Origin of the sequence: Campylobacter canis (assembly GCF_045504005.1) — a bacterium.
Classification (GTDB): domain Bacteria; phylum Campylobacterota; class Campylobacteria; order Campylobacterales; family Campylobacteraceae; genus Campylobacter_A; species Campylobacter_A canis.
The window spans coordinates 1-54,810 of record NZ_JBJJXH010000008.1; the positions used below are offsets into that span (position 1 = coordinate 1).

68 protein-coding genes and 1 tRNA gene (1 of these 69 only partly in view) are annotated in these 54,810 nt (G+C 37.2%); 25 read left to right on the forward strand and 44 right to left on the reverse strand.

The window, feature by feature from the left end; all coding sequences use genetic code 11:
* Nucleotides 1–277: 277 nt before the first annotated feature.
* The 6 genes from ACHJH3_RS08310 to ACHJH3_RS08335 all read left to right on the forward strand — a co-directional run bounded on the left by ACHJH3_RS08310 (nt 278) and on the right by ACHJH3_RS08335 (nt 7,350).
* The gene (locus tag ACHJH3_RS08310) at nt 278–709 is read left to right on the forward strand and encodes a hypothetical protein (RefSeq protein WP_407064422.1); all 432 of its coding nucleotides are present in this window, start codon (nt 278–280) and stop codon (nt 707–709) included.
* Between the two features lie 184 nt (nt 710–893).
* Nucleotides 894–1,910, forward strand: a complete 1,017-nt coding sequence (locus ACHJH3_RS08315) for a bifunctional 3,4-dihydroxy-2-butanone 4-phosphate synthase/GTP cyclohydrolase II (RefSeq protein WP_407064423.1) — start codon at nt 894–896, stop codon at nt 1,908–1,910.
* Nucleotides 1,911–1,939: 29 nt separating this feature from the next.
* Complete coding sequence (locus ACHJH3_RS08320; RefSeq protein WP_407064424.1) at nt 1,940–3,187, forward strand: ATP-binding protein; 1,248 nt, start codon at nt 1,940–1,942, stop codon at nt 3,185–3,187.
* Entirely contained in the window at nt 3,180–3,908 is a 729-nt protein-coding gene (locus ACHJH3_RS08325) for a response regulator transcription factor (RefSeq protein ID WP_407064425.1), read from the forward strand. Before ACHJH3_RS08320 ends, ACHJH3_RS08325 begins: the two co-directional genes overlap by 8 nt.
* Nucleotides 3,909–4,100: 192 nt before the next feature.
* Nucleotides 4,101–4,679, forward strand: a complete 579-nt coding sequence (locus ACHJH3_RS08330) for a cytochrome C (RefSeq protein ID WP_172201199.1) — start codon at nt 4,101–4,103, stop codon at nt 4,677–4,679.
* Nucleotides 4,680–4,791: 112 nt separating this feature from the next.
* Nucleotides 4,792–7,350 (forward strand): molybdopterin-dependent oxidoreductase, encoded by a 2,559-nt coding sequence (locus ACHJH3_RS08335; RefSeq protein WP_407064426.1) that lies wholly within the window; start codon nt 4,792–4,794, stop codon nt 7,348–7,350.
* A gap of 74 nt (nt 7,351–7,424) precedes the next feature.
* Here ACHJH3_RS08335 and ACHJH3_RS08340 read toward each other — a convergent pair whose 3' ends face one another.
* Nucleotides 7,425–7,883, reverse strand: coding sequence for a methylated-DNA--[protein]-cysteine S-methyltransferase (locus ACHJH3_RS08340; RefSeq protein ID WP_407064427.1), 459 nt, complete (start codon nt 7,881–7,883; stop codon nt 7,425–7,427).
* 160 nt (nt 7,884–8,043) lie between these two features.
* On the opposite strand from ACHJH3_RS08340, the gene ACHJH3_RS08345 reads away from it, so the two are divergent.
* Complete coding sequence (locus tag ACHJH3_RS08345; RefSeq protein WP_407064428.1) at nt 8,044–10,599, forward strand: bifunctional aconitate hydratase 2/2-methylisocitrate dehydratase; 2,556 nt, start codon at nt 8,044–8,046, stop codon at nt 10,597–10,599.
* Nucleotides 10,600–10,920: 321 nt separating this feature from the next.
* Here ACHJH3_RS08345 and ACHJH3_RS08350 read toward each other — a convergent pair whose 3' ends face one another.
* From ACHJH3_RS08350 to ACHJH3_RS08360, 3 genes are all read right to left on the reverse strand, one after another.
* Nucleotides 10,921–12,462 carry an inorganic phosphate transporter gene (locus ACHJH3_RS08350; protein WP_407064429.1) on the reverse strand — a complete coding sequence of 514 codons (1,542 nt, stop codon included), beginning with the start codon at nt 12,460–12,462 and terminating at the stop codon, nt 10,921–10,923.
* A gap of 109 nt (nt 12,463–12,571) precedes the next feature.
* On the reverse strand, nt 12,572–13,498 hold the full coding sequence (gene pdxA / locus ACHJH3_RS08355) for a 4-hydroxythreonine-4-phosphate dehydrogenase (RefSeq protein WP_407064430.1): 927 nt from the start codon (nt 13,496–13,498) through the stop codon (nt 12,572–12,574).
* Nucleotides 13,486–14,259, reverse strand: coding sequence for a pyridoxine 5'-phosphate synthase (locus tag ACHJH3_RS08360; RefSeq protein ID WP_407064431.1), 774 nt, complete (start codon nt 14,257–14,259; stop codon nt 13,486–13,488). The genes pdxA and ACHJH3_RS08360 overlap by 13 nt, the downstream gene beginning before the upstream one ends.
* A gap of 83 nt (nt 14,260–14,342) precedes the next feature.
* Here ACHJH3_RS08360 and ACHJH3_RS08365 point away from each other — a divergent pair, with 83 nt between their 5' ends.
* Nucleotides 14,343–14,786, forward strand: coding sequence for a GatB/YqeY domain-containing protein (locus ACHJH3_RS08365; protein WP_407064432.1), 444 nt, complete (start codon nt 14,343–14,345; stop codon nt 14,784–14,786).
* Nucleotides 14,787–15,022: 236 nt separating this feature from the next.
* Here ACHJH3_RS08365 and ACHJH3_RS08370 read toward each other — a convergent pair whose 3' ends face one another.
* From ACHJH3_RS08370 to ACHJH3_RS08435, 14 genes are all read right to left on the reverse strand, one after another.
* Nucleotides 15,023–16,288: a methyl-accepting chemotaxis protein gene (locus ACHJH3_RS08370; RefSeq protein WP_407064433.1), complete on the reverse strand. Its 1,266-nt coding sequence runs from the start codon at nt 16,286–16,288 to the stop codon at nt 15,023–15,025.
* 10 nt (nt 16,289–16,298) lie between these two features.
* Complete coding sequence (locus ACHJH3_RS08375; RefSeq protein ID WP_407064434.1) at nt 16,299–16,808, reverse strand: PAS domain-containing protein; 510 nt, start codon at nt 16,806–16,808, stop codon at nt 16,299–16,301.
* 15 nt (nt 16,809–16,823) lie between these two features.
* Entirely contained in the window at nt 16,824–18,068 is a 1,245-nt protein-coding gene (locus tag ACHJH3_RS08380; protein WP_407064435.1) for a type II secretion system F family protein, read from the reverse strand.
* Nucleotides 18,065–19,816, reverse strand: a complete 1,752-nt coding sequence (locus tag ACHJH3_RS08385; RefSeq protein ID WP_407064436.1) for a GspE/PulE family protein — start codon at nt 19,814–19,816, stop codon at nt 18,065–18,067. Before ACHJH3_RS08385 ends, ACHJH3_RS08380 begins: the two co-directional genes overlap by 4 nt.
* A gap of 112 nt (nt 19,817–19,928) precedes the next feature.
* Entirely contained in the window at nt 19,929–21,197 is a 1,269-nt protein-coding gene (locus tag ACHJH3_RS08390; RefSeq protein ID WP_407064437.1) for a CDC27 family protein, read from the reverse strand.
* 185 nt (nt 21,198–21,382) lie between these two features.
* On the reverse strand, nt 21,383–23,017 hold the full coding sequence (mshL, locus tag ACHJH3_RS08395; RefSeq protein ID WP_407064438.1) for a pilus (MSHA type) biogenesis protein MshL: 1,635 nt from the start codon (nt 23,015–23,017) through the stop codon (nt 21,383–21,385).
* Complete coding sequence (locus tag ACHJH3_RS08400) at nt 22,995–23,432, reverse strand: hypothetical protein (protein ID WP_407064439.1); 438 nt, start codon at nt 23,430–23,432, stop codon at nt 22,995–22,997. Before ACHJH3_RS08400 ends, mshL begins: the two co-directional genes overlap by 23 nt.
* Nucleotides 23,414–24,061: a type 4a pilus biogenesis protein PilO gene (pilO, locus tag ACHJH3_RS08405; RefSeq protein WP_407064440.1), complete on the reverse strand. Its 648-nt coding sequence runs from the start codon at nt 24,059–24,061 to the stop codon at nt 23,414–23,416. Before pilO ends, ACHJH3_RS08400 begins: the two co-directional genes overlap by 19 nt.
* Nucleotides 24,061–25,590 (reverse strand): hypothetical protein, encoded by a 1,530-nt coding sequence (locus tag ACHJH3_RS08410; RefSeq protein WP_407064441.1) that lies wholly within the window; start codon nt 25,588–25,590, stop codon nt 24,061–24,063. Before ACHJH3_RS08410 ends, pilO begins: the two co-directional genes overlap by 1 nt.
* Nucleotides 25,591–25,662: 72 nt before the next feature.
* Complete coding sequence (era, locus tag ACHJH3_RS08415) at nt 25,663–26,532, reverse strand: GTPase Era (protein WP_407064442.1); 870 nt, start codon at nt 26,530–26,532, stop codon at nt 25,663–25,665.
* Nucleotides 26,529–27,851, reverse strand: coding sequence for an HslU--HslV peptidase ATPase subunit (gene hslU, locus ACHJH3_RS08420; RefSeq protein ID WP_407064443.1), 1,323 nt, complete (start codon nt 27,849–27,851; stop codon nt 26,529–26,531). Before hslU ends, era begins: the two co-directional genes overlap by 4 nt.
* Nucleotides 27,848–28,393, reverse strand: a complete 546-nt coding sequence (gene hslV, locus ACHJH3_RS08425; RefSeq protein WP_169974538.1) for an ATP-dependent protease subunit HslV — start codon at nt 28,391–28,393, stop codon at nt 27,848–27,850. Before hslV ends, hslU begins: the two co-directional genes overlap by 4 nt.
* A complete protein-coding gene (gene rplI / locus ACHJH3_RS08430) occupies nt 28,393–28,839 on the reverse strand; it encodes a 50S ribosomal protein L9 (RefSeq protein ID WP_169974540.1) in 447 nt (148 codons plus the stop codon). The genes hslV and rplI overlap by 1 nt, the downstream gene beginning before the upstream one ends.
* A gap of 25 nt (nt 28,840–28,864) precedes the next feature.
* Nucleotides 28,865–30,088, reverse strand: coding sequence for an argininosuccinate synthase (locus tag ACHJH3_RS08435; RefSeq protein ID WP_407064444.1), 1,224 nt, complete (start codon nt 30,086–30,088; stop codon nt 28,865–28,867).
* 169 nt (nt 30,089–30,257) lie between these two features.
* On the opposite strand from ACHJH3_RS08435, the gene ACHJH3_RS08440 reads away from it, so the two are divergent.
* Genes ACHJH3_RS08440 through ACHJH3_RS08455 form a run of 4 tightly spaced genes read left to right on the forward strand, consistent with a single transcriptional unit; the run spans nt 30,258 to nt 32,883 of the window.
* Nucleotides 30,258–30,503, forward strand: coding sequence for a S4 domain-containing protein (locus ACHJH3_RS08440; RefSeq protein WP_407064526.1), 246 nt, complete (start codon nt 30,258–30,260; stop codon nt 30,501–30,503).
* Nucleotides 30,500–30,904: a tRNA (adenosine(37)-N6)-threonylcarbamoyltransferase complex ATPase subunit type 1 TsaE gene (gene tsaE, locus ACHJH3_RS08445; RefSeq protein WP_407064445.1), complete on the forward strand. Its 405-nt coding sequence runs from the start codon at nt 30,500–30,502 to the stop codon at nt 30,902–30,904. The genes ACHJH3_RS08440 and tsaE overlap by 4 nt, the downstream gene beginning before the upstream one ends.
* Nucleotides 30,897–31,625: an LPS export ABC transporter ATP-binding protein gene (gene lptB, locus ACHJH3_RS08450; RefSeq protein WP_407064446.1), complete on the forward strand. Its 729-nt coding sequence runs from the start codon at nt 30,897–30,899 to the stop codon at nt 31,623–31,625. Before tsaE ends, lptB begins: the two co-directional genes overlap by 8 nt.
* A 1-nt stretch (nt 31,626) precedes the next feature.
* Nucleotides 31,627–32,883: an RNA polymerase factor sigma-54 gene (locus ACHJH3_RS08455; protein ID WP_407064447.1), complete on the forward strand. Its 1,257-nt coding sequence runs from the start codon at nt 31,627–31,629 to the stop codon at nt 32,881–32,883.
* A gap of 110 nt (nt 32,884–32,993) precedes the next feature.
* Here ACHJH3_RS08455 and ACHJH3_RS08460 read toward each other — a convergent pair whose 3' ends face one another.
* The 4 genes from ACHJH3_RS08460 to ACHJH3_RS08475 are packed head-to-tail and all read right to left on the reverse strand — an operon-like array spanning nt 32,994 to nt 36,218.
* Nucleotides 32,994–33,818 (reverse strand): adenylosuccinate lyase, encoded by an 825-nt coding sequence (locus ACHJH3_RS08460; RefSeq protein ID WP_407064448.1) that lies wholly within the window; start codon nt 33,816–33,818, stop codon nt 32,994–32,996.
* Between the two features lie 36 nt (nt 33,819–33,854).
* Entirely contained in the window at nt 33,855–34,577 is a 723-nt protein-coding gene (locus ACHJH3_RS08465; RefSeq protein WP_407064449.1) for an arginyltransferase, read from the reverse strand.
* Nucleotides 34,574–34,759 carry a hypothetical protein gene (locus ACHJH3_RS08470; RefSeq protein ID WP_407064450.1) on the reverse strand — a complete coding sequence of 62 codons (186 nt, stop codon included), beginning with the start codon at nt 34,757–34,759 and terminating at the stop codon, nt 34,574–34,576. Before ACHJH3_RS08470 ends, ACHJH3_RS08465 begins: the two co-directional genes overlap by 4 nt.
* Complete coding sequence (locus ACHJH3_RS08475) at nt 34,752–36,218, reverse strand: acetyl-CoA carboxylase subunit A (RefSeq protein WP_169940771.1); 1,467 nt, start codon at nt 36,216–36,218, stop codon at nt 34,752–34,754. The genes ACHJH3_RS08470 and ACHJH3_RS08475 overlap by 8 nt, the downstream gene beginning before the upstream one ends.
* A 288-nt stretch (nt 36,219–36,506) precedes the next feature.
* Here ACHJH3_RS08475 and ACHJH3_RS08480 point away from each other — a divergent pair.
* Both ACHJH3_RS08480 and ACHJH3_RS08485 read left to right on the forward strand, forming a co-directional pair.
* A tRNA-Arg gene (locus ACHJH3_RS08480) sits at nt 36,507–36,583 on the forward strand.
* 197 nt (nt 36,584–36,780) lie between these two features.
* Nucleotides 36,781–37,977 (forward strand): tyrosine-type recombinase/integrase, encoded by a 1,197-nt coding sequence (locus ACHJH3_RS08485; RefSeq protein WP_407064451.1) that lies wholly within the window; start codon nt 36,781–36,783, stop codon nt 37,975–37,977.
* Here the strand turns inward: ACHJH3_RS08485 and ACHJH3_RS08490 are convergent.
* The 17 genes from ACHJH3_RS08490 to ACHJH3_RS08570 form a co-directional block, all read right to left on the reverse strand.
* A complete protein-coding gene (locus ACHJH3_RS08490; protein WP_407064452.1) occupies nt 37,969–38,169 on the reverse strand; it encodes a helix-turn-helix transcriptional regulator in 201 nt (66 codons plus the stop codon). The genes ACHJH3_RS08485 and ACHJH3_RS08490 overlap by 9 nt on opposite strands.
* A 1-nt stretch (nt 38,170) precedes the next feature.
* The gene (locus ACHJH3_RS08495) at nt 38,171–38,551 is read right to left on the reverse strand and encodes a hypothetical protein (protein WP_407064453.1); all 381 of its coding nucleotides are present in this window, start codon (nt 38,549–38,551) and stop codon (nt 38,171–38,173) included.
* A gap of 36 nt (nt 38,552–38,587) precedes the next feature.
* Nucleotides 38,588–39,034 carry a hypothetical protein gene (locus ACHJH3_RS08500; RefSeq protein WP_407064454.1) on the reverse strand — a complete coding sequence of 149 codons (447 nt, stop codon included), beginning with the start codon at nt 39,032–39,034 and terminating at the stop codon, nt 38,588–38,590.
* A 9-nt stretch (nt 39,035–39,043) separates the two neighbouring features.
* Complete coding sequence (locus tag ACHJH3_RS08505; protein ID WP_407064455.1) at nt 39,044–39,241, reverse strand: hypothetical protein; 198 nt, start codon at nt 39,239–39,241, stop codon at nt 39,044–39,046.
* Nucleotides 39,228–39,632 carry a hypothetical protein gene (locus ACHJH3_RS08510; protein ID WP_407064456.1) on the reverse strand — a complete coding sequence of 135 codons (405 nt, stop codon included), beginning with the start codon at nt 39,630–39,632 and terminating at the stop codon, nt 39,228–39,230. The genes ACHJH3_RS08505 and ACHJH3_RS08510 overlap by 14 nt, the downstream gene beginning before the upstream one ends.
* Nucleotides 39,629–39,898 (reverse strand): DUF6378 domain-containing protein, encoded by a 270-nt coding sequence (locus ACHJH3_RS08515; RefSeq protein WP_407064457.1) that lies wholly within the window; start codon nt 39,896–39,898, stop codon nt 39,629–39,631. The genes ACHJH3_RS08510 and ACHJH3_RS08515 overlap by 4 nt, the downstream gene beginning before the upstream one ends.
* A gap of 9 nt (nt 39,899–39,907) precedes the next feature.
* A complete protein-coding gene (locus tag ACHJH3_RS08520) occupies nt 39,908–40,372 on the reverse strand; it encodes a DUF736 family protein (RefSeq protein ID WP_407064458.1) in 465 nt (154 codons plus the stop codon).
* A gap of 74 nt (nt 40,373–40,446) precedes the next feature.
* Nucleotides 40,447–41,013, reverse strand: coding sequence for a hypothetical protein (locus tag ACHJH3_RS08525; protein WP_407064459.1), 567 nt, complete (start codon nt 41,011–41,013; stop codon nt 40,447–40,449).
* Nucleotides 41,014–41,086: 73 nt separating this feature from the next.
* On the reverse strand, nt 41,087–41,371 hold the full coding sequence (locus tag ACHJH3_RS08530) for a hypothetical protein (protein WP_407064460.1): 285 nt from the start codon (nt 41,369–41,371) through the stop codon (nt 41,087–41,089).
* Between the two features lie 84 nt (nt 41,372–41,455).
* Entirely contained in the window at nt 41,456–42,415 is a 960-nt protein-coding gene (locus tag ACHJH3_RS08535) for an antA/AntB antirepressor family protein (RefSeq protein WP_407064461.1), read from the reverse strand.
* 140 nt (nt 42,416–42,555) lie between these two features.
* Nucleotides 42,556–42,711, reverse strand: coding sequence for a hypothetical protein (locus ACHJH3_RS08540; protein WP_407064462.1), 156 nt, complete (start codon nt 42,709–42,711; stop codon nt 42,556–42,558).
* 396 nt (nt 42,712–43,107) lie between these two features.
* Nucleotides 43,108–43,278, reverse strand: a complete 171-nt coding sequence (locus ACHJH3_RS08545; RefSeq protein WP_407064463.1) for a hypothetical protein — start codon at nt 43,276–43,278, stop codon at nt 43,108–43,110.
* Between the two features lie 365 nt (nt 43,279–43,643).
* On the reverse strand, nt 43,644–46,661 hold the full coding sequence (locus tag ACHJH3_RS08550) for a phage/plasmid primase, P4 family (RefSeq protein WP_407064464.1): 3,018 nt from the start codon (nt 46,659–46,661) through the stop codon (nt 43,644–43,646).
* The gene (locus ACHJH3_RS08555; protein ID WP_407064465.1) at nt 46,654–47,058 is read right to left on the reverse strand and encodes a hypothetical protein; all 405 of its coding nucleotides are present in this window, start codon (nt 47,056–47,058) and stop codon (nt 46,654–46,656) included. The genes ACHJH3_RS08550 and ACHJH3_RS08555 overlap by 8 nt, the downstream gene beginning before the upstream one ends.
* Entirely contained in the window at nt 47,055–47,663 is a 609-nt protein-coding gene (locus tag ACHJH3_RS08560; protein WP_407064466.1) for a tyrosine-type recombinase/integrase, read from the reverse strand. Before ACHJH3_RS08560 ends, ACHJH3_RS08555 begins: the two co-directional genes overlap by 4 nt.
* 3 nt (nt 47,664–47,666) lie before the next feature.
* Nucleotides 47,667–47,795 (reverse strand): hypothetical protein, encoded by a 129-nt coding sequence (locus tag ACHJH3_RS08565; protein ID WP_407064467.1) that lies wholly within the window; start codon nt 47,793–47,795, stop codon nt 47,667–47,669.
* Nucleotides 47,796–48,018: 223 nt separating this feature from the next.
* Nucleotides 48,019–48,225, reverse strand: coding sequence for a hypothetical protein (locus ACHJH3_RS08570; RefSeq protein WP_407064468.1), 207 nt, complete (start codon nt 48,223–48,225; stop codon nt 48,019–48,021).
* A gap of 85 nt (nt 48,226–48,310) precedes the next feature.
* On the opposite strand from ACHJH3_RS08570, the gene ACHJH3_RS08575 reads away from it, so the two are divergent.
* Nucleotides 48,311–48,532, forward strand: coding sequence for a hypothetical protein (locus tag ACHJH3_RS08575; protein ID WP_407064469.1), 222 nt, complete (start codon nt 48,311–48,313; stop codon nt 48,530–48,532).
* Here the strand turns inward: ACHJH3_RS08575 and ACHJH3_RS08580 are convergent.
* Genes ACHJH3_RS08580 through ACHJH3_RS08590 form a run of 3 tightly spaced genes read right to left on the reverse strand, consistent with a single transcriptional unit; the run spans nt 48,470 to nt 49,310 of the window.
* Nucleotides 48,470–48,760 carry a hypothetical protein gene (locus tag ACHJH3_RS08580; protein WP_407064470.1) on the reverse strand — a complete coding sequence of 97 codons (291 nt, stop codon included), beginning with the start codon at nt 48,758–48,760 and terminating at the stop codon, nt 48,470–48,472. The two genes, ACHJH3_RS08575 and ACHJH3_RS08580, sit on opposite strands and share 63 nt — an antisense overlap.
* An 18-nt stretch (nt 48,761–48,778) precedes the next feature.
* Entirely contained in the window at nt 48,779–49,033 is a 255-nt protein-coding gene (locus tag ACHJH3_RS08585) for a hypothetical protein (RefSeq protein ID WP_407064471.1), read from the reverse strand.
* Nucleotides 49,026–49,310 carry a hypothetical protein gene (locus ACHJH3_RS08590; RefSeq protein ID WP_407064472.1) on the reverse strand — a complete coding sequence of 95 codons (285 nt, stop codon included), beginning with the start codon at nt 49,308–49,310 and terminating at the stop codon, nt 49,026–49,028. The genes ACHJH3_RS08585 and ACHJH3_RS08590 overlap by 8 nt, the downstream gene beginning before the upstream one ends.
* A 159-nt stretch (nt 49,311–49,469) precedes the next feature.
* On the opposite strand from ACHJH3_RS08590, the gene ACHJH3_RS08595 reads away from it, so the two are divergent.
* The 9 genes from ACHJH3_RS08595 to ACHJH3_RS08635 all read left to right on the forward strand — a co-directional run bounded on the left by ACHJH3_RS08595 (nt 49,470) and on the right by ACHJH3_RS08635 (nt 53,968).
* Nucleotides 49,470–50,204, forward strand: coding sequence for a LexA family transcriptional regulator (locus ACHJH3_RS08595; protein WP_407064473.1), 735 nt, complete (start codon nt 49,470–49,472; stop codon nt 50,202–50,204).
* A 125-nt stretch (nt 50,205–50,329) separates the two neighbouring features.
* Nucleotides 50,330–50,566, forward strand: a complete 237-nt coding sequence (locus ACHJH3_RS08600; protein WP_407064474.1) for a hypothetical protein — start codon at nt 50,330–50,332, stop codon at nt 50,564–50,566.
* 130 nt (nt 50,567–50,696) lie between these two features.
* Nucleotides 50,697–51,092, forward strand: a complete 396-nt coding sequence (locus ACHJH3_RS08605) for a hypothetical protein (protein ID WP_407064475.1) — start codon at nt 50,697–50,699, stop codon at nt 51,090–51,092.
* Nucleotides 51,093–51,119: 27 nt separating this feature from the next.
* On the forward strand, nt 51,120–51,536 hold the full coding sequence (locus ACHJH3_RS08610; RefSeq protein ID WP_407064476.1) for a hypothetical protein: 417 nt from the start codon (nt 51,120–51,122) through the stop codon (nt 51,534–51,536).
* Nucleotides 51,537–51,611: 75 nt separating this feature from the next.
* A complete protein-coding gene (locus tag ACHJH3_RS08615) occupies nt 51,612–52,343 on the forward strand; it encodes a TIGR04255 family protein (RefSeq protein WP_407064477.1) in 732 nt (243 codons plus the stop codon).
* The gene (locus ACHJH3_RS08620) at nt 52,315–52,635 is read left to right on the forward strand and encodes a hypothetical protein (RefSeq protein WP_407064478.1); all 321 of its coding nucleotides are present in this window, start codon (nt 52,315–52,317) and stop codon (nt 52,633–52,635) included. The genes ACHJH3_RS08615 and ACHJH3_RS08620 overlap by 29 nt, the downstream gene beginning before the upstream one ends.
* A 1-nt stretch (nt 52,636) precedes the next feature.
* Nucleotides 52,637–53,227 carry a hypothetical protein gene (locus ACHJH3_RS08625; RefSeq protein WP_407064479.1) on the forward strand — a complete coding sequence of 197 codons (591 nt, stop codon included), beginning with the start codon at nt 52,637–52,639 and terminating at the stop codon, nt 53,225–53,227.
* Nucleotides 53,228–53,279: 52 nt separating this feature from the next.
* The gene (locus ACHJH3_RS08630; protein WP_407064480.1) at nt 53,280–53,762 is read left to right on the forward strand and encodes a thermonuclease family protein; all 483 of its coding nucleotides are present in this window, start codon (nt 53,280–53,282) and stop codon (nt 53,760–53,762) included.
* Nucleotides 53,763–53,773: 11 nt separating this feature from the next.
* A complete protein-coding gene (locus tag ACHJH3_RS08635) occupies nt 53,774–53,968 on the forward strand; it encodes a hypothetical protein (RefSeq protein WP_407064481.1) in 195 nt (64 codons plus the stop codon).
* Here the strand turns inward: ACHJH3_RS08635 and ACHJH3_RS08640 are convergent.
* Together ACHJH3_RS08640 and ACHJH3_RS08645 are read right to left on the reverse strand one after the other, a co-directional pair.
* Nucleotides 53,965–54,270 carry a type II toxin-antitoxin system RelE family toxin gene (locus tag ACHJH3_RS08640; RefSeq protein ID WP_407064482.1) on the reverse strand — a complete coding sequence of 102 codons (306 nt, stop codon included), beginning with the start codon at nt 54,268–54,270 and terminating at the stop codon, nt 53,965–53,967. The genes ACHJH3_RS08635 and ACHJH3_RS08640 overlap by 4 nt on opposite strands.
* The gene (locus ACHJH3_RS08645; protein WP_407064483.1) at nt 54,263–54,481 is read right to left on the reverse strand and encodes a hypothetical protein; all 219 of its coding nucleotides are present in this window, start codon (nt 54,479–54,481) and stop codon (nt 54,263–54,265) included. Before ACHJH3_RS08645 ends, ACHJH3_RS08640 begins: the two co-directional genes overlap by 8 nt.
* 126 nt (nt 54,482–54,607) lie before the next feature.
* Here ACHJH3_RS08645 and ACHJH3_RS08650 point away from each other — a divergent pair, with 126 nt between their 5' ends.
* Nucleotides 54,608–54,810 carry the start of a portal protein gene (locus ACHJH3_RS08650; RefSeq protein ID WP_407064484.1) on the forward strand. 1,486 nt of this gene lie beyond the right edge of the window, so the window shows 203 of its 1,689 coding nt (coding positions 1–203); the start codon lies at nt 54,608–54,610; the stop codon falls past the right edge of the window.

The window sequence follows — 54,810 nt, forward strand, 5'->3', positions numbered from 1 at the left end:
AACGTAATAGTAGCCAATAAGACAAATGAAGTAACAGCTGAAGTTGATAGTATGGCTAAAGATATAGCAGATGATGTGAAGAGGAAGAGGTTTTAGTTAATGATCGTATAACCAAACAAAAACGCAAATTCTTTTTATAAAAGAATTTGCTATCTCTTCTTAAAAACCAGATACCGAAATGCAAATAAATTAAATTAATACTGTTTTGTCACAAAGTCACCAAACTAAAAGTCTGTTTTTGCTAATATGTCTTTAAATTTGATTTAAAGGAGACAAAATGCTAAACAAGACTTTGTTAAATTTAGCTTTAGGAAGTGTATTGGCTACTGCTTTATACGCGTCAGGCGACGAGATAAAAGGTCTTAATGTAATGCTTACGGCATCCGATACTCAAACGCAGATGATGGCGATGGTGTTATCCACAAAAACGCTTGAACAAAGAAAGGACGTAAGGATAGTTCTTTGTTCCGAAGCGGGCGATCTCGCACTTAAAGAGAGCAAAAGCGAGCCGCAAAAACCGCTTAATAAATCACCAAAAGATCTTTTGCAGGGAGCGATAAAAAACGGAGCTAGTGTTAAAGTTTGTCCTTTATATCTTCCAAACAAAGGACTTGATAAATCAGCTCTTATAGAGGGCATTGAAGTAGCTTCTCCTGATGAAGTAGCCAAAAGTTTGCTTGATGAGGAATACAAAAATTTAAGCTATTAAATTTACTTTTTTCTTACAAAAATAGGCTTTCAAATAAGCAAAGCCTATTTTAAACCCCCTTTTTTTGTTCATATTTTTATTTTTAGTTTTGAAGCCTCATTTTACTCGCCTTGCCTATATTTTTAATCTTGAATTTTAAACAAAACGGGTATAATTCATATAAATTTAATCATAAAGAGAAAAAATGGATAGAGTAGAGCAGGCGATTGCCGATATAAGAAATGGTAAAATGGTTGTTATGGTCGATGACGAGGATCGCGAAAACGAGGGCGATCTGGTCTTTGCGGGCGCATTTAGCGATACACAAAAAGTAAATTTTGCCATCACTCACGCAAAGGGAGTTTTGTGTCTTGCGATTTCTGAAGATATCGCAAAAAGACTTGAGCTTAATTTGATGGTTGACAAAAACACATCTTGCCACGAGACGGCTTTTACGGTTACCATTGACGCAAAGGCTGCTACAACCGGAGTTAGCGCTTATGAACGAGATATGACGATACGTTTGGCAACCGACCATACTTCTAAGCCCGAAGATTTCGTAAAGCCGGGACATATCTTTCCTCTTATAGCCAAAAAAGGAGGCGTGCTAAGCCGCACGGGTCACACGGAAGGTTCGGTTGATCTTTGTAAATACGCGGGCGTTACGCAATCAGCCGTAATTTGTGAGATCGTAAAAGAAGACGGAAATATGGCAAGAAGAGCCGATCTTGAGGAGTTTTGCAAGAAATTCGGATTTAATATGGTCTCGGTTTCAGAGCTTGTAGAATACAGACTAAAGCATGAGAGTTTAATTCATGTAAAAGAAAAGTCAAAATCTCAAATAGCGGGCTTTGACGCTATAAAATACGAAATAACCGACCATAAGGATCAGGTGCATTTTGCTTTTGTCTTTGGCGAGACAAGCAAGCGCACAAATGTAAAATTTCATAAAACTACAAGCGATATAGAGCTATTAACCTCGGCTAAATTTGAAGAGCTTTTAAAATCCATCAAGTATCTAAGCGAAAATGGCGGTGTTTTGGTGTTTTTGCAAGAGGAAAAGACCTGTGATAGCACTATTAAGGACTTTGGTATCGGAGCTCAAATTTTAAGAAAGCTTGAGATCGAAGAGATCGAGCTTCTAAGCTCAAGCAAAAATAGAGAATTCGTAGCTCTTGGCGGATTTGGACTTGATATAGTTGAGTATAAGGAGCTTAATTAAGCTTAAATTTGCAAAACCAAGGAGGATTTTTGCAAAAAGTTATTTTGGCTCTGCTTTTGATATTTGAACTGCTTTGCATTTGGTTTTATTACGCTAGCGGTGATTTTAAATTCCTTCTTTTGGCGGGCTTTGCGCTTGGAGGATTGTTTATATATCTGCTTGCGGGTAAAAAAACTCAGCATCAAAACGACATAGAGCGAGCTTTTGCAAAAACTCCTAATTTGGGGCTTTTGCTTGTAGATGAAAGCGGAATCGTCAAATTTATCAATAAAAAATTTGAGCAAATTTTCACTCTTGAAAGCAAAAGATACTACGAACAAGAATTTGACACTCTTGTTTTAAACTCAAAACATCTTGAGTGCTTAAAAAATTTTTCAAATTTGAAAAACAATCCCTATGATAATCAAAATTTCATTGTTTCTATTAATAATTTTTTTTACAGATTAAATATCTCAAGCGTGCTTGAGGGTGGAGTCAAATTTGACGGATTTATCATCACCGCAAGCGATGTAACGCACGAAAGAGAGCTTGAGCAAAACGAAGCCGAGCATCATAGAATGCTAATAGCAAATGCAAAGATGGCGGTTGTGGGCGAGATGATAAACTCCATATCTCATCAGCAACGCCAGCCTTTAAGCTCTATCTTGCTATCGCTTGAAAATATTGAAGATTCTTTAAACGAAGATAGATTTGATGAGATCGCAGAGCATCTTAATCGCTGTAAAAAAGGTGTTCGTCTGATGGATGAAACCATAAAAGCTTTTAGAAGTTTTTATAAAAACGATAACAATATAATAAATTTTAATGTAAAAGATGTTATAAACGAGCTTGAATTTATAGTAAAGCCTCAGATGAATACAAACGGAATTTCGTTTGAATTTATATGCGAAGACGGTGAATTTATGGTTTACGCAGCCCCTTCCTACGTGAAGCAAATTTTATTAAGCTTACTTTCAAATTCCAAAGATGAGCTTGCAGAGTTTATGAAGGAAGATGTATATTTTGAGCCTAAAGTTTGGATAAATTTGCAAAGCATGAAAAATGAAATTTGCATAAGCGTAAGCGATAACGGAAGAGGCGTAAAAGAGAGTAAAGAGATGATTTACGAACCGTTTTTTACTACTAAAAAGGACACCGGAACGGGCATGGGGCTTTATGTGGCTAAAATTTTAGCAACCGATAAGCTTGGCGGAAGACTTGCGCTTGAAAGTGCGAAAGAGCCTACTAAATTCGCGCTTTATCTAAAAAAAGAGGCTAAAGAGGCGGACAATGTATAGCAAGATAAAAGAGATATTAAAAGATGTAAATTTGCTTCTTGTTGAGGACGATGATGACCTAAGAGAGGCGATAAAAAGCGCTTTGGCACACTATACAAATGAAATTTACGCTTGCAGGGACGCAAAAGAGGCTTTGGAGTGCTTTGGTTCGCACAATATAAATTTGATAGTTTCTGATATCAATATGCCTAGAATGAGCGGGCTTAAGATGGCTTCGATTATCAGAAAGAGCGACGAGAACGTGCCTATCATATTTTTAACCGCTTATGATAACGATGAAAATATGCTAAGCGCCATTGAAGTTAAGAGCTCGGGCGTGCTTAAAAAGCCGTTTGATAAGCGAGAGCTGGTGATGACGATGAGTTTTGCGGCGAACAAATTTAGAAGTGATTTTGCAAGCGTGGATCTTAAAAACGGCTTTGTGTTTAATGCATTTACAAGAGAGCTTTATAAAGACGGTGAAGTAGTGGCGCTAACAAAAAAGGAGCAAGCGCTGCTTCATCTTTTTCTTAAAAACCAAGCTAGAACCGTTAGCTTTGAGATGATCGAGGCTAACGTATGGCAGGGGGAAAGCTGCACAAGCGACACTATAAGGTCTTTTGTCTATAAGCTTCGCAAAAAGCTCTATCCAGAGCTTATACAAAACGCTCAAGGAAGGGGGTATAAGCTGTGCTTAAATGAGGAGTGTGACAGGACTATAAGCGGGGTAGGGTATGTGTAGGATAAAATACAAGTATATAATCAGCCAAGCAATAGAAAACCGCTAATCTAAAAATTAAGTGTATTAATTAAAATTTTTATAAATATACAAAACTACTTAAATAAATTCATAAAATTTCGTAAATTTCAAAAAATCATATTTAAATCATACTTTTTATCTATAATTTCTCTGCAGCCACGACAAAGGAGAAATATGAAAAAAGTATTATTGTCAGCAACGATAGCCTGTTCGCTGTTTGCATCGGGAGATGTTTATAGCGATGTTGTTAAGCCGCTATTTTTAGATGCGACTTCGGATAAGTCCATAGGTAGACTACTTCCGACTAATGCCGTTAAAATAAGCGAGGAAGGTTCCGATAGAGTAAAGGTAGTAATTCGCGGGTATAAAAATCCTGCCGTAGATAACGTGATTTATTATAGTGATTCACAGCGCGTCATAGCGGCAGCTTTTGCCAAGACGGCAAAGATTGATTATAAGATGATTGAAAAGGGTAAAGACGGCAAATGGGACAAAGTGGAAGTTGTCGCCTACACTCCTAAGGGTGAATTTGTAAATGAAGTTTCTTCTATGTTTGCAAGAGCCGATCAGATGTATAAAGATAACTGCGGTATCTGCCACACTGCTCATGCGACCGACCACTACAAAGCAAACCAATGGCCAAATCTTGTAAAATCAATGCTTAGCAGAACCGCTATAGATAAAAAAGATGAGTGGCTCATCACTCAGTATTTACAAAAACACTCTTCGGATGTGAGCGCAGGAGCGAAGTAAGACGCGAACTGCTTCGCGTCTGTGCCTAAAGCAATAGCCTGAGTATATCGCAAAGCGATACGGAGGCTGGAGACGGATTAAGGATACAAAGATATTTTTATAAGGAGAAAAGATGAATAGACAAAGACGAGATGTTTTAAAATTCGGCGCGCTTTTAGCAGGAGCTCCGCTAATTTCAAAGGTTGCAGCTACGAATTTGCTTGCAGATGAGTTAAATTCCGGCCTTGTCAAAAATGGCACGGTAAATACCGCAGCTCACTGGGGTATGCTAAAAGTAGAGGTTAAAGACGGAAAGATCGTCGGCTCAAACCATATCCAAAAAACAAGCGATATACCAAATCCGCTTCAAAATTTTACCGCCGATATGGTATATAAAAGTCGCATAAGATATCCGATGGTACGCAAAAGCTATCTGATGGATCCAAACAATCCAAAACCGGAACTTAGAGGTAAAGACGAGTGGGTTAGGGTAAGATATGAAGACGCTATCAAGCTTGTAGCCAGAGAGCTTAAAAAGACGAGAAAAGAAAAAGGAATTCAAAGCGTATTTGCAGGAAGCTACGGTTGGAAATCAAGCGGAAACGTGCATAATTCCAGAATTTTACTTCATAGATTTATGAATTTAAGCGGCGGATTTGTAGGACACCTTGGCGATTACTCCACAGGAGCAAGCCAAGTCATCATGCCTCACGTTATGGGAAGTATTGAGGTTTATGAGCAGCAAACCAGCTGGCCGCTTATACTTGAGCACTCAAAAGTAGTAGTTATCTGGGGAGCAAATCCTATATCCACACTTCGCATAGCTTGGACTTCGACAGACGAGCAAGGCTTTAAATACTTTGAAGAGCTTAAAAAATCGGGCAAAAAAGTGATCATCATCGATCCTATCAAGAGCGAAACAGCTCAATACTTCGACAAAGCTCAGTGGGTAACTCCTCTGCCAAATACCGATACAGCTATGATGCTTGGTATGATGCACTACCTATATACAAGTGACAAATACGACAAAGAGTTTATCTCAACTTACACAGTGGGCTTTGATAAATTCCTTCCTTACCTGCTTGGCAAGACAGACGGCGTGGCAAAAGACCTAGAGTGGGCGAGTAAAATTTGCGGACTTAAAGCTTCGCTTATAAAAGAGCTTGCAGATACCTTTATGGATAACCGCACTATGCTAATGAGCGGTTGGGGTATGCAAAGAGCTCACCACGGCGAGCAACCTCACTGGGCTATGGTAACTCTAGCTGCTATGCTTGGACAAATCGGACTTCCTGGCGGCGGCTTTGGCTTAAGCTATCACTACTCAAACGGCGGCGCTCCTACCTGCAAAGGCGGAGTAATCGGCGGTATGAATAGCGCAAGTTTAGGATTTTTCAATGAAGAGGGTGAATTTATCGGTACAAACACGGGAAGCTTTGATAAAAATGGTCGCTTTATAGCTAAACCTGTAGCGGCAAGCGGCACTGGTCAAAGTTGGCTTTCAAAAGCAACCGAGTATGTATTCCCATTAGCTAGGATAGCCGATGCATTGCTAAATCCGGGTAAAGTTATAGATCACAACGGCAAGAAGATAACATATCCTGATATAGACTTTATCTACTGGGTCGGCGGCAATCCATTCTGCCACCATCAAGATACAAACACTCTTGTAAAAGCTTGGCAAAAACCTCGCACCATCGTCGTAAATGAGCCTTACTGGACACCGACAGCAAAGATGGCTGATATCGTGTTCCCAACCACAACGGCTTATGAGAGAAACGACATCACGATGACGGGTGATTACTCAAATATGAACATCGTCCCTATGAAACAAGTCGTTGAAAAATTTGAAGAGTCAAGAGACGACTATCAAATTTTTAGCGATCTTTGCAAGGCTTACGCTAAAAATCTAGTCGTAGCATATACCGATAACGGCAAAGACGAATTTGACTGGATCAAAGAGTACTATGACGCAGCTTATAATCAAGTAATCTCAGTGCCTGATCTGGTAACCGATATGAAACCGTTTAATGAATTCTGGGCCGCAAATGAGCCTGTGACATTTGCTTCTACTCCGGAGAGTGATCAATGGATAAGACACGGCGAATTTAGAGAAGATCCTATCCTAAATGCACTGGGAACACCGTCAGGTCTTATAGAAATTTACTCAGAAACTATCGAAAAGATGGGATATGACGACTGCAAGGCTCACCCTATGTGGTTTGAGCCTATCGAGTGGCTGGGTATGAAAGATAAACCTGCTAAATTCCATATGATAAGCGCTCACCCTGCAGATAGACTTCACTCTCAGCTAAGCAATACGAGCATCCGCGACAATTACGCAGTGGCAAATCGTGAACCGATCTGGATAAACGAAAAAGACGCTAAAGAGCTTGGCATAAAAGACGGTGATTTGGTAAGAGTGTTTAACGCCAGAGGAGAGGCGTTAGCCGGTGCGGTCGTAACTAAAAACATATCAAGAAACGTTGTAAGGCTTTGCGAGGGCGCTTGGTATGATCCTGATATGAACGGACTTTGCAAAAACGGCTCTGCAAACGCACTAACCATAGATATACCGACCAGCAAGCTTGCAAACGGCAATATAGCTCATACGGCTCTGGTAAATATCGAGAAATTTACCGGCGTTGCTCCTAAACTAACTGCATTTAGCGATCCGAAATTCGCTATGTGATATCCAAATTCTACCGCTTTATTCGGCGGTAGAATTTATCTTTTTAAAATTTAGTTATTCATAGTTGTCAAAATTTACAAATTCTCTTTTTCCAAATTCAGTAAAAACTCCTTTGTTTTTAACCCTTCTCCGCCCGAATATCCACCAAGTGAATTGCCGGCTACCACTCGGTGGCATGGGATGATGATGGGGATTTTATTTTTGCCGTTTGCAGAGCCGACCGCACGGCAAGCCTTTGGGTTGTCTATGTTTTTAGCTAGCTGGGCGTAGGTCACTCTCTTTCCGTAAGGAATTTTAAGCAGCGCTTCATATACGCTTTTTTGAAAAGGAGTGCCTGAAATTTGAAATTTGCATTTAAACTCGCGTAAATTTCCTTTAAAATACTCATCAAGCTCTTTTAAACAAAGCTTTAAATTTTCATCTTTAACCTCTGTTTTTACAAATTTATCCACGAAATTTAGCTCGCAAATTCCGTTTTCGTCTGCGCAAATTTCTAAGATGCCTATTGGGGATTTTAAGTAGGCTTTTTGCAAATTTACTCCTTTTGTTTTGATGCCTTTAAATTTAGCAAATTTTAGTTTAGTTTCTTATGCGTTTTTGGATAAAATAAAGTTAAATAGTTAATGTATCAGGCAATATGTTAAGCATAATTTAGCAAATTTAAACCAAGAAAATAAAGATAAAGGATAAGTGATGGATTTTTTTAAAGAATATGAAAAACACGTTGATGAAAGGGCATCGCTCGGTATTCCGCCGCTTGCCTTGAGTGCCGAGCAGACGAAGCAAGTTTGCGAGCTTTTAAAAGATGGCGATAAAAGGCAAGCCGAGCTTATAAATTTGCTTGCCACTAGGGTAAACCCGGGCGTTGATGACGCAGCTAAGATAAAGGCTGAATTTTTAAACGAGATTATAAATCACGATGTAAAGATCGCTGGCATTGATAAGCTAAGCGCGGTAAGCATGCTAAAGCCTATGCTTGGGGGATATAGCGTGATCGTGCTTATAGCCTCGCTTCAAAACAGCGATAAATCCGTAGCGAAAGCCGCCTGTGAAGTGCTTAAAGAGACGATTTTCGTGCATGATTATTTTAACGATGTGCTAAATTTAAGCAAGAGTAACGAATTTGCGCTTGAGGTTATCAACTCTTGGGCGCATGCGGAGTGGTTTTTGTCTCGCAAGCCGCTTGATGAGGTGATAAAGGCGGTTGTATTTAAGGTGCCTGGAGAGACGAACACTGATGATCTAAGCCCTGCAAGTGAGGCGTTTACTCGCTCTGATATCCCGCTTCATGCTAATGCTATGCTGATACGCCGACAGCCCGGAAGCCTTGAGAAGATAGCTGAGCTTAAAAAAAGCGGCCGCGAAGTGGTTTATGTGGGTGATGTCGTGGGTACCGGCTCAAGTAGAAAGAGTGGCATAAACTCTATCCAGTGGCATTTAGGGCGAGATATTGACGGCGTGCCAAATAAAAAAACAGGCGGCATAGTTATCGGCACGACTATCGCTCCGATATTTTTTAACACCGCAGAAGATAGCGGTGCACTACCTATAATCGCTGACGTAAGTTCGCTTGAGATGGGCGATGAGATAGAAATTTACCCTTATAAAGGTGAGATAGTGCGCGCGGGTAAGGTCGTAAGTCGCTTTACGCTTATGCCAAATACCCTACTTGATGAAATTCGAGCAGGTGGGCGCATACCGCTTATCATCGGTCGTGGGCTCTGTATGAAGGCTAGAGCGGCACTAAATTTAGGTGCTGAGGATATATTTACTAAGCCTACACAGCCTAAGGATGAGGGCGAAATTGGCTTTACTCTAGCTCAAAAGATAGCAGGAAAGGCGTGCGGCATGCAAGGCGTGAGGCCAAATTCTTACGTCGAGCCTTTGACTTTGACCGTAGGCAGTCAAGACACCACGGGGCCTATGACAAGAGATGAGATAAAAGAGCTTGCAAGCCTTGGATTCTCGGCTGATTTTGTGCTTCAGAGCTTTTGTCATACGGCTGCTTATCCTAAGCCAAGCGATGCGATCACGCATAAGACTCTGCCGAAATTTATGAACTCTCGCGGCGGAGTTAGTCTAAAGCCAGGAGACGGCGTCATACACTCGTGGCTAAATCGTATGGTGCTTCCAGATACTCTTGGAACGGGCGGCGATAGCCATACGCGCTTTCCTATCGGCATAAGCTTTCCTGCAGGAAGCGGTCTTGTGGCGTTTGCGGCGGTGCTTGGCGTAATGCCTTTAAACATGCCTGAATCCGTTTTAGTACGCTTTAAAGGCAAGCTTCAAAGAGGCATCACGCTCAGAGATCTTGTAAATGCGATACCTTATTATGCTATTAAGCAAGGACTACTAACCGTAGAAAAGAAAAATAAAAGAAACATCTTTGCGGGCAAAATTTTAGAGATCGAAGGGCTTGAGAGTCTAAAGGTAGAGCAGGCTTTTGAGCTAAGCGACGCTTCAGCCGAACGCTCCGCAGCTGCCTGTGTGGTGGCTCTTGATAAAGCGCCTGTGATAGAGTATATAAGATCAAACATAACTCTCATCGAAGCGATGATAAAAGCAGGGTATGAAAGCAGGGCGACTCTTGAGCGAAGAGCTAACAAGATGCGCGAGTGGCTGGCAAATCCAACCCTCCTAAAAGCCGATAAGAACGCCAAGTATGCCGAGGTGATAGAGATAAATTTAGACGAGATAACCGAGCCGATACTTGCTTGTCCGAACGATCCTGATGACGTGGCGACTCTTAGTGAAATTTTAGCCGATGAAAGACGTGCCAAGAATATCGATGAGGTCTTTGTGGGAAGCTGTATGACAAATATCGGACACTACCGCGCTTTAGCCGAAGTGCTAAGAGGCGAGGGCGAGATACCTACGCGCCTTTGGGTTGTGCCGCCTACGAAGATGGATAAGGATAAGCTTGAACGTGAGGGGTATTATGACGTGTTTAGAAGTGTAAAAGCGCGTATAGAGGTGCCTGGCTGCTCGCTTTGTATGGGAAATCAAGCGCGAGTTGAAGATAATGCCGTGGTCTTTTCAACCTCGACTAGAAATTTTGACAACCGAATGGGGCTTGGCGCAAAGGTTTATCTTGGAAGCGCGGAACTTGCCGCGGTTTGCGCTCTGCTTGGAAGGCTTCCTGGCGTGGAAGAGTATATGAGGATAGTTCCTCATAAAATCGCAGGCAAAGAGGATGAAATTTACAGATATCTAAATTTTAATGAGATAGAGAATTTTAAGATAGATTAAATTCCGATTTAAGCGGGTGAATTTGCGAATTTGCCCGCTTAAAGATAAAGGAGTTGCTATGAATAAAGAAACTTATCTTGTAGTAAAGATAGAAAAACTAACAAAACTTTGGCAAATAGTATATATGCAACCGTCGGACATCAAGGAATTGCAGAGGAAAGTCATATAAGAGCGAGTGGTAACTCAAGAGGATATATATGCAATCAAATTCGATTGCGTTTAGAAGATTGTGATAAAGAACTAATAAAAGAATTCTTTAGAAAAGACAATAAATAAAATTTGAGGCTTCTTTTGCCTCAAATTTGTAGTATTAAATGAATTTTATAGCCCAAGCAGGCTTTTAAGCACCATATAAATTATCGCTGCCGATCCGCCTGCTATCGGCAAGGTTATAACCCAAGCAAGCACGATAGGCTTAACCATGGCCCAATTTGCATCACGGTTTAGTATGCCTATGCCAAGAACAGCTCCTATAAGGATGTGGGTTGATGATACGGGGATACCAAGCTTGGTAGCTAGCAGGATAACCGTACTTGCGGCAAGCTCCGCGCTAAAGCCCGTAGTAGGTAGAATTTCGGCAAGCTTTGAGCCGATAGTCGTGATAACCTCTTTGCCTAAGAACCAAAGTCCGACCACAAGTGAAATTCCAAAAGTGATCATAGCTATGCTAGGTATCGGAGCCGTGGCGTTGATGTTGCCTGTTTTTAGGACGTCAAGTATGGCGGCGAAAGGTCCTACGGCGTTTGCTATGTCGTTTGCGCCGTGCGAGAATGCAAAAGATGAAGCCGTAAAGATCTGAAACCATGAAAATATGCGATTTGTGCTCTTTTCTGCGTCGTTTTTGCTCATGACGTTTATCATCGCAAGCGTTGCAAGGTATGTTACTATACCGATAACGCAGATGATCCAGACCGTGCCTATAAAACCAATGCCTAAATTTAGGTGCTTAAGTCCTTTAAATAGCATCATGGACGATATGATGATAGCACCAAAGCCAGCAACTATAGGGATATGCTTTCTCATTGCGCGGCTTGTGTCTATGCTCTTTTCACGCTCTTTCATGGATTTTATCATCGTTTTGTATTCGCTCTTTTCGCTACCTTCTTCGTCCTCATCAACTATGGCGATCTTGCTTAAAATTTTGATCTGCTCTTCAACCGGCTTTGTTTTAAGCTCGCGTAAGTATAGCTCTTTATATGCTTTGCGTTCTCTTTTTAGCATTTTTAGCTCAAGGTTATATTTTCTAGTAGGTGTTAAAATTCTGGTTTTTATGTAGCCGTAGATGATGTATGAGAGAATTCCTCCAAGCAGAGGCGATATGACCCAGCTTATGGCGATCTTGCCGATACCCGCCCAAGAGACCATATTTATAGCGTTTTTTGCGTCCATCGTAGTAAAGCCCATTATAAGTCCAGCACCCACGATACCGCCTACTATCGAGTGAGTGGTAGAGATCGGCAAGCCCTTTTTAGAGGCGATAAAGAGCCAAAGTCCTGAACTTAGAAGCGCTGACATCATGATGATGACAAAGAGCATAGGATCCATTCCCGCTTCAGGAAATTTGATAATGCCTTCTCTTATAGTCTTAGTAACCTCTCCGCCTGCAAATATAGCCCCGCTTAACTCAAAAATAGCGGCGATGACAAGGGCTTGCTTGATAGTTACGGTTTTGGCTCCAACGCTTGTGCCAAAGGAGTTGGCTACGTCGTTTCCACCGATATTAAACGCCATAAAGATACCAAATATGCTGGCAACCAAAAATAACAAGAAGTGGTGAGAAGGGATATACTGATAACCCCAGATAAAAAAGCCTATAGAGGCTATCATAAACATACAAAATGCAAAGAGGTTGTCGCGAGCCAAAAATGCCTCCAATGAGTAGTTTTGTTTAAAATTATTATAGCTACAAATTTTTTAAACTAGCTAAATTTGGCTAGTCGTATTTGAAATTCATTAAAATAATTTGCTGTTTTTATAGATTTCTCTCTTCGCAAAGTTTAACGGCAAATTTAACAGCTTCGATATAACTTGAAGTGGCAGCTATGCCTTTGTATGCGATATCAAATGCCGTTCCGTGGTCTACGCTTGTGCGAATTATCGGCAGATTTAAACTTGCATTTATGCTTTTATCAAAATAAAGTGCCTTAAGCGGAGCAAGTCCTTGATCGTGATATATGGCAATCAGTCTGTTTAAATTTTTAAGCGAGCGAGGATTAAAGGCCGCGTCAGGCACCAAAGGTCCTGTAAAGATCTCTTTTTTAAGTTCTTTATTTGCCAAATTTATAGCCTTTTTGATACGTCTTTCTTCGCTTCCTCCAAGAACGCCGTTATCGCTTGCGTGCGGATTTAATCCCAAAACTCCGATACGCTCAAATTTCGTATTTTCATAAAAATTTATAAGAAATTTATGGATTTTTTTAGTTTTTATCTCTTTAAAAACAGCTTTTAACGCGATATGATCGGTGTAAAGCCCTACAAAAAGCTCCTCGCATCCCATCATCATGATAGCGTCTTGTTTGAATTTATGCTTAAGGTAGTCCGTGTGTCCTACGAATTTTATCCCGGCTTTACTCCACGCTTCTTTGCTGATAGGCATAGTTACGACGGCTTGCACATCTTTTGATAGAGCTAAATTTATAGCCGTATCAAACGAATCAAAAGAAAATTTTCCGCTCTTTTTGCTTATCTTGCCGGGCTTTATCTTAAAATTTTCTCCGCATTCATAAATTTTAAAATTTGCAGGCTTGCTTACTTCTAAAATTTTAAGAGCGCTAGTTAGCAAATCTTCGTTTATGCAGTAAATCGGCTCTACAAATTTGCAAATTTCTTCATGCGCTTTTAGAGCGATTTCTATGCCCACTCCGTTTATATCGCCAAGGCTAACTGCTATCTTATACACGCTATCATCTCTTTTATAGCTGTTTCAAGCCCTACAAATACGCTTCTTGCGATGATACTTTGCCCGATGTTTAGCTCGGAAATTTCCGGTATTTCAGCTATAAATTTTACGTTTTGATAGTTTAGCCCGTGACCTGCTGCGACCTTTAGCCCGAGATATTTCGCCTCTTTTGCGCTTTGCTTGATCCTTGAAAGCTCAAATTCCAAAATTTCTCTTAGCTCTTTTTTGCTCTTTTGAAGCTCTTTTATAGAGTCTTTGCTGTGGGATAAATTTGAATTAAGCATTAAAAAGGTATTTGCATAAGCTCCCGTGTGCAGCTCGATCCACTGTGCGCCAAGCTCATGAGACAGCATGATATCTTCTTGGCTGGGATCGATAAAAAGCGAAACTTCGATATCGTTTTCGTTTAGAGTTTTGATAACTTCTTGTAAATTTGGACTTTGTAAATTTAGCCCGCCTTCGGTTGTTAGCTCTTGCCTTTTTTCAGGTACCAAAGTAGCTCTTGCAGGCTTTAGTTTGATAACTAGTTCGATAATGCTTTTATCTATTGAACACTCTAAATTTACAGGAATTTTGGAGTGAGTTATGATGTTTTGCGCGTCAGTTTCGTTTATATGTCTGCGATCTTCTCTAAGATGTATTGTTATCTGATCCGCTCCTGCCATGCAGGCGCTAAAGCAAGCCTGAAGGATGTCTGGGTCGTTTACGCGACGAGCCTCTCTTAAAACCGCGATATGATCTATGTTTACGCCAAGTAGCATGTCTATCCTTTTTGATTGATTATATTAAATTTTGCTTTAAATTTACAATTGTTATAATTCAAAATCAAATTTAAAGGATAAAAATGACGATCAGAGAGCAAATTTTAGAAGATATAAAAACTGCAATGAAGCAAAAGGATAATTTTAGAAGAGATACGCTAAGACTTTTAAATTCGGCTATAAAACAGGTTGAAGTGGATACAAGAGTCGAGATGACAGATGAAAGAGTGCTTGAAATTTTGCAAACTCAAGTAAAAAGAAGGGTTGATTCTATAGAGCAATACACAAAATGTGGCCGTGAGGATCTAGCTAGGGCGGAAGAAGACGAGATGAAGATCATTAGCGAGTATCTGCCAAAGCAACTGGATGACACAGAGCTAGAAACCAAAATAAAATATATCATCGCCGAGATTGGCGCGTCAAGCGTAAAAGACATAGGAAATGTATCAAAGATAGCAAGAGAAAGACTGGGTGCAACTTGTGATGCTAAGAGAATAGGGGAGTGTGCTAAAAAACTTCTTATGTAAGACTTAAAAGGCTATTTGCCTTTTAAATTTGTAGCGTGTGTATTATGCTTAAAATAAAAGAATTTTAGTGAATTGTCTTTATCTTGCCTTCAAAATTTGAAATTAATCTTAAAGACAAGATAAAGATGTTTGATTTGAAATTAGCTCTTAAAACGCAAACGCTTGTTTGCAAAGTTTTGTATTTTAATTCGTAATTTAATTTGAATTTCGCAATCGCAAATTTTGCTTTTATTTTTTTATTTTTTACTTTCCTCGATGACCGCGTCTATAATCTTAAATATGTCACTGCTCGTATCTTTTAGCTTTTTAAATCTGCTTACGAATTTTTCAATATCATCCATTGTGTAGCCGTCTTTTGACTCTTCTAAATTTTTAAGCATCAGTTCATCAAGCTGCTTAGCGGGCTCTTTAATCCTGTCAAAGCTCTTGGTTGAACCAAAATATTTCTTGTAGTCATTTTCATACCAATTATGCATATTTTCGAATTGTTTTTGCATAGCTTCGTCAAATCCGCGTTCGTTTATAACGTTATTATAGGCGGTTTGTTTGTAGATTACTTGGATGATTTTGCCCATGATTCCTATTGATTTATTTTCAACGTGTTTTGAAATTTGAGCCGTTTTTGTAGCCCCCTCACTAAATACGTTGATCGCCTCTCTGAAATTCGCAACGCTTACATTAGCCACTTGGGCTATTTGTGTTATTTTGTTTGAATTTTCGTTTAAATCGTTTGTTTGCTGCTGCAAGGTTTGGATATTTATGCCGATCTCGCTTGTTGCTTTTTGTGTGTTTTCGGCTAGTTTTCTAACCTCATCTGCCACAACGGCAAATCCGCGCCCATGCTCTCCTGCGCGTGCCGCTTCGATAGCCGCATTAAGAGCTAGCAAATTTGTTTGCTCTGCGATATCTTTTATTAAATTTACGACAGAGCTAATCTCGGCTGTTCTGTTAGCCAAATTTCTAATCGCCTCGCTTGAATCGGTAATTAAATTTTCAAGATCGTTCATATTTGAGCTTAATTCATTTACCGCGATTATACCTTCGCTTGCTTTGCTTGAAGTGTCTTGCGCCACGCTTGAAATTTCACTTAGGTCTTTTATGCTTTGATCAAGATCTTTTTTTGCGTCAGCTATGCCAGTATTGCCGTTGCCAAGCTCGCTAAATTTCTCAGAAAGAATTCCTCTTGTTTTGCCTTTTTGACCTGCTTTTATACCCTCTACGCCTTCGCTCATAGACTGGGCATTTATCTTAAAAAGACCTCTAAAACCATCTGTAAAAATATTTCTATATGCGATCCCGCTTTCGGCTGATTTTACGCAAGTGCCCATCTCTCTTTGCAAAGCCTCTATCTGATCAAGCAGGTCGTTTATGCCAAGAGCTATTTGACCTAACGGTTCGTTTGGATTTATATTTAATATTCTTGGTTCTAAAATCCCGTTTCTTGCCTGAGAAATTACATCTAAAATTTCATCGTAATTTACTTTATTTTTATTAAAAAACATAATTTTCCTCTTATAATCTTTGCAGATTATTCATAAATTCATCATAAGTTGTATTTTTCTCTTTCAAAATTCGCTCAAAGAGTTTTAGCGAAGCGTCCATTCCGCCGCTTTTTTCTGCATTAAGCAAGTCTTTATAAAGAGGTATAATGATCTCAAGCGCCTTTGGATTTGGTTTTCTGCGCACCGAGTAAAAACCTATGATGTTGCCTCTTTCGTCAATCGAAGCTGTAACATTTGCAAATACCCAGTAAAACGATCCGTCAAAGCTTCTATTTTTGACATATGCAAAAATTTCTTTTTTATTTTTTATATATTCCCATAGAAATTTAAATATGACTCTTGGCATATCAGGATGTCTTACGATGTTGTGGGGCTTACCTATAAGCTCTGAGCTTTTTGCGCCGACAATCTCTGCAAAAGGCATATTACAATATGTAATCTTGCCTTTTGTGTCGGTTTTTGATACCAAAAAAGCGTCGCTACTTACTTGGCGCTCTTTTGAATTTGTAACTGAATTCATCTTTTTTCTTTAATTTTAATTTTTAACCGCACTTGCCAAATCCCACATAGGCATAAATATACCAAGTGCTAAAAATACTACCATAACGGCGATAAATCCTATTAATATAGGCTCTATATATGCTGAAATATTATCAACCAAATCATTAAATTTGGCTTTATGGTAATCTGTTACTTTTTCCATCATCGAGTCTATACTACCGCTTTGCTCGCCAGCGCTAATCATCTGTATAAGCATACCCTCGTAAAGCCCGGTGTCTCTAAAAGCTTCAGTAAGCGATATGCCTCTTTGCACGGCAATTTTTACGGTGGATAGCTTTCTGTTTATATCTTGATTTGAAACTGTTAAAGTAGCCGTATCAAGAGCATCTACGATAGGAATTCCTGCTCTTACAAGCTCTGTAAAAACTAAGTTAAATCTACTCATGGTTGAGTAGAACATAATGTTGCCTATAAGATAGACTTTAAGCAGGTATTTATCGAAGTTGTAGCTAAAGTCTTCATCGGTTCTATACATATACTTCACGCCATAAACCGTAAGTATAATAGCTCCTAATATATAAAGACCGTAGTTATTTAAGGCGCTTTCTATACCAAGAAGAATTTTTGTAGGAGGCGGTAAATTGGCACCAAGTTGCTCAAATATCTCTTTAAATTTAGGCACTACATACATCATAAGTATTACGAAAGCGATTACTATGGCAATAACCACTATAATTGGGTATCTCATCGCTTTTTTAAATTTTTGCTGATTATCCCATACTTCTTGAAGAATTTCTGATAGTTTATACAAAGACTCTGCCATATTACCCGTATTTTCGCCAAGTTTTACCATGGCAACTACTATATCCCCAAGTTCGGTTCTAAAATTTGAGATAGCGTCCGTTAGGCTTTGACCCTGATTTAAATCGTCGTTAAGGTTAGAAAAAATTTCTTTAAGCCTTTTATCTTCGGTGGCGTTTGCAACTTCTTTTATGCTGTCATGTATTGAAATTCCTGCGTTTGTCATAACGCTTAATTGTCTTATGGCAGCAACTAAGCTAGGTATTTTAACTTTTGTTCCACGTATAAAATTTTTTGTTTTTGAGATTAGGTCATCAAATTGCTCTTCAAGAGGAATAGTCTTGGTTTCTCCAATTTTTACTATAACACCTGCATTTTTAAGCCTAGCCACATTTTTGGCTTCATTTTGATTGTTTGCCTTTAAGACCATTTTTTGCTTACGGCCTTTTGACATATACTCTATTTCAAAATATTTCATGTTTTAGCAACCCTTAAAATTTCATCTATAGTCGTTACGCCTCTTGCGGCTCTTATGATACCGTCTTTAAACATATCTATAAAGCCTTCTTCGTAGGCTACTTTTTTGATCTCTTCTTTTGTTGTTCCATTTGCCACCATACTTGCAATCTTGTCGCTAATAGGCAAAATTTCACTTATCATCTCTCTTCCGGTATATCCTGTTTGAGAACATTTTTCACAGCCTACATGCTTATAAAACTGATAGTCTTGAGGCAAATATTCCTTGAATTGTTCTTGTAGTTTTAACGGTAAATTTGTCTTTTGCTTACAGTACGGACAGAGTTTTCTTACGAGTCTTTGCGCCTCTATAGCGACTAAGGAACCGCTTATGAGATATGGCTCAATTCCCATATCCACAATTCTTGTAACAGCGCTTATTGCGTCGTTTGTGTGCAGAGTAGAAAATACTAAATGCCCGGTAAGTGCCGCTTGTACGGCTATACGAAGCGTTTCTTGATCTCTGATCTCGCCGATCATTATTACATCTGGGTCTTGACGAAGTATAGACCTAAGTGCTGAAGCAAAAGTAAGCCCTACTTTTTCATTAACGTGAACTTGCTGGATCATATTTAGCTGGTACTCAACGGGATCTTCGACGGTTATGATTTTCGTTTCTATATTTTTTATATCGTTAAGTGCGGCGTAAAGAGTAGTTGTTTTTCCTGATCCTGTAGGTCCAGTAACTAGTATGATGCCATAAGGGGCTTTCATTGCCTTGTTAAATTTAACAAAATTATCAGGATGCATACCTAAGTTTTTAAGACTTATCAGTACTTTTGATTTATCAAGAATACGAAGAACAATGCTCTCCCCGTTTAGTATCGGAAGAGTAGAGATACGAAAATCATACTCTTTGCCAATTATCTGAGCCGAAAAACGACCGTCTTGAGGCTTTCTGCGCTCGGCTATATCCATGTTGGATAAAAGCTTCATACGAGATACCATAGGAGGATAGATGTCCTTATCAAAGATAAAGGTTTCTGTTAGCATGCCATCAATTCTACTTCTTACGATACAGTTTGTCTCCGTAGGTTCTATGTGTATGTCGCTTGCTCTGCCTAGTATTGAGGTTTTTAAGATAACTTCAATAAGTTTTAAAATTCCGGAACTATTTTCGTCTCCCGTGGATGCGGTCGTAGAGAGCTCTTTTCTTATGTCCGCAACTATGCCTTTTATGCTTTCGCTTAGTTCTATTTTATTAAGGTGCTTATCTATCTGAAATGGGTCCGAAACTACTACCTTTAAAAGCTTTCTATTGAATATGTTTTGCATTTTATCTTGAGCTGAAATATCAAATGGATTTTTAAATGCCACATAAACTCTTACTTCATCTTCTTTTATAGGCAATGTTTCAAATTTTTTTAATTGGGCTATAGAGGTCTTGTCTGAAAGTCTATAATCTATGTCTATGGTGTCAAGATCTATATACTCAAGTTCAAATTTTCTAGCAACAAAACTTAAAAAGTCTTTTAAATCTATAGTAAAATTTTCTAAAATATCGTTTATAGATATACGTTGAGATCTGTATAGTTCTGCCAATATATCCATTGAATGCTTATTTATCAAGTCGGGAGCTAAATTTTGCAAGTAGGCTTCCGGCTTATTATTTTGCCTTAGCGAGCTTTCTATCTCTTTTTTTTCATCTATAGATATGATTTGCCTGCTAACTGCCGTAGATAAAAACAGCTCGTAAATTTTGTCTGCCACAAATAGCCCTTTTAAATTGTTGTTGCTTTTATATTTTTCTTAATTTTATCATTTTAATCTTTTTAAAACTATATATTTATCATTTTTTTACAAAAAAAAACGATAAATTAGGTTAGTTTTTTACTAAATCCTCTTCTATGTCTTGTATAAGCATCTCTATTTCTTGAGATCTTGCTTGTTCGTTATAAAATTTAAGAGCTTTAAGGGCATCTTGCTTGTGCCCTAATTTATATTTTGATTTTGCAAAAATTTCCCAACTATCTTGATTGTCGCTGTTAATTTCATTTGCAATAAGAGCCCATTTTTGACTATTTTGATAGTCTTTTGATAAGTAGTATCTTTGGGCTATCAATGTAGCTATATCGTCGCTTTTGGTTTTCTTAAATTTTACCTCTAGATCTTTTATTGAAATTTCAGAATTGGTGGTCTGAATTTCTAGTTTAAGCGAATTGTCTGAAATCTCATCCGGCATCGCCTTATTTGTTGTTTCGTCTTCTTCATTTTCACCATATTCTTCAACCTCATCGTCTATATAGAGAATTTCACCTTCTGAGTAATAATATTCGTCGGCCTGATCTTCATCGTTGTTCGTATTATTTATATCTATATTTTTGGCATATTTGCTAATTAGTATCGAGTATCTGTCGGGAAAAATATCTATCAGTTTGATACTTTTATAGTCTATCTCTATTTCTTCTGTTTTATTTTGTTCTAGATTTATATCGATACTTGTACTATCTTTGGTTAAATTTTGATCTTTCTTAATTTTATTTGTATCTAAAATAATTTTTTCTTTTGTTGTATTTTTATCAAAAATTTGATGGTTTTTATGTGTCAATGAGCTTAAGTTTTGTTCAATATTTGTAATATTTATATCTAAATTACTCTTTTGTGTAGTATTACTAAAATTTAATAGATTAGATTTAATTGGATTAATAGGTGTTAAATATCCATCCTTTTTGCTTATATTTTGATAATTTATAAAAAAATCATATATATTTTTTTCTGTGGTTAAATTATTGTCTGTATCGGAAGAGTTCTTATCTGTAGTAATTGATGTATTTTTTTTGATTGTGGAGTTTTTTTCTTTATTAAATTTGGCATTGTTTACAAAGATTGATATATTGTCTTCTTTTTTAGTATTGTTTTTATCTAATATTTTTGTTGCTATAAATGATTCCTTGGTATTGTTTTTATCTACAAATTCGGTTTTGTTATTTTTGTTATCCTTATCAAATATAATATAACAAGAAATTAGAACAAAATAAATAATCAGAATAATAGGAATGTGGTATTTTTTATCTATTTTATTTAGCAGTTTTAAGATGCTATTATTATTTTCTTTTTTTTTGCTATTTCTTAAATATTTCTTACTATCCATTCGGTATAAGCCTACTTTTTAATATATGTTTATTGTGCGTTAAAAACCAATTGATGTATCGATTAATTACACAAATTAGGAAATTTTAACCTTTAAATAAGTCTTTGTCAAGCTTAAATAGGTAATTTATAGTATATAAAGATTTGCATATCCGCCACTATGTAAAGGCGGATATGTTTTTTATATTACTGATCGTAAGTTGATTGAGAAAAGCCTAAATCTTTAAGAGTTTGTTTTACTGGGGTAGGGGATGATATATCTACTATCCTTGGGGTTATTATAAACACAAGTTCTGTTGTTCTTACTTGATCTTTTGTGCTTTTAAATGCATATCCTAGTACAGGTATATCGCCAAGGAAAGGAACTTTAGTATTTTCTTTGCCTTTGCTTTGTGCTATAAGACCACCAAGAACTATGGTATCGCCACTATTTACGTGAACAACGGTAGAAAGTTTTTTCTGTATAGTATCGGGAGCTATCTCTCTAATAGCGGTTGTTTGCCTTGTATCATCTTCACTATATTTAAAGCTACTTAAAGAAGGGTTAATTCTAAGCATAATTTTATTATCGTCTGAAATTTCAGGAAGTATGTTAAGTAGTATGCCTATAAAGACTGAATATTGTTTATATGTAACTGTAGTCCTTCCGCTTAAAGCATTATCGTTTGAACTTTCTTGTTTGACTCTATAATTTATATTATCGCCTACCGATATAAGAGCTTGCTGATTATTTAAAGTAGCAATTTTTGGACTTGAAACTACTCTTGTTTTTCCATTTACTTCTAGAAAATTTATAACTCCGTCAAGATTAAATGTAAAACCTGATATTAAATTAACGCTTTGAGTAAGACCTTTGTTTAGACTGTTTTGACCGTTTCTTGAAGACCATGATATAGTGTTCCCTGGAGCTTGACCATATGTATAGCTTCTTAATGTTAACGGCTTTCCTGACCCATCTAGTATAGGTTTGCCGTCAGCACCCTTCTGTACCTCTTCTGTCATTCCTATAGGTATAAATTGATTGAATAAGCCTGTTTTAAACCCTATGTTAAATTTGCTCCAGTCGATTCCCTTTGTATAACTGTTCGCAAGATCTACGGATATTATAGACACATCTATGATAACCTGTTTTTTAAGTCTATTTTGAACATCATTTATATACTCAGATACTCTTTTAAGCTGTGTAGCGGTTCCTGTAACGGTTATTAATCCTGCATTTTCATTTATAACAGGATCAGGCGCAACAACCAATTCTGTTGTATTGTTTAATATTGCTTTTATTTCCGTGTCAAGCTTTTCCCAAAAATTAAACTTCTCAATAGTTCTAATAAGATTATCAAGCTTGCCACCACCTTTTGTTATATCTGATGAGCCTTCATCATCTGTTTCATTTCCAACTTCTATAGGCGCTGAATCAACAGATGCTTTTGTTATTGCTGTTCCTTCTCTAACCGATTTTATGTAATCTATTCTAAAGGTTTTAGTTTGAAGCATAGATATTCTTAAAATACCTTTTGAAAAAGAGTAATTAATATTCTTTTCGCGAAGAAGTATATTGAAAATTTCATTAAGAGTCATATCTTTTATATTTACACCTGAAATTTCTTCGGCTAAGGCTTGTCTAGCAAACTGATCTTTGGTCACAATACTAAAGTTGCACATATCTGAAAGCTGATTTAATATTTCAATAGAACTTACTTGCTCATTGACTTTGATATTAAAAATTCTGCTTTTACAATCATTTGCTATGGCATTTGATGTAAATAAAAAAGCTATAAAAGCAATATTAGCTATTAATTTATTTAATTTTAATATCGACATTTCTTTTTCCTTGTGTTATGTTTAGTTCAAGATTTTGTTCTTTATTGTTTAGAATTACGCTTGATTTTTTAATAATTTTTACTTCATATTCACCTATTTGCTCGCCTTTTTTATACCACTTTCCATCTATTTTAACTTTATTTCCAAAAATTGCATTTAGTTTAGGGATGTTGGCAGATACCGAATTATTATCATCGCTCTTTATAGATCGTGACGTCTTTTGAATCAAGAAAGGATCAAGTAGTGAGTTAAAATTACTTTCCGTTAATCCCTTTCGCGGGGTATTAATAGACTCAAACATACGATCATACTCTTTTATGTCGCTTTGATTATTGTCTGCAAACAAAAAAGAGTTAATTGATATCATGCCTATTAACAAGCTTTTTATTATTTTCATTAGTATTTCATCCCCCATACAAAGATTCCTAAATTTCCAACTAGATCTTTTTTTGTAGAATTTATATCTATATGATTTATGTCCACTACAAGCTCAGATTCTTCTATGGAATTTATGTAGCCCACGATATTTTTAAATGACCCCTGAATGTCTAGCTTTATGTCTATGACTTGTTCTATTTTTTGAGGAGTAGGATTTTTAAATTCATTTGCTATTTTAACTATTTTTACATTATTTTGATTTGCTAAATACGCTAAACTATCTAGAAAGTTAGCCCAATTTTGTTCATTGAATAAAAGATAGGAAAGCTCTTTTAATTTTTTATCAAAATATTGATTTGTAAATTTAGCGCCTTCTAAGCCTGATTGCAGATTGGATAGTTTTGCCTGTTGCTCTTTGATTTTAAAATCCAAATCACCATTTACCGTAACTGAAGCTAGATAGTTCTTGGTTTCATTTAAATTTGTAGACACTTGATTGTTTTCTAGCATAGTGTTTTCATGAAACTGTTGTGCAGGATCAAAACTTAATATATATGTAAAATAACAAACGATCAAGAAGATTCCTGAAATTATTATTGAAACCTCGCTACTCTTTTTGTTTTCAAAATAGTTATCTATTTTTAATAAAGTATTATCTTTTCTCATTATCTTATCTCTATGGTAACATTGCTTTCATATATAGGAGTTTTTGTCAAATTATTATGACTTATCTCTTTAGTTGATATTGAATACTTGACCTCATTGCTTACATTTTGAATAAATTCAGTAAGTTTTTTTTCATCGCTACTTACTAACATTATTGTTATGTTTTTATCATTATTTATTATCTTTCCTATCTTTATGTCCTTTTTGGATATTAGTTCCGATAACTCAAAAAGAACAACACTCTTTATCGGGTAATTGGTCTTTTTATCATAAATTTCAGATAGTAAATTCTTTCTAAACTCTATTTTCTCATTTTCTGTATTTAGAAGTGATTTTATTTCTTCGTATTCTGTTGCTATTTTTTGAAGTTCATTTTTTATTCTTGTTTCCTCGGCTTTTGCTATGATGTATTTCTCGGAGAGCATATTTGTTTCTTGTTGAACTATAAGCGAATAAATATAAAGATAAGCAGGATATGCAAAGGCAATAAAAAATCCTGAAATTATCGATAAAATCAATTTGCCACTATATCTTTTAAATAAAGGTGGCGGTCTTAAAAATGGAGAAAAGTTAAAATTATTATTTTTTTCTTCTTTGTAGCTTTGAGCGATAGTAGTGAGCAGAATATTTGTTATGTTTATATTGGTATCTTTCTTGTTAATGGCTATATTGATATCTAGATTGCTAACCGATATTCCTGTTTTTTCTTTTATATTTAGACAAAGCTCATTTAAATGTAAGTCTTTTGTGTTAACTATGTATAAATTTTTAATCTTTAAGTTAGAAATTCTACTTATATTGTTGATTGTATCACTAACGTAATATCCTATTTCGTCAAATAATTGAACTATGCAATCTATATGTTTTTTATTTGTCGTATGCCTTAAAATATCCGAAAATTCAATTTCCTCTATCCTTGCCTCGCGCAATACTGAGAATTTTTCGCACATGTTTTTTATAGAATACCTGATCGGTCTTGACTGAGTATATTCACCATTTTCATAAACTGCCAAAAAAGCATCATCATCTTGTATAACTAAAAATGCATCGGTGGTTTGCTGAGGAATTAAATTTTTCTTATATATGCCACTAAACATTAACGGTGCTGCTACTATATAATCTATATAGGGCACATCTTTAGTGATTGAACTAAATATTTTATTTATGTTTGAGCTTTGTATTATAAATATGTTAAAAATTCTGTTTTCTGATTTTGTATTTTCTAGCTCGTTATATACTATTTTATAATCATTGGCGGTATCAAGGTCAAATTCCTCATAGGCTTTTATAGTAATAAGGTCCAGAATATCCTCTTCTTCGGAGTTTTTTGGTATTTCTATTGAGCCTATGATTAAATCTTTATATTTCAAGTATGATATAAAAAAGTTGTTTTTGGATATGTTGTTTGGATCACAAGATAAGAATTCATTGCTTAAAAAAGCATAAGAATTCATGGAATACGGGTCTATTGAGATTATAGCCTTATCAAAACTCTTTTTGTTAATTTTAGTATTGGCTTTAGAAAACATGTTTAAATTCGCTTTCAGTATATATTTTGTAAAACTGATATTTTTGAATTCTAATAAAAAACAAATTAAAAATCAATAGTTATTTATAATTTTTATAGTCTTTTCGTCTTTAGTCCACCCTTTTTTTACGACAACTACGAGTTTTAAAAAGACTTTTTTGTCCGTTAATTTTGATATCATTTTTCGTGAATTTATACCAATTCTTTTGATTGTTTCGCCATTTTTCCCTATTATCATTGATTTGTGTAGCTCTTTATCGGTTATTATTGAGGCAAAAATCTCTATGATTTCACTTTTTTCTTTAACTTTATCTATTAGCACGTCTGTTGAATAAGGTAGTTCATCGCTTAGATTGTCATATATTGCTTCAAGTATAAAGTCTTTGTAGATTTCTTTTTTATTGGTAGGCGTTAAAAATTCAGGATCGTAAAAATACTCATGCTCTGGCAAAAGCTTGCAAATTTCATCAAGCAACGGCTTTTTGTAAGTTTGTTTTTTGATGCTAAAAGGCATTAGGGCTGTAAATTTATCTTGAAATTTAGAATACTCTGATATTTTTTTTAAAATTTTATCATTTGATACTTCGTCAACCTTAGTTAAAACCAAGATGTGAGGCACTGAAGGTTTTAAATTTAAAAATTTCTCATATTCACCAGTTGAGTCATGAACCGAGGCTAAAAAAACAATCGCATCGCAATCGCTCATTGATTTCATCGCCTCGTTTATCATTAGTTTATTTAACGTTTTATCGCTTTCGTGAAGCCCGGGTGTATCGGTAAAGATTATCTGATCTTCGCTGTTCATTACTATACCGCTTATCTTACGCCTTGTAGCATTTTGCTTATGCGATACGATAGTGATTTTTTCATCAAGTAAGAAGTTTAAAAGAGAGCTTTTGCCCGCATTTGTTCTTCCGATTATGCTTACGAAGCCCGATTTCATAGTATATATCTTGCCAAATCTTGATCTTTTATGATATCTCCCAGCCTGTCTTCTACGAGCGCTTTATCAACTTCTATCGTTTTTCCGCTGTTTTCGCTAGCTTCAAAGCTTATATCTTCTATTACTCGCTCAATTACTGTATGAAGCCTTCTTGCGCCGATATCTTCCATTTTTTCATTGGCGTTTTGGGCTATCTTAGCGATAGTTCTTACGGCTTCATCACTAAATTTAAGCTCTACGTTTTCGGTTTTCAAAAGAGCTTCGTACTGCTTTAGTAGCGAGTGTTTAGGCTGAGTTAAAATTTGATATAGCGCATCCTCGTCAAGACTGCTCAGTTCTACCCTAAGAGGAAATCTTCCTTGAAGTTCGGGTATGAGGTCGCTTGGCTTACTTATATGAAATGCGCCTGCTGCGATAAATAGAATATGATCTGTTTTTATAACGCCAAATTTTGTAGTTACCGTTGAGCCTTCCACTATCGGTAGCAAATCCCTTTGCACGCCTTCCTTGCTAGGATCTTGCCTGCTTGAATTTCCAGAGCTAACAGCCACTTTATCGATCTCATCGATAAATATAATGCCTTCGTTCTCGGCTCTTCTTAACGCTTCGGCCTTAATGCTTTCCATATCCAAAATTTTCTCGCTAGCTTCGTTTTTAAGAGCTTCTTTTGCGTCTTTTACTTTCATTTCTTTTTTTGTGGTTTTGTTGCTTAGCCCTATGATTTTTACAAAACTCTCTTGCATTTGAGCCATGTCGGGCGGTACATTAGCTCCCGCGTCAAAGCTACTTTGCGTGATCTCGATCTCGATGTTTAGATCGTCAAGGTCTCCGTTTTTAAGCCTTGTTTTCATCTTCTCATAACTTCTTTCATAATCAGCCTTTTTCTCTTCGCTTGCACCCGTAGGAAGCGGTGGAAGAAGCTTTTTTATGATTTTATCCTCTACGTACTCATCGATTTTATCTTGATTTTTCTCTCTAAATTCGGTTTTTACAAGACTTATAGCAGCTGCAACCAGATCTCTTACCATAGACTCCACATCCCGCCCGACAAAACCAACTTCGGTGTATTTGCTTGCTTCTACTTTGATAAAAGGCAAGCCCATCATCTTTGAAAGGCGGCGGGCTATCTCGGTTTTACCAACGCCCGTTGAGCCTATCATAAGTATATTTTTAGGCACAATGTCATCTTGCATCGATTTTTCAAGCTTCATTCTGCGATATCTGTTTCTAAGTGCAATTGCTATGATTTTTTTAGCGTCTTTTTGACCGATTACATAATCATCTAAAAATTTCACTATCTCTTTTGGGGTTAAATTCATTCTTTATTCTCTTCTAAAACATAAGTTTTTATATTTGTATTTGTGTATATGCAGACTTCTCCTGCTATTTTTAAGCTCTCTTTTACAAGCTCTTCTTCGTCAATTTGTGCAAATTTATCAAGGGCTCTTGCTGCGCAAAGTGCGAAATTTCCTCCGCTTCCGATAGCGGCTATCTTTCCGTCTTCGGGCTCGACAACATCGCCAGTGCCGCTTAGCAGAAAAATTTTATCGCGATTTAGCACCAACATCATCGCTTCAAGTTTACGTAGATACTTATCTTTACGCCACTCTTTGCTAAATTCTATCACAGCCTTTAGCAGATCGCCTTTAGCGTGCTCTAGGTTGTTTTCAAACATATCAAATAGATTAAACGCATCGGCAGTACTTCCTGCAAAGCCCGCTAGAACCTTGCCGTTATGAATTTTGCGAATTTTAACGGCATTTGCTTTAAGAACCGTGTTTCCAAAGCTTACTTGTCCGTCTCCTCCGATCACGGATTTATTTTTGCCTTTGTAGGCTAGTATGGTTGTTGCATGAAACACTATTCGCCCTCGACTTCTAGCTTAAGTTTAGCGTGAATTCCGTGTCCTAGCTTCACATCTACGTCAAAAATTCCTGTTGATTTTATATGTCCGTCGGTATCAAAGCTCTTTTTGTCTATGGCTAGATTGTGTTTTTCTTCAAGGGCGTGAGCGATCTCGTCTTTTGTAACAGCTCCAAACAGAGAGCCGTTAGCGCCAAGCGGTTTTTTGATAACCAGCTTTATATTTTCGAGCTGCTCTTTTAGGGTTTCTAAATTTGCAAGTTCGTATTTTAGCTCTTCAGCCTTTCTTTTTTGAGCCGCTTCATATTGGCGGAGCACATCGGGAGTTGCGGCTTTTGCTAAGCCTCTGCCTATTAAGAAGTTGTTTCCATAGCCGTCTTTTACCTCTTTTATCTCTCCTGCTTTGCCAAGAGATTTTACGTCTTTTATCAGTAATACTTTCATTTCTTATCCTTATTTAATTTAAATTTTAGTTAAATTTGCGCCCGTTTTTGCGCCCTATAATAAACCTTAACGCATTTAGCTTTATGAATCCGTCGGCATCTTTTTGATCATAAACGTTATCTTCTTCAAAGGTGCAAAACGCTTCACTAAAGAGATTATCGCTCTTGCTGTCTCTGCCTAGTATGATTACATTTCCTTTGTATAGCTCGACTTTTACGCTTCCGTTTACGTTTTCTTGGCTTTTGTCTATTAGCGCTTGAAGCATGATTCGCTCAGGCGAAAACCAGTATCCGTTGTAGATTAATTCGGCGTATTTTGGCATGAGTTCGTCTTTAAGGTGAGCGGCTCCTCTGTCAAGAGTTATACTCTCTATGGCGCGGTGAGCCTTTAGCATTATCGTTCCGCCCGGAGTTTCGTAGCAACCGCGAGATTTCATGCCTACCGAGCGATTTTCTACTATATCAAGTCTTCCTATGCCGTGTTTTGCGCCAAGGCGGTTAAGTTCGGCTAAAATTTCCGCAGGACTTAATCTCTTGCCGTTTATGCTTACGGGATCGCCTTTTTCGTATCCTATCTCTATGATTTCGCTCTCATTTGGTGCGTTTTTCGGATCGACTGTCCATCTCCACATATCTTTTTCTGGTGCATTGGCTGGATTTTCAAGCACTAAGCCTTCATAGCTTATGTGAAGTAAATTTGCATCCATAGAGTATGGACTTTTGCCCGGTTTTTTTTCTATTTTGATACCGTTTTTTTCCGCATAAGCCAGTAGTTTTTCCCTACTGTTTAGATCCCACTCTCTCCAAGGGGCAATTATAGTAAGATTATCTCCTATGGCGTAGTATCCAAGCTCAAATCTAACTTGATCGTTTCCTTTGCCGGTTGCGCCGTGACTTACTCCTTCGGCTCCTATGCTTGCCGCTATCTCTGCTTGTCTTTTTGCTATAAGCGGTCGAGCAATGGATGTACCGAGCAGATATTCGCCCTCATAGATGGCGTTTGCTCTAAACATCGGAAATACAAAATCCCTTACAAATTCCTCTTTCAAATCTTCTATAAAGATATTTTCAGGTTTTATGCCAAGTTCAAGCGCTTTTACTCTTGCAGGCTCAAGCTCTTCACCTTGACCGATATCTGCGGTAAAGGTTATCACTTCGCATTTGTATTCGTCTTGAAGCCATTTTAAAATAATGCTCGTATCAAGACCGCCCGAATATGCTAAAACTACTTTTTTAACGTCTTTTTTCATAACAAAATCCTTATAAAAGTTAGATTTGTAATTTTAGCCAAATTTAATTAATTTCTACTAAAAATTTATCGTTTTTTGGGTGTCTAAACTGATATCAAATTTTGATTTTGAAGCTCGCAAAATTATAATTACTTACTAGATTAAGAGTTTTTTGGATAAAATCGCTTTTATGAGAGTAGATAAATTTTTAAATACGGTTAATATTACCAAGCGCAGAGCGATCAGCGAAGATATGTGCAAAAGCGGCGTAGTAAGCGTAAACGGAGTTGTTGCAAAGCCCGCTAAAGAGGTGAAAATCGGCGATAAAATTACGATTAAATTTTTAGCCAAAGAGATGAGTTATGAAGTTTTGGCTATCCCTGTGACGAAAAGTATCCCAAAATCAGCCCAAAGCGAGTATGTAAAAGAGCTATGAAAAAAGAATTTATACTAAATTTAGACGAGCTTGATGAGCTGATTAAAATTTTGCCGCGAGAAGGAGTTATAATCCTAAAGGGCGATCTTGCAAGCGGTAAGACAACTCTTGTAAAAGCCATAGCAAAGACTCATGGTGTAAATTCCGACGTTACCTCTCCTACGTTTTCAGTGATGCAAGGGTATGAAAACGGAATTTTTCATTACGATATCTACCAAAACGGCTTTGAAGGAATCATAAAAAACGGACTTTTTGAAAATTTCTTTGAAGAGGGTTTGCACTTAGTAGAGTGGGGCGATGACGAACTTGAAAATATGCTTAAGAAATTTGATATAGATTATATAAAAATTTGCATAACTCCTCATGAAAAAGGAAGAAAATACGAGGTTTGCGGTGCATAAGCTAGAAGTTAAAAATTTACAAAAGACGATAAAAAAGACAAATATCATCAAAGGCATTTCGCTTGATATACAAAGTGGTGAAGTTGTAGGTCTTCTTGGTCCAAACGGAGCCGGTAAGACGACTACTTTTTATATGATCTGCGGGCTGATATCGCCAAGTAGCGGTAATATCTATCTTGACGGTGTCGATATCACAAATGTACCTTTGCACAAGCGCGCTCGCATGGGCATAGGATACCTGCCTCAGGAATCAAGCATTTTTAAGGATTTAACGGTAGAAGAAAATTTGTTGCTCGGGGCTGAAATTTTATATAAAGATGCAGCCGTTCAGGAGCAAAAAGTAGATGAGATGCTAAATTTGCTTAATATCGAGCCGATTCGCTTAAGAAAGGGCGTAAGTCTAAGCGGTGGTGAGCGAAGGCGCTGCGAAATCGCAAGAAGCCTCATAATAACGCCAAAATTTTTGCTTCTTGACGAGCCTTTTGCCGGTGTTGATCCTATAGCAGTTAGCGATATACAAAGCATAGTAAGGGACCTTAAGAATTTAGGCATAGGAGTTCTGATAACAGATCACAATGTGCGCGAGACTTTGGCGATTTGCGATAGAGCTTACGTTATAAAAGACGGCTCGCCTTTAGCCTCGGGAAATGCCAAAGAGGTTGCAAACGATAAGCTTGTTAAGACGCACTATCTCGGACAAGATTTTAAGCTTTTAGAATAATATGCTGAAGCAAACCGCATCTATAGCCCCCAAAGGCAAGCTTTCGCATACTCTTAGAAGTTGGCTTCCGATACTTAGTTCAAGTATCGAAGAGCTAAAAGAGACTCTTGAGCCTTTTGTGGCGCAAAATCCATTTGTAACGATCGAGCATAAAAATCAAAATTCGTCTAAAAAGAACTTTTTTAGCGAAATTTCAAAAAAATCCTCAAGTGAAAATATCGAAACTTACAGCGTTTTTAAAGAGAGTCTATACGATAAGCTTTTGCCTCAAATAAACAAGCCGTTATTTCCTACTCAGAAATCCCAAATTATCGCAAATAAAATCATAGAGTGCCTTAGCGATGAGGGGTACTTTGAGTGGAGTGATGAAGTTTTTACGGGCTTTGATAGAAGCGAAGTAGAGCGGGTTAGGGCGCGCTTTGCCTATCTGGAGCCTTGTGGCGTGGGCGCGGTGGATTATAAAGAGAGTTTTTTATTTCAGATGGGTGAATTTGAGCTTGATGGCGAGCTTGAAAAAGATGTTAAATTTATCATCGAAAATTTTGAAAATTTGCAGAATTTGGCGCAAAATTTAAAAAAAATGAAGCGGTATGATGAGGCTATTTCTATCGTGCGTAAATTTAAAAACCCACCCGCGATCAAGTATCTAAGCGACTCGCCGGCTAAAATTCCAGATATCTTCATAAATACTTCCGGCGGAAGAGTTGAGATAGCTATAAATGATGAATTTTACCCTGAAATTTTGCTTGATACCGAAGGACTTGATGAGAAAAGCGAGTTTGTAAGCACGCGTATAAAAGAGGCAAAAGACCTCGTAGATGCTCTTGATATGCGAAAAGCTACGCTAAAAAAGATTGCTTTGATGATAGTTGAGTATCAGTATGATTATTTTTTTGGAGGCGATATAAAGCCTATGAGACTAAAAGATATCGCGGATGACTTGGGGCGTAATCCCTCTACCATTTCGCGCGCGATATCGAACAAATATCTTGTCTGTTCGCGAGGCACGATACCGATAAAAAGCTTCTTTTCGGCTGCTGTTGACGAGGAGATTTCAAATGCCGCTCTTAAAAATTTCGTCGCAAATTTAGTTAAAAATGAAAATCCTAAAAAGCCGTTAAGCGATCTTAAAATTTTAGAGCTTATCCAAAAGGAATTTAGCGTAAATATGGTTAGGCGAACTATCACAAAATACCGCAAGGCGCTAAATATCGCTAGCTCCAGCCAGCGCAAGAGAATTTATCTGATGCAAGGTTAAGCCGGATATTGTTTTATACTGTTTGGTGTGCAGGGTTTAGTCTAAATTTTAGATCGAATTTTAATACATCTATATTATTGGCACTTAAAACACTTTTAAGCTACCATAAGTTATGCGCTTATGAAAATTTCTTGCTCTTTAAAATACGGCTTTAAGCTTTCGTAGGCGTTTTGGATATTTTCAAATTTCATGCGATATTCGTCTTGAATTTTAGCTGATTTGCCTGCATGACGATCGGGATGATAGATTTTAACCAGCTCAAGATATCTGCTTCTAACGCTTTGAAAGCTACTGTTTATATCGCATTCAAGTGTTTTAAAATGCTCATCAAAAAGCCCTGCAAGCGCTGAAAATCTTTTTACGAATTTTTGTGAATTTTGTATGTTTATCTCTCTTTTAAATTTGATAAATTCTCTCTGTTTATAGTTAAAATTCACGGCAAAATACATATGTTCGTTTTTACTAAATAGCTCGTCAAGTCCTTTGGTTTGGCTGCTATTTTTGATTATTATCGTTAGATTATCTTGGTTTTCGTCCGTGAAAATTTCCGAGTTTTTAAATTTTTGAGAGATGTAGCTTATAAAAAGAGCGTTTGGTTTTTCAAATTTGAAATTCACTTCGTTTTTTGCAAATTTTACATCGGCAGATATTATGATTTTAAGCGAATTTGGCTGCTTGTAAAGAAGCTTGATTGTCTTATATTCGGCAAATTTTATATCAAGCTCTTGGCTATGCGCTTTTTGGTAAAGTTTGCTTATAAATTTAAAAAAATATTTACGTTGCACAAGCTCACTCTCGTCATAAAACGATATAACTTTATGTTTTTGTCCAAGTGTTTTGGAAAAGTTTTTGTTCATCACGCTTTTAAGCTCGCAAAATAGCTTGCTATCGGTTGTCTCTATACTCAAAGATTCTAAAGTCTGCTTAACGTCCATAAATTTCTCCAATTTTAATTACGTTCATTAAAGCAATTAGCGTTCCATGCTACTCCAAACGGGCTCAACGTCCATTTCTACATATCCGGCTAGCTCCTGATACGGCTTAAATTCGCCTTTATAGGCTAGACTAGGGCAGTTTTTGACATAATACCCCAGATAAATCCAGCGCAAATTATTCTGTCTTGCTAAAAAAATTTGCTGATAGAGCGAAAATCTACCTAGCGACAAATGCGAAAAATCAGGATCGTAATAACAATAAATCGCAGAAATTCCGTCACTTAAAACATCGATCAGATCAACTCCTACGAGTTTGCCGCCGGCATAATATGAAACCTCTTTACCAAACTCGTCGTGTCCCGCAACGTAAAGCTCATAATACTTTCTAAAATCAAGCTCGTAATACTTCCATTCACGCTTTTGCTCCATGAATTTATGGTATTTGCGGTATAAATTTAGATGCTCTTCATCTACTATAGGGCTTGAGATGTATATTTTGGTGTCTATATTTTTAGTTATCGTGCGGCGAGCCGATCTGCCAAAATGAAAATTTAACGCATCAACTCTTATGCTTACACACTCTTTGCACTCTTTGCAGTTGGGTTTGGAAAAATATCTGCCAAACCTTCTAAACCCACGCCTTGTAAGCGCGTCATTAAGATTAAAATCACAATCGCTTACGTAGTTATACTCCATCCTTGAATCCCTATCTTTAAGATACGGACATAGGCTTGGAAGCGTGGAAAACGGGATTATCATATCTTCCTTATATCGCTATTTTTTACGTATTTCATGAACTCGTCTCGAAGAGTCTGCTCCTTATGAGCGATAGCTTCTTCCTTGCTTACGACGTGCTTTTTGACTTCTTTTTTAGGCTCCGTACCAAGTTCTTTTATCATCTCTTTTTTTATATCTTTTAAGCTGTCAAAAAAATCATTCATCCAAATTCCTTTGCTTTAACTTTCTGGCGTCTTTTACCTTTTGAATCGCCGCAGTAATGGCCGCTATGACCTCTTCGTTGCTTTCGTTTTCTTTGGTTTTCATCTTTTCAAGCAGGGCGGGCATTTTATTTTCTACATATGAAGTGTCGAAAAATCCGCGTCTAAAGTCGCGCTCCTTGCTTATGCTTAGCAAAAACGGAATTGTAGTTTTTACGTCGCCCTCTATGGTAAATTCATCCAGCGCGCGGTTAAGTTTATTTACCGCCAAATCGTAGCTTGTCGCACGAACGATAAGTTTAGCTAGCAAACTATCGTAAAAAGGCGGAATTTGATAGTCTTTGTAAAGATGACTATCCACGCGCACGCTAGGGCCAAGAGCGGGGTAATAGCCTGAAATTTTGCCAGGGCTTGGGATGAAATTTTGCCAAGCGTCTTCTGCCGTGATACGAGCTTCTATGGCAAAGCCTTGAGTAACGACATCGCTTTGTTGCATATGAAGTATGCCGCCTGCGGCTATTCTTATTTGCATCACTATAAGATCCACGCCCGTTATCTCTTCCGTTACGCCGTGCTCGACTTGAATTCTTGTGTTCATCTCCATAAAATAGAAGTTATTGTAATCATCAAGCAAAAACTCAACCGTTCCTGCGTTTGTATAATTAACCGCCTTTGCCGCAGCAACCGCGGTAACACCCATGCTTTTACGTAAATTTTCACTTATGCTCGGACTTGGTGCGATCTCTAAAATTTTTTGATGTCTGCGCTGTATGGAGCAGTCACGCTCGGCTAAGTGAATGATATTGCCGTATTTATCGCCCACTATTTGAAATTCGATGTGGCGCGGGTTGATGACGTATTTTTCCATAAACACCTCATCGTTATTAAAAAACGCCTTAGCTTCTCGTTTGCAGCTTTCAAAGCTGCTTTCAAGCTCATCCTCTTTCCATACTACGCGAATTCCTCTGCCTCCGCCTCCGCCGCTTGCTTTTAATATAACCGGATAGCCGATCTTTTCGGCAAAAAGCTTGATGTCTTCCATTGTTTCGTTATTTAGCTTTTCGGTACCGGGAACTACGGGAATTCCGTTTTTGCTCATGAGGTAGCGTGCTATGTTTTTATTACCCATTTTTCGGATGACATCGGCGTTTGGACCGATAAAAATAAGCCCGGCATCTTGAACTTCTTTTGCAAATTCGTAGTTCTCGCTTAAAAATCCATATCCCGGATGTATAGCGTCCGCTCCGCAGGCTTTGGCAACCTCTACGATACGTTTTGCGTCAAGATATCCTTTGATCGGATCTATGCCGATTTGATATGCCTCATCAGCTACTTTTACATGCAGACAATCTTGATCGGGCTTTGTGTATATGGCTACGTTTTTGATATGCAGGTCTTTGCAGGCGCGAATTATACGAACCGCTATTTCGCCTCTGTTTGCGATTAAAATTTTATGTATCACTTTTTCCTCACTCTTAAGGCTTTTGGGAGTTTTTAAGAATTATACAAAATTTTATTTTGAAATTTTAAAATAATCCCAAAATACTTCGCCTTGTCTTTTTGATTATTTTTGCTGACAAACTAAAATTTAAATTTCATAACGATAGCATAAAGATTTTTTATTGATGATTAAATTTGATAAATTTTAAGATTTTATGGTTAAATTTCATAAATTCCAAAGAGTTTTTAAAATTTATGAAAGATTTAAGAAAGGTTTGGTTATACTTCGAGCCTTACTTAATTATATAGTGCGCTCGTAGCTCAGCTGGATAGAGCATTTGATTGCGGTTCAAAAGGTCAGGGATTCGAATTCCTTCGAGCGCACCATTTATACATTTTTTAAGCTTTCCTTGTTTTTCTTTTCTTTTCATAAAGCCTTTATTTTAGGGTGTTTTTAAGCATTTTCTTATTTCTTTTTATTTCTTTGTTTTTCTTATTTTTTCTTTTCTACTCAGTAATTTTTACTGACATTTTTACTGACATTTTGTATAATACGACTTTATGTCAGTAAAAAAGGTCTGAATATGCCTAAAATACAAGCCCCGCTTACAGATGCTACCCTTAAATCATTGAAACCGAGGGAAAAGATATATAGGATGTCCGATGGACAAAATTTGTTTATTGCCGTTGAGCCGGGCGGACGTAAATTTTTTGTCTTTGAATATAAAAGCCCTATGACTTTAAAAATGAGAAGATACACGATGGGTAATTATCCTGAACTAACACTAGCAAAAGCAAGAGAGCTTAGGGCGGAGCTAAAGAAAAAAATATCCGAGGGTATTGATCCTATGTTCGAAAAAAGCAATACAAATAGGATATTTGAAAAAATAGCTATAGAATGGATAGAAAAGAAATCAGGCGTAATCAAAGAGCATACCGCAAAAACTCAACTTAGGATAGCACAAAAGCATCTGTTTCCATATATAGGCAAGAGGGATATTTCCGGAATAAAAGCTGCCGAGATAATAATGGTATTACAAAAGATAGAGGAGTCCGGAGCATTTGCGACATTAAAGAAGGCATTTCAGCTATGTTCGCAAATTTGGAAATTTGCAGTAGTAAGCCAAAGGGCGGCTCACAATATAATGGCCGATATAGAGTATAAATATACATTTAGAGCCGTAAAATCACAAAACTACCCAACACTTATAAGAGATAACGATATAAAGGCTTTAGTCCAAGGCATTAACGAATATGGCGGAGATTATAAGACAAAAATAGCTTTAAAGCTTGCAATTTACACCGCCGCAAGATCGTTTAATATAAGAGCTGCGCAGTGGAGTGAATTTGACTTGAAAAAAGATATTTGGAATATAGATATAAAAAAGATGAAGCAGGAGAGAGATTATTTTAATCTGCCCATGTCAAGACAGGTTAAATCGCTGTTGATTGAGTATAAAAAATTTTGTATTCATAGTGATTTTTTGTTTTATAGCCCCGTTAGTAAGACAAAATATATGAGCGAGAATACTTTAAATGTAGCTCTTAGAAGAATGGGCTATACAAAGGATGAGTTGGTATTCCATGGGTTTCGCTCTATGTTTAGCACTGTTTGCAATGAAAATATACATATACACGGATATAGTCCCGATATAATAGAAAAATGTTTGGCGCACAAAGAGGGCAACAGTGTCAGAGCCGCTTACAATAGAGCAAGCAACTTGACACATATGAGAGGCTTGATGCAGTGGTGGGCGGACTATTTAGATAATTTAGCATGATTTTGTCTCGCCGGGCACTACCTTGACCGCACCGGCTATAAATTTATCAATACTTGCTTTTGGGTATAAAACGGTTCGAGGACCCAGTTTGCGCTTTTCTATATAACCAGCTTTTACATATCGCCATAGAGTCGTATCACACCACCCGTAAAGCGCTTTAACTTGTTTTGTGGTTAAAAATTCTCCGTTCATTTTAACTCCTTGTTATTTTTGTTTTATCTGTCTTGTTTGTGTAGGCAGGCATGTTTAAAAATTCATCAAGCCTTATGCTCATCTCCTCTGTCTCATATAGTTTTTGTGGCACAAAATCTATATGGATATAAAACTCGTTTGTGATATAAACTCTTAAATTTTCATGCGTACAATTTGGCGAAAAGCCAAGCAGGTAGATACCAAATTGTTTAATCTTTTTGTCGCTAAAGCCGACGTATCTTATGACCTCGCTTAAATTTAGATATTTGGACATGCCTAAAGCTACGCTTTTTAAAGACTCGGTTAGTCTCGTTTTGCCGTAGTCGTTATGCGTAAAATTACCACTAGTAACTATATTTTCAAGCAACTTCAAATTTGTCATATGCCTTTGTCCTTAAAAGTATCATGCTTCCGTCTTTCAAATATTTTCTATATAGATATAGGCTATCTGCTCGCTAGATTCGGCATAATTTTCATATTTGCCGTCGTTTGCTCTAATAATAATCGAGCGGATAAGCTCTTCGTTCTTTGCCCAAAAGTTCGTTAGCGGTTCGCAAAGTTTCTTAAATTTGTGCTCGTTTGGCGGCAAAAATAGACAAAGTAGGGATAACGCCAGCTGCGGAGCGGTTATACAGAAGTTACCTTTTTTAACCGCTACTGCGTGATGAACTTTGTCTATGATATTCATAATGCGCTTGCTTTCGCTTTTATAAATTTGCAAGATGTCAAACATCTCATTTTTTAACCTTTCAAGATCAGCTGTGATTTGCTTGGTGATATACTTATCGTCTCCGTCATCATACTCAAGCATAGAGTAGGCGATAGAAAACAGCGCAACGTCTTTTAGCTCGTTTTTAGTTATCACTCTCTATCCTTAGTCAAACAGTCCGTCTTTGGCTATACGAAGCTCACAATATGCGGGGTCAAACTCCCCGCCTGCAATCTTTGTATGCCTTTCATCCGTCCAAACTCTAATCCATGCTTGCTCATAATCAACGCTGATAACTTCATAAAATTTATCTTGATCAGGCAAGGAGCCTAAATATGGAATTTTAACTTCAAGCTTTTGCATCGGTAAGTTCCTTTTCGTATATATCTCTCATAAAAGTATCCGCAAAAGATACTTTTATACCGTTTTCTTTGGCAAACTTATACTCCATCCATATGCCTTTTGAGTTGAGCACCATCTCTATCTCTCTCATGCTGTTCATCCCGGTGCTGATAAAAATTTCATCGCAACTTCTAAGCTGGGCAAAGCATATTTGCATAGCTTCATCGTGAGTCATATGTTCACACTGATACATGTTTGTAAGCACAGGGCTAAAAAGCTCGACGCGCTCATCCTCGTAAAAAGTATTAGCTCTTCTCATTAAACCAAGAGCAGCATGGCGGACATGGGTATCACTCTTTTTTTTAAGCTCGGTATATGGCGAGCAGACATAAATTCTTTTAACCGGTTTCATTTTGTATCCTTTTCTCCAAGCTCTCTACTGACAAGAGTTGTATATCCCGCGATGTCATCCCAATGGTCTTGATAGTCTGCCTTACCGCTTAAAATTCTTGCTATTTTATGCGTTATCATCTCTAACGCTTCTCTTTGTTGCCAATTTAATCCGCGCCATTTTTCAGTAGATTGCATAACTACTTTTATATATTGAGCAGTTTGAGCGTGCGTTCTAAAACTGCCGTGTGTTTGTTCTCTTTGTTCTAAAATTTTATTTACACTCATTTTCTAGCCTTAAAACGGTATAACGTCATCATCTGCGTAAGATGAGGCGTCTAAATTTGCATCCGCAGGCGGCACATCTTGGCGCTCTCTTGTCTGTGGAGCGCTCCAAACTACGTCGTAAAGCATATCTTCTTTAGCGTTTTCGCCTACATTAAAAAGGGAGATATATGTTTTATAGCCGGGTATCAGCGGGCTTTCGATATAGCCGCTGATGAAGTTTTTAGCTCCGTCCTTGCTTTGCCTATGCCATAAAGCACCTATGATCTGCCTAGCGCCTTCACATACTTTAGGCTTTTGAAGCGCAATCTGATAGTCAGGGAAATTTGCATTTTTGGCTTTATCCTCTTTGCTTGTCTTTAAAGGAGCTACTTGAAGCGGTCTAAGAAACGGGAAATTTAACATCCCACCTGTATAGCCTATCTTATCGCCGTCTGCATTAACGTACTCCATACGTTTAAAATATCCTACGTTCACCTTATACTCCTTATAAATTAACTAAAATTTGCGTAACTATTACAAAACCTATAATCAATGCAGATATGAAAAATCTAGTTATCATCACTGCTAATCTCTGCTTCAACGACATCATCTTCTACCTCGATTTCTATTTGGTTAAATCTCTGCAAGATCTCATTTGCGCTTACCGCTTCAGGCGGCATCATGGCTTGACGATCAAGCATCTTGTCGTGGCGCATAGTGCTAAGAGTGCTTATAAACTTAAGCATATCCGCTTGCTCTTTGGTTAATTTCTCGCCGCGCTTTTTCTTCTCTAAAATTTCAAGAGCTTCAATCTCTAGCGCCTCATAGCTTGCTGCTATCAGGACGTTGTTTCGCTCGATGTCGACTTTGGTATTTTTAACCACGCTTTCAAGCGAGCTTCTTGTGATAAGTGCTACAACGTCTTTATTTTCACTCATGGCTAGAGTTACTTTGTTTTTAATCGCTTCGTTCCAGTTAAATTTGGCTTTCCAGCGATTTATGCTTGAGCTTGAAGCTTTTAGTCCTCGCTCTTTTAGCTTTTCAGCCAGAGCCTCTTCGCTTATAGGCTTAAAGTCGTTTTCGTAGCAAGCGCTATCCAAAAACATTTCAAAGGCGATTTTTTGAATTTCGTTCATACTCACTCCTTAAATAAATAAACCTTACCGTCACTTTTTCCTAAAATTTATATACTTATCACTGTTAAAACGTCTAAATCTCGCTTGAGCCGTTAAGCACCTTGCCGCTATTATCGCCGCCTATGCTTACGCAATCGTTGTTTTGGGTGTTAAACCCGCCTAGTTGGTTATGCCCGCCGTTTATCGTAACGCAGTTAAAGACGCTAAGCCCCGCGTAGGGTATGATCATCTGCACCACAAGCCTTTTATCGCTTGCGGGAAGCTTATCAAGCTGCCTTAACACGCTTAAAAGGACTTTACGGCGAAAGAGCCCGCTATCGTCGCGGGCTAAATTTTTACGATCTAGTTCTAAATACAAAATAACCGCCTTTAAAAAACCTTACTTTAAACCCGGCTTTAACCCATTTGGCTACGAATTCGATATGAGTCATTTTGAGTTCTCTTAGTCTTCGAAAAAAGTGTTATCACAAAGCTCTCTGATAGAAAGTTCGGACATATTTCTGAGGGCTACAAGTTTAAGAGGGCGTTGGTCGTAGTCGGCTTTGAGTTGTTTTAGGTGTTCGTGAATTTCGTCTTGGACGGCTTTAAGAGAGTCAAACACCGCTTCAAATTTGCGAATATCGTTTGAGATAACTACCTCTTGGGCGTTTCTAAAAAATAGGCTTCTGTATTTATATTTATCCCTATCAAGTAAGGCATCGGTTAGCCTTTGTGCCAAATCCTCAATCTCTTTTTCTCTTTTCTCGCTTAGGACTTTATAGGTTATGGCGTCTTTGCAAAGCTCCTGTGCGGCTTCTAGCTCTCTTTTGGTTTTGGACAAATCCGATTTTACCTTTATCAGCTCTTCTTGCATTAAGCCCGTGTCGTAAACTCTGCCCTCAAGCTCTCGAATGCGGTTTTGAAGGGTGGTAATCTTAGGCGGTAAAACGGGGGCTTTTTTCTCGTAGCGGGCTATGATAAGGGCTTTGCTCTCTATGTCCTCTCTAAGCTCGCTAACCTTTTTACGCTCGGCGTAAATGGCGTCCTTTTGCTCTAAGATCAGAGCATCTTGCTCGGCGATACGCTCTTCAAGCTTACTTAGGCGGGACTGCTCGGAAGAGATAAAGGCACGCTCTACCTCGATGAAGTAGCGTCTAGCCTCTTTGCCTTTGTTGTTATTTTCGACCATGCAAAGCTCTTTAGCCATATCAAGGGTGATAAAATACTCTTTGCGGGGGCGACCTGCGGTGCTTACCGTTTCGGTTACGTAGTCTTGACCCTCTATGAAGTCGTATTGGTCTATGCGATTTTTAATCCAGTCCGAATAGTCTTGACCCGATTGTAAAAAAGTGTGTAGTTCTCTTGCATCTGCCGAATTAACTTCGGCACCTATGTTTTTGTTTTTGTGTATTATGATATTCATCATATATCCTTTGTAGTAAAAATATATGATGAAATGATATTATATATATTCTTAATATATTATTAATGTAGTAAAAAAATATGTTCAAGCGATATTAAACGCATTATCCCTTTTCCATAAAATTATGGTAAAGCCTAAATTTAGGGTTTCTTTAGGTCTTGAGCTATTAAAAAAACTACATATTGGGTTAGCGGTAAGCCAATTTCATCGGCTTTTTTTTGCAAATCGTCTTTCATCTTGTCACTAACTCTTATTTGTATAAGGTTGCTACCTTTTGTTTCTTTTTCCTCTGCCATTTTTTGCTCCTTGTTTTTAACCTTAAAATAAACTTTTTCGTAACTTTACGAAAAAGTTTCGACTACATCGTCGTTCCACAAAAAAATGGAACGCAAATTTTAGACTTAGGGTATATCTATCCTCTCCGCTAACTCTCTTTGGGTGATGCCTAGCTCGGCACATACGCGCTTAACTATATTATCTTTTTCTTGCATTGTGTGTCCTTTGTGTTGTTTCGTAATTGTATAAAAAAATAGATTAAAGGCGGGGAAAGCGTAGGAATTCCCCTTTGTGTTTTCGGGTTAAATTTGATTAGCTTCGGGGCTAATTCTGCGGTTTTTTGTCTTTTTTGTAGGTAAAGGCTATCATAACAAGCAAAACAGCTATCGTGACCGCACCTATCGTTAAAATCGCGTTCATTTTTTACTCCTTAACTCCATAAATCCGGCTAAGAACATTATAATAATGCCTTCAGCAACCGCCCAATATCCTTTCGTCATAGCTTCGCCGAATTGTAAAGCAAAAGCACCGTTTACGAAAATACCCAAACCGATATTCCTTGCGGTGTTAAAAATCAGCTCAGTCATATACAATCCTTTGGGGCATTATAACAAAATATTTTATACCGCATTATAAAAATTGTCGTGCGGTTTGAAAATTTGCTACAAAAACACGCTTTTTAGACGTTTTAACAGTGATAAGTAAAAGAACTATACTAACTCCTCGCGTGAGCAAAGCCCCTAAAATAGGGCATTTGCTTATTTTTTGATTTCCGCCATTTTTTTTAAAAGTGGAACGCAAGAAAAGCCCGATAGAATGGTAACTATCTTTATTATTTTTTTACTCTGTTCAATTATCTTTACTATATATAATGTAAGAAAAAATTTTTTAATATAAAAAAAATTTTTTAAAAGCAGTATAGGGGCAAAAATAGCGGAAATGTTGAACAAAACTATCCTAAGCCCGATTTTGCCGATTGTTTTGCGTTCCGTTTGGACAAAAAAAGCGTGAATTTTACCCGAACAGACGGAACAAATCCGCACGGTAGGCTACTCATCGCTAGCCTCTCATCTGCCTTAACCTCTATCTGAGTTAAGAAATTCATATCTTTTATTTTGACGGTAGCGCCCGCAAAGCTTAGAGAGTCAAATTCCAAATCATCGGTTAGCCTAACCCCAAATGTGCATCTTGGGATTTCGGCTAAGCCCGGATGTGAGCCGTGAACTCGCTTACGCCCTTGAGAGATGTTTATGCCGTCTAGTTTTAGCTCGTCTTTAAGAGCGGTAAAAAATCTCTTTAGCGAGAGAGGCTGACCGCCTTTATCCGAAATATACTGCTTATAAACCGCATAAAAATAGTTGTTAGGTATAAAACAAAATTTATCGGCTTTTAGGGCATCTCTAACAAATACGCGCATAGGGTTAACGTCGTCTTTATACTCTTCTATCTCTTCTTGCATACGTTTAGAACGGGTAAATTTGTTTTGAATCATGAGACGCTTAAGCCCTTGTATGGCTTGGTTAAAGATACCCGCTAGCTCGTCGTTAAAGCGCTCGGCCAGGTTTCTTACTCTTTGGCTTTCTTTGATCTCGCCGTTAAATACTAAGATGAGCATACGCCTAAAAACTCCGTTGTCTAAACCTTGCTTAGGCTTCTCATTGCCCGAAAAAATAAGCTTAGGTTTTTCAAGCGGAGTTAACTCAAATCCATCTTTGTTTTTAGGGTCTATTCTCACCGGTTCATTTGTGGAAACTAGACTTTTTAATATAGATAGTTGCCCTTTGTCGGTGCCGTTTTTATCTATCTCAGAACCGATATTTAAAAGCTTGTTCGTAAGCGCATGCGTCTTGTGCCCTTCAAATTGTTGGAGCTGTAAAGAGCTTACGTTATCCTCGCCGAAAAAGCTACGGATAGTATCAAGTATAACGCTCTTGCCGTTTGCGCCGCTCTTGCCGTATAAAAATAAGAAGATTTCAAATTCGTGGCTAGGTAAAAAGCAATAGCCGATAAACTCCATCAGGGTTAGTCTGTCCTCTTCATCGGGTAAAACCTGCTTTAAGAAGCGATCCCATTTAGGGCACTTAGCCCCCTTGTCGTATTCAAAATCCAAGATATTTAAAGCAACGTCATTTTTATCGTGTGAAGGGCGGAAGGTAAAGTTGCCGTTTTTGCTTATAAACGCCGTGCCGTTTTTAAAATTTACAACCCGCCTTTCATCGTCTCTTTTGGTAACGTCAAGCAAAGAGGCTCTGTTTAAAAGGTTATCGGTTATCTTTATTACGTTATCTATGCTTACTTTTTTAACGTCTACGGAGGCTTTAGGCATCCAATCGACTTGAATAAAGTGCTTTAAGGTAGCTAAATCCACTTTAGCGTAGTGGGTTTTAGTCCAAAAATAAAGCTCGCCGGAGCTTTGTGCTAAAGGATAACTAAGCTTGTTTAGGGTAGTTTCAAAGCTGTGCACCATATCGGTGATGTGGGTTTGGAGGTAGTTTGTACGCATAGCTTGGTTAAGTTTAACAAGCCCATCAAGCGCTATAATGCCGCTTTTAGCCTTTTTTTCGTCTATCTCTACAATAAGCCCCGTGCTTAAAAAAGCCTCTTTTAGACGCTCCCAAGCGTCCTTGTCCCTCATAAAATCTTTGGCGTTTTTAAGGATAAAATCTATCTCTTCATCGTCTTTTTGCCCTTTTACGGTAAAGATGTTTATGTAGTTTCCGTTCTTGTCTCTTTGTAAAATTTCATTAAAAATTTGATCAAAATGCCTGATAACGGGTTTTGATTTAAACTTCTCAAACTCCTCTTTTAGGTTCGGGAAATAATCGCAGATGTCGTCTAAGACCCTATCGGTTAAATTAAATGAGGCAAAAGAGATAACGTCATAGACCGAAGATACGTTAAATTTACTAAAATGAACTTTTATAAAATCGGTAATGTCGTATTTTTTGTCTTGAAAATCTTTAGTAAGACCGAAAAACAGAACTATCTTAACGTCTTTAACGTGGTCTTTAATCTCGTTATAACGTAAAACGGCGTTTTTGTAACCCGCTTCGTCGTGATCAAACCAGATATAGACCTCTTTATCTTTTAGCAGATCAAGATAGGGGGTTAGGCTGCCGCCTACGCCCCCTAAGGTTAGGACGTTGGCATCTAGGGCAAGAAGGTTTAGCGCGTCCTTTTCGCCTTCACAGATGATAAGCTTATCGTCTTGTTTGATTTTAAACTCTCTAATCGGGAAAGGGTATGCGCTAGCGCCTGCTTCGCCTATCCACTTGCCTGGCATTCTTTCGCCTGAAAGGGCTTTAGCCTCTTTGTCCCATATAAATTTTTGTTTGTATTTGATATTTACGGGGTTGCCGAATTCATCTTTTATAATGATAGCTATGCTTTTATGCTCTATGCTATAGCCTATATACTCTTTGCATATACGGTCAAAACTATCCCTTGCGCAAGAGGGGAAATTATCCTCTATGATAGCTCTAAATTTTTCATGAGCGCTAGTTCTTTGCTCGTAAAGGGCGGTTACGGTTCTTGGCAATCTCTCTTTAAGCTTTTTGGCGCGGGCTTCTTTTTCTTCGGCCTCTTTAGCCAGTCTTGCTTTGCACTCTTGCTCAACTCGTCTTTGGTGCGCTTCATAAGCTGCTCTGTCGGCTTCGGTCATCTCTTTTGTGTTGATGACATTTGGGATATTGAAATGATCGCATACCTTTTTAGCCGCTACGATAGGTTCAATCTGCTCTTTAAGGGCTACAAATTTAACGATATCGCCGCTTGTATTGCAGGCAAAGCAGTTAAAATAAGCCCCTTTATCGCCTGATTTAATACCGAGACTCGGGGTGTTGTGGTTGTGATCGTGAAAAGGGCAAAAGCCTAGCCAGCCTTTAAACTCTATGCCGTAAATAGCGCTCACAAAGTCTTTAAACTGCTCTTTTGTAACGGTTTGTTTTATAGTCTGGAATATATTATCCATTTTTACTCTCTGCTAAAATTTCATCCGCAAATAGGCTGCTTTGCTTGATGTAAATTTTTAAAAGTTTGCCGACAATGCGTGCAAAACCAGGATTTTTAAACTTAAAATTCCTAAAATAGTGATAGACGCAATGCTCGCTTTTGCCGACTCTTTTGGCTACAAAACGGGCAATGTCTTTCTCGCTAGCGCCACACTCAAGGGCTTTATAATAAAGCTCCGAGATCTCTTCAAAATGAGGGCATTTGTAGTTGCTATGAACGTACAAAAGCCCGTCTTTAAAGATAAATCTATCTTGCCTGCCGTTTTTCTTATCCAAATAAGATAAGTTTTGTATATCCTTTTTAGTAGTGCCAAAGTAGGTTTCTACGGCGTTAAGCGAGATAAATTCGCGGTTCATTTAAACACCTTGTCAAGAGCTTCAAATTTTTGCTCCTTACTCGTGCTTAAGTAGCGAATGGTGGTTTTTATGCTTCCATGCCCTACCATGTCTTGAGCGGTTTTTAGGTTACCCGTGGCTTCTACTATACGTGTAATATATCCTGCTCTAAAGCTGTGTGTAGTGTAAAGTGGTCCTAGATACCTATCAAGATATTTATTAAGCAGCTCGGTAAGGCTAAATTTATTCATCGCGCGTGGAGTATATGCGGTATCGCTTGGTGCATAAAAAAGATAGCCGTTTTTGCCGAGGCAATCATCCTTAGGTAGGCATGAGAGAACCTTAACCATAGCCTCGTTAAAGAATATAGTTCTTGGTTTTTTTGTCTTGGTGTGCCCATCTAGGCATAAAGAGCAAGAGGTTATGATAGATGTTAGGTCATCCGTCTTAAGCTCTGATATCTCGCTTACTCTACATCCGGTAAAATAAAGTAGGGTATATGCGCGAAGAAGTTTTGCCCACGTTTGAGAGTTTAGCTTGGCATCTGCATTCACAAGAGTTATGAGGTTTTTAAACTCATTTTCGTATATCGGCAAGCGCTCTTTCGTGGAGCCTATCGGTCTCATCTCTTAGTCCTCTGAAAATAGATAAAATGCGATGCCACCGATTAAAGCGCCGCCCGCAAAGGTAGCCATGCTTATAAATATAATCGCATAAAATATGAAATCAGGCATGCCCGTTCCTTTCAAATTTGACATTCATTTAAGCCCTTAAGTAGAATTTGGCAGCCAAACCAAGAATCCAACTAAAGGACTTAAATTAACAACAAAGAGATAGTTTTAGAACTAACAAAGATAGCTATAAGCAACGGCGCTTTAGCAACTACAACAACAAGACAAGACGAGGACGGCACAACCTATCCAAGCCATAAAAATATCCCACCTGAAAATATCCCGGCTAAAATAGCCGAGATATTTAATTTCATTCACGGCAGTGTAAACGCTTCTCTTCAATCGCCAGACGAAAGTCAAGATTGAGATAGGCGTTTAGAACTTTTATCATCTTGGTTTGGTCTGCATATTCAAGCTTTGAAATCTCTTTCGAGATGACATCAAAAGCGTTAAAAAACTCTTCTCTTCTTTCTTCTAGAGTCTTTTTTGCCTCTATTTGAGTTGTTTGATCAGGCATGTTTGCCTCCTTTAAAATTCACTCTTTAAGCTCCTTTGGGATAGAATGGAGTCCGCAAAACACTAACCCAAAAGGAGCTAAAACAATGAACGATAGTCAAAAACAAATCGAGCTCTTAGAAATACTTCTTGAAGAGCTCAAAGTGTCAAACGACTTAAAAATTTTAGAACTCATGCTGAAATATAATGCCGATGTCAGCATGTTTTTCGGCAAGTTTTTTGAGCAGGACGGCAGAGAGGCCGAACTAGTCCCCCTTGCCGATCTCGCCCACGACCTCATAAATGAAGCTAGAAAGAGACCCCTCTAAGCTCTCAGCCGAGTATTTTCTTTGTCTAAAGATGTTTGTAAGGAGATCTTTAACCTCTTGCAAGCTCTCTTTAGACTCAACTACTTCCAGAAGCTCTTTAGCTTTTGCTACTCGAGCTTCACACTTAGCTATCTGAGCTTGAAGCTTTAAAATTTCAAGCTCATTCGCACTTATATCCGCTTGCAAAAATAGCTTTATATCGCTCTTTTGCTTTTGAAAATCAGGCATTTTCATCTCCTTAAAAAATCATAACCACCCAAAATAAGCACCTATAAAAAGATAGGCGCGCCTCATATTCTCTTTTTGTATTCCTTTGACATCACAGTCAGGAAAGCGATTTTTTAGACTGCGCAGTATGCCTGACATAGCGTCAAGGTCGTCTATACTAAAACTAGCCTCTTTAAAGGAAAGAGCAAGTAGCTCTATAGCTCTATCAATGTCAGGGCGCACATATTTCTTACTGCCGTTATTCTCTATTTCACTAAAACGCATTTCAGGCATTTTCATCTCCTAAATTTTTGATATAAATTTCGCCTTTGCCGTAGTAGAGCCAGTTGAAATTTACTTTGAATGTTTCTGAGATTCTTAGCACCCACTCGGCGTAAAATGGGTATTTGGAAATTTTGGCTTTGTTGTACAGATGTCTGCTGGCGCCGATGATCTCGCAGAATTTTGTCACGGATTTGCGCTCAAGCCTTCTTATCGCTTCGGTACGTTCGCCGATAGTGTGAAGGTCGTCTGAGTTGATGATCTCGTAAACTGTTTTTTTATAAGCCATTTTTAAAAACCTTGTTTTTTATAACGCCGTTAAAAAAATGGTATAATTTTAAAACAACGTTACAAGAAAAATTACAGATGAATTATAATACATTTTGCATTAGTTTGTCAATAGTGCTAATGCAAAATTAAATACATTTTGCATTAGAAAGGGCTGAAGATGACCGATGATAGGCAAAAAATAGATAGATTAAAAGAAATTTTTGGAGTAAAAACAGACGAAGCCCTTGCTGAAAAATTAGACGTTACATTGTTTGCGGTTAGAAGTTGGAAACAAAGAAATTCTCTACCAAAGAAATATGAGCTGATACTGATGCAAAAGGAGATGAAAAACACCAGCTTTGACCCGGCATTGCTTAGAGAGCAAAAAGAGACGGACAAAAAGGACTTTTTAGACCCAAATAAAAAATTTGATTTAGAACTTTTAAGAGCCGAAAAAGAGCGAGTGCAGGTGCTTAAGGGTAATGTGCCGATAAGATATTTTGAAAACGTGACAGCGAGTGCGGGGTATGGCTCAAATAATAGCGACGAGAGTTTTGAAGAGTTTGAAGTGGGGGCTGATTTTCTAAGGACGGTGCTACAGGTAAAGCCCACAAAATACGGTTATGACATGATAAGGGTTCTTGGCGATAGCATGGAGCCGTTTGTGCAGGACGGGGATATAATAGTAATCGACAGGCACACTGATATAAAAAATGGCGATGTGGTGATAGCAAATTTAGGACAAGATACTTTTACAAAAAAATTTCTAAGAGACCCGCTGCATAATAGTATCAAGCTAACTTCGCTTAGCGAGTATTATCAAGATATAGTGCTAAGGGGCGATGAGATAGAAGAGCTTAGGATAGTAGGAAAAGTCGTGTGTAAATTTTCTATCAATATGAAGGTGTTTTGAGGGTTAAGAGATATTAATTAAAGAATTTTGCGTAGCTGTTTCAAAAAAAAATATAGAAATAGTTAATTGTTCAGGTAATGGACGGAGAGTTCGCTAAAAAAACAAAGAAGAGGTAGGAGCAGGGTATGGAGACTAAATTGAAATGGATTATATCTATTTTACTTGGGTTTTTGTCAGTTGGTATTTTTATAATAGGAGTTAAGCTTATAAACTCCGACAATAATTTAGGGTGGGTTATGCTCTTGGCTAGTGTGTTTATTACATCTGGGAATTATTTTTTTCAAAAAAAAATAGAGGCTCACGAAAAATCCGAGAATAAAACAATTGAGGATATGGTCTTAAAAAAACAGACGATGAAATGAAATATATAGAAGCTGGAACAAATATATGTTTTTTTGTTTCAAACATTAAGGAAGGGATTTTAAACAAAAAATTTATGACGATTTTTGGGCACTATATAACCACTTAGGGTCGATTGATACCCGTAACCAGATGTTGAGAATATTAAAAAATAGTATTTTGCCAGAGCAAGAGTTGCTGTATGAATTTTGGAAATCAGCATATTTAAGCTACGAAACAAAAGATATAGTTAAAACTAAAAATTTGGAGATGTATATTAATAACAAAAATAGTTTATTTGCCAAATGTGTTTTTGTGTCAAATGACGAATATATGGAGTTTTTAAGAGCAAATTTTTCAGATTTGGACGAAAGATTGCTTTCTTATGAATATCTTTTAAGTAAGGCTGCAAATCATTTAAAATGGGATAATGTAAAAGAGGGAATAGAATTCAACAGCTCGTTCTACAAGACCAAAATGGACGGGTTTGAGAATAGCCTAAAGCGGCTTGAAATTTTATTTATTGAAAACTATAACGGCGACTTTTGAGAAATAAACATTTTTTAAGGTAAAAATATGACAAACGAAAAAGAGCTAATAAAACAGATAAAACAGAGTGACCCTGCTAGAGAGTATCAAAGTGTCGATGATATAAAGAGCAGGCTCGGTATAAAAGATGATAGTGAGCTTGCTACTCTTTTGAGGGCTGATGTGGCATATATAAAAGAGCTTAAAAAATCTAAAAACAAACTTGCCAAAGACATACAGGCTGCGGCGAGAGTTGTTGAGAGAAGGCTAAAAGATATGGCTTTGTCTTATGGCGGTATGAGTGATGAGCATGAGAATTGGGGACATATAGTGATAGATGGCGATATGGTCACGGTTTTTGATAAAGACAAGTTAAAGCTTATGTATTTGATGGCTTATCATGCAGACAAGGATATGGTGGCTGAGCTGCTGGAGAAATTTAATAAGAATAACCACAAGTGGTAAGGTGTCTTTATACTAAATAAAGTTTGAATAATATACAATTCTTTGTACAATATAAAAAACAAAAAAAGAAAAAATATGATCCCAAAAAAATTAGAAAATGCTCCAATTCTTTTGTCTGCTGTGAGTATTAAGTTTGAAACAGATTTGCCGAGTCAGGCTATATTTGGTATTTTTTACCAAGCAATAAAAGAATCATTTGGAAATTTTCAAAGCAATCCATTGCCAATATTAAACATCCCTATTGAAATAAGAGAGCAAGATGAAAATTTAAAATTTGCCCCAGAATACATTTTAATAAATAATGACAAGAGATATACTATACAAATAGGTGGCAGAAATGTTGCGCTAGTTTATGATAGGGCTTATGGATATGAATACCCAGGATGGAACAATTATTTAAAACAAGAGGCTGAAAAACTGGTAGATTGTATTTTTAAAATGGGTATTATAAAAACCATAAGTATTGAATACCAAAATATTGATTTTTTTGAAGACGATATATTTGATAAAATAAATATAACTATTAATGACCCAATTCAATGCTCTCTTAGCCAAATAAGTTGCACAAAAGAATCAGATAGCATTGTGCATCATATAGCTATAAACAATAAAGGCAGAGTGGTTATACAAAACAACCAAAAGGTGGGATCTATTATTGATATTAAAACATTAAACAAAGATACTAAAATTGATAAAAAAGATGTAATAGATGTGCTGGATGCTATGCATAATGAGAACAAAGAGCTTTTTTTTAAAATTATAAAAAAGGAATATATTGATGCAAAATTTAAGCCAGAATATCAATAGAAACAATAATAGCATACTCCTTTTTGGGGGATATAGTGCGCTCTTGTTTGCTTCTTTTGCGCTATCGCAGCCCGAGGGGTTTGATTTAAAGGATAAACAAAACTGTTTTTTTGAAAATAGTAATTATGCCTATAAAATACCACTTTCTACTACTGCAAACATTGTAAGTATAGACAGGCAGCTATATAACAGCATTCTTGCTTTTTGTGAAACTATTATTAGGGACTCACAAGATATCGATCATGATATATCTAAAATAATAAATGATGAGATAATGAGTTTGCTGGCGTAATATGAACGTCTCTGAAGATATAAAAAAATACCTTCCTCAATATTTGTCTGATGGTGCTAAAGGAGCACTAGTGCGGTCTCTAGGAGAATATCCGAATAATTTAAATAGTATTTTTATGGAAGATGCCTATTATAATACACACAAAGATAAAATATTACAAGCTGATGTTTTTGAATGCAAAAACATATATGAAAATATAAATGCTAAAATTATGGTAATTTCAAATTCTTGTGATAACAGCGAAGAGAACCAAAGATTTATCCCCATCAATATATCATACATTCCTCTAATAGATCTTGGAAAATTAAAAGAAAAATTAGAAACAGATAAGTTTGACAAAGAAAAAATAGACAATTTTATGAATGCTGTCAAAAAGCAGCAGATTACCTCTATGTTTTATATACCCGCTCAAAATGATTCGAATAGCGAGATGGTTGCTTTGTTTGATAGTCCTATGAGCACAGGTTTAAAGATTTTTAAATCAAAAATTGTCAAAAAAATATATTCTCTAAGCAATTATGGGTTCTATATTTTTTTATTTAAACTATCGTACCATTTTACAAGGATTAAAGAAGGGACACAAAGAGGGTAAGTGGACGCTAGATCGCTATTGTTATGCTAAGAAGCAATAGCGATGATGAAATATGTTATATTCAAATGAAAAAGATAGTATTATTTATAATGCTTCTAACCCCGTTTTGTTGTCAGCCTTAACAGGTAAAGTCATCAAAGTAGCTGACGGTGATACAATTACTATATTAAATCCACAAAAAAAGCAAATCAAAGTAAGACTATACGGCATAGATGCGCCAGAGAAAAAACAAGCTTACGGCGAAAAGTCGCGTAAATTTTTGGACAGCATGATAGCCGGCAAAAATGTAACCAACGAGGAAAAAGAGGCAAGAGCGGAGGATATAGCTAAAAATTTAAGCGATAATAAAAAATGGCATACTCATGGCAGATATATCAATATTAAGATTTTGCAAGAAGATTTGAAGCTTAAAATAGAAAATTATACCGATAAAAAAGAGTTTAGAGCAAACATAAAAGAGTACATGAAACTACTCAAGGATCATATAATCAGGCTAAACAGAAGAATATATTTTCACACAAAGCTTTATAAGTAAAAAGGGCAAAAATGAAAACTTTAGATGAAAAAATCAAAAAAATATTAAAGCAAGAGGCGGAAAAAAAAGAAAAAATGAGTAATTTAAAAAAAGGAATCGAACTATACGAAAAAATGGAAAAAATGGGTCTTGCCGGCAAAAAAGGGTATGGTATAGCAAACCTTGATTTGGTCGGCTATAGGGGCGTTTACCAAATTAAGGTTTAGCCTTTTTTAAATTTCTTATATACATCTTTACGATCTGCGGCGGAAAGCACATAGATGACAAGCCTATCATCTAACTTTTCATAAACAATCCTAAAGCTTCTAAGGCGAAGTCTGTAAAGCCCGGATAAAGAGCCTTTGAGATGTTTTATCTTGCCTGTTTTTATAAGCTCTTTTTCGTATTCGGCGCTAAAATTTAGGGTGAATTCCTCAAGAGCTGAAATTATAAAATTTGCGATTGGTTTGTCTAAATTTTTAAGCTCTTTGACCGCTCTTTCTTCAAACTCTAGCGACCAACTACTCATTTATAATCGCTTTAACTTCGTCTAGCGTATATGTCTTGCCTTTGGTCGCGGCTCTGTGCTCAGCTATCTTCAAATCCAAAATATCAAAGTAGTACTCGATAGCCTCTTTAATAAGTCCGCTTTTTGATCTGCCAAGCTCTTTAGAAAAGTCGTTAAGTCCTAAAACTAAGCCTTCAGGAAGCGTAACGGTAACTTTTTTAACCTGTGTCATTGTTTTCCCTTTGCTGTATTATAATACGTATAATAATACATCTTTTTAGAAAATAAATCAATAAAATATATAAAATTTAGGAAAATCACTTTTAAACTGCTTTAAAAAAACATTGGAGCAGTTTAGATGAGTGATGATCTTGAGCTTATAAATGAAGCGTTTAATAATCTTGAAGAGCAAAAGAATAGATTTTTAGAGTGTGAAAGGATATTTAAGGCCAAATATAAAGAGGATAAAAAAGGCCGCACTACTAAACTAAAGGCAAGCGATCGCTCACGCTCAAGGCTATATATACCGCTTGTAAAAACTACCGTATTTATCATCCACGC

Bases quoted from the DNA above. Each gene is read 5' to 3' on its own strand.
- ACHJH3_RS08310 (WP_407064422.1), top strand. From the start codon at position 278: ATGCTAAACAAGACTTTGTTAAATTTAGCTTTAGGAAGTGTATTGGCT.
- ACHJH3_RS08315 (WP_407064423.1), top strand. From the start codon at position 894: ATGGATAGAGTAGAGCAGGCGATTGCCGATATAAGAAATGGTAAAATG.
- ACHJH3_RS08325 (WP_407064425.1), top strand. From the start codon at position 3,180: ATGTATAGCAAGATAAAAGAGATATTAAAAGATGTAAATTTGCTTCTT.
- ACHJH3_RS08330 (WP_172201199.1), top strand. From the start codon at position 4,101: ATGAAAAAAGTATTATTGTCAGCAACGATAGCCTGTTCGCTGTTTGCA.
- ACHJH3_RS08335 (WP_407064426.1), top strand. From the start codon at position 4,792: ATGAATAGACAAAGACGAGATGTTTTAAAATTCGGCGCGCTTTTAGCA.
- ACHJH3_RS08345 (WP_407064428.1), top strand. From the start codon at position 8,044: ATGGATTTTTTTAAAGAATATGAAAAACACGTTGATGAAAGGGCATCG.
- ACHJH3_RS08360 (WP_407064431.1), bottom strand. From the start codon at position 14,259: ATGCTACTTGGCGTAAACATAGATCATATCGCGGTTTTAAGAGAGGCT.
- ACHJH3_RS08365 (WP_407064432.1), top strand. From the start codon at position 14,343: ATGACGATCAGAGAGCAAATTTTAGAAGATATAAAAACTGCAATGAAG.
- ACHJH3_RS08370 (WP_407064433.1), bottom strand. From the start codon at position 16,288: ATGTTTTTTAATAAAAATAAAGTAAATTACGATGAAATTTTAGATGTA.
- ACHJH3_RS08375 (WP_407064434.1), bottom strand. From the start codon at position 16,808: ATGAATTCAGTTACAAATTCAAAAGAGCGCCAAGTAAGTAGCGACGCT.
- ACHJH3_RS08380 (WP_407064435.1), bottom strand. From the start codon at position 18,068: ATGAAATATTTTGAAATAGAGTATATGTCAAAAGGCCGTAAGCAAAAA.
- ACHJH3_RS08390 (WP_407064437.1), bottom strand. From the start codon at position 21,197: ATGGATAGTAAGAAATATTTAAGAAATAGCAAAAAAAAAGAAAATAAT.
- mshL (WP_407064438.1), bottom strand. From the start codon at position 23,017: ATGTCGATATTAAAATTAAATAAATTAATAGCTAATATTGCTTTTATA.
- ACHJH3_RS08400 (WP_407064439.1), bottom strand. From the start codon at position 23,432: ATGGGGGATGAAATACTAATGAAAATAATAAAAAGCTTGTTAATAGGC.
- pilO (WP_407064440.1), bottom strand. From the start codon at position 24,061: ATGAGAAAAGATAATACTTTATTAAAAATAGATAACTATTTTGAAAAC.
- ACHJH3_RS08410 (WP_407064441.1), bottom strand. From the start codon at position 25,590: ATGTTTTCTAAAGCCAATACTAAAATTAACAAAAAGAGTTTTGATAAG.
- era (WP_407064442.1), bottom strand. From the start codon at position 26,532: ATGAAATCGGGCTTCGTAAGCATAATCGGAAGAACAAATGCGGGCAAA.
- hslU (WP_407064443.1), bottom strand. From the start codon at position 27,851: ATGAATTTAACCCCAAAAGAGATAGTGAAATTTTTAGATGATTATGTA.
- rplI (WP_169974540.1), bottom strand. From the start codon at position 28,839: ATGAAAGTATTACTGATAAAAGACGTAAAATCTCTTGGCAAAGCAGGA.
- ACHJH3_RS08435 (WP_407064444.1), bottom strand. From the start codon at position 30,088: ATGAAAAAAGACGTTAAAAAAGTAGTTTTAGCATATTCGGGCGGTCTT.
- ACHJH3_RS08440 (WP_407064526.1), top strand. From the start codon at position 30,258: ATGAGAGTAGATAAATTTTTAAATACGGTTAATATTACCAAGCGCAGA.
- tsaE (WP_407064445.1), top strand. From the start codon at position 30,500: ATGAAAAAAGAATTTATACTAAATTTAGACGAGCTTGATGAGCTGATT.
- ACHJH3_RS08455 (WP_407064447.1), top strand. From the start codon at position 31,627: ATGCTGAAGCAAACCGCATCTATAGCCCCCAAAGGCAAGCTTTCGCAT.
- ACHJH3_RS08460 (WP_407064448.1), bottom strand. From the start codon at position 33,818: ATGGACGTTAAGCAGACTTTAGAATCTTTGAGTATAGAGACAACCGAT.
- ACHJH3_RS08465 (WP_407064449.1), bottom strand. From the start codon at position 34,577: ATGATAATCCCGTTTTCCACGCTTCCAAGCCTATGTCCGTATCTTAAA.
- ACHJH3_RS08470 (WP_407064450.1), bottom strand. From the start codon at position 34,759: ATGAATGATTTTTTTGACAGCTTAAAAGATATAAAAAAAGAGATGATA.
- ACHJH3_RS08485 (WP_407064451.1), top strand. From the start codon at position 36,781: ATGCCTAAAATACAAGCCCCGCTTACAGATGCTACCCTTAAATCATTG.
- ACHJH3_RS08490 (WP_407064452.1), bottom strand. From the start codon at position 38,169: ATGAACGGAGAATTTTTAACCACAAAACAAGTTAAAGCGCTTTACGGG.
- ACHJH3_RS08495 (WP_407064453.1), bottom strand. From the start codon at position 38,551: ATGACAAATTTGAAGTTGCTTGAAAATATAGTTACTAGTGGTAATTTT.
- ACHJH3_RS08505 (WP_407064455.1), bottom strand. From the start codon at position 39,241: ATGCAAAAGCTTGAAGTTAAAATTCCATATTTAGGCTCCTTGCCTGAT.
- ACHJH3_RS08510 (WP_407064456.1), bottom strand. From the start codon at position 39,632: ATGAAACCGGTTAAAAGAATTTATGTCTGCTCGCCATATACCGAGCTT.
- ACHJH3_RS08515 (WP_407064457.1), bottom strand. From the start codon at position 39,898: ATGAGTGTAAATAAAATTTTAGAACAAAGAGAACAAACACACGGCAGT.
- ACHJH3_RS08525 (WP_407064459.1), bottom strand. From the start codon at position 41,013: ATGAACGAAATTCAAAAAATCGCCTTTGAAATGTTTTTGGATAGCGCT.
- ACHJH3_RS08535 (WP_407064461.1), bottom strand. From the start codon at position 42,415: ATGAATATCATAATACACAAAAACAAAAACATAGGTGCCGAAGTTAAT.
- ACHJH3_RS08540 (WP_407064462.1), bottom strand. From the start codon at position 42,711: ATGGCAGAGGAAAAAGAAACAAAAGGTAGCAACCTTATACAAATAAGA.
- ACHJH3_RS08545 (WP_407064463.1), bottom strand. From the start codon at position 43,278: ATGACTGAGCTGATTTTTAACACCGCAAGGAATATCGGTTTGGGTATT.
- ACHJH3_RS08550 (WP_407064464.1), bottom strand. From the start codon at position 46,661: ATGGATAATATATTCCAGACTATAAAACAAACCGTTACAAAAGAGCAG.
- ACHJH3_RS08555 (WP_407064465.1), bottom strand. From the start codon at position 47,058: ATGAACCGCGAATTTATCTCGCTTAACGCCGTAGAAACCTACTTTGGC.
- ACHJH3_RS08560 (WP_407064466.1), bottom strand. From the start codon at position 47,663: ATGAGACCGATAGGCTCCACGAAAGAGCGCTTGCCGATATACGAAAAT.
- ACHJH3_RS08565 (WP_407064467.1), bottom strand. From the start codon at position 47,795: ATGTCAAATTTGAAAGGAACGGGCATGCCTGATTTCATATTTTATGCG.
- ACHJH3_RS08570 (WP_407064468.1), bottom strand. From the start codon at position 48,225: ATGCCTGATCAAACAACTCAAATAGAGGCAAAAAAGACTCTAGAAGAA.
- ACHJH3_RS08575 (WP_407064469.1), top strand. From the start codon at position 48,311: ATGAACGATAGTCAAAAACAAATCGAGCTCTTAGAAATACTTCTTGAA.
- ACHJH3_RS08580 (WP_407064470.1), bottom strand. From the start codon at position 48,760: ATGCCTGATTTTCAAAAGCAAAAGAGCGATATAAAGCTATTTTTGCAA.
- ACHJH3_RS08585 (WP_407064471.1), bottom strand. From the start codon at position 49,033: ATGCCTGAAATGCGTTTTAGTGAAATAGAGAATAACGGCAGTAAGAAA.
- ACHJH3_RS08590 (WP_407064472.1), bottom strand. From the start codon at position 49,310: ATGGCTTATAAAAAAACAGTTTACGAGATCATCAACTCAGACGACCTT.
- ACHJH3_RS08595 (WP_407064473.1), top strand. From the start codon at position 49,470: ATGACCGATGATAGGCAAAAAATAGATAGATTAAAAGAAATTTTTGGA.
- ACHJH3_RS08600 (WP_407064474.1), top strand. From the start codon at position 50,330: ATGGAGACTAAATTGAAATGGATTATATCTATTTTACTTGGGTTTTTG.
- ACHJH3_RS08605 (WP_407064475.1), top strand. From the start codon at position 50,697: ATGTTGAGAATATTAAAAAATAGTATTTTGCCAGAGCAAGAGTTGCTG.
- ACHJH3_RS08610 (WP_407064476.1), top strand. From the start codon at position 51,120: ATGACAAACGAAAAAGAGCTAATAAAACAGATAAAACAGAGTGACCCT.
- ACHJH3_RS08615 (WP_407064477.1), top strand. From the start codon at position 51,612: ATGATCCCAAAAAAATTAGAAAATGCTCCAATTCTTTTGTCTGCTGTG.
- ACHJH3_RS08620 (WP_407064478.1), top strand. From the start codon at position 52,315: ATGCAAAATTTAAGCCAGAATATCAATAGAAACAATAATAGCATACTC.
- ACHJH3_RS08625 (WP_407064479.1), top strand. From the start codon at position 52,637: ATGAACGTCTCTGAAGATATAAAAAAATACCTTCCTCAATATTTGTCT.
- ACHJH3_RS08630 (WP_407064480.1), top strand. From the start codon at position 53,280: ATGTTATATTCAAATGAAAAAGATAGTATTATTTATAATGCTTCTAAC.
- ACHJH3_RS08635 (WP_407064481.1), top strand. From the start codon at position 53,774: ATGAAAACTTTAGATGAAAAAATCAAAAAAATATTAAAGCAAGAGGCG.
- ACHJH3_RS08640 (WP_407064482.1), bottom strand. From the start codon at position 54,270: ATGAGTAGTTGGTCGCTAGAGTTTGAAGAAAGAGCGGTCAAAGAGCTT.
- ACHJH3_RS08645 (WP_407064483.1), bottom strand. From the start codon at position 54,481: ATGACACAGGTTAAAAAAGTTACCGTTACGCTTCCTGAAGGCTTAGTT.